The organism is Streptomyces sp. NPDC051664, from assembly GCF_044453545.1.
In the GTDB taxonomy this organism is placed as follows: Bacteria; Actinomycetota; Actinomycetes; order Streptomycetales; family Streptomycetaceae; genus Streptomyces.
This window is the reverse complement of sequence record NZ_JBITCU010000006.1, coordinates 111,800-169,470: the sequence shown is the minus strand read 5'-3', so window position 1 is coordinate 169,470 and position 57,671 is coordinate 111,800. Positions and strand designations below refer to the sequence as shown.

Below are 57,671 nucleotides of genomic sequence, written 5' to 3'. Positions count from 1 at the left end.
TCTGCGACAGCGCGGTGTAGGTGCGGATCCAGGCCGCCTCGGCCGCCCCGTCCCACGTGGTGGCGTAGCGGCTCAGGGCGCCGAGGAGGGCCTCGCCGACCGCCGGATAGTGCGCGGGCAGGGCGCCGTATTTGCGGTGTCCCCGGGCCAGTCCGCCGAGGTACTCGGTCAGCGCATCGGGGTCGTCCATGCGGTCGGCTGCCGTCAGGATCGCCCGCAGGAGACGGTCTCGCTGGGTGTCCATCGCGGCCGGGAAAAGGGCGCGCAGTTCGGGGTGGCGGACGAAGAGCAAGGCGTAGAAGTACGAGGTGGCCCGGTCCGCGACAGGGGCGATCTCCGTCAGCGTGCGGTGGATCAGGGTCGCATCGGGAGATCTGAGAGTTTCGTCGCCGGGCATGGTGGCCGGAGCGTCCATAACTGTGCCTCGCCTCGAACATCTTCTGGTCGGCCTTGCGTGCCGACAGTGCTCGCAGCCACCGCGTGCGGCCCCTCGTCCCAGCATGCCTGCGTCGACTCGGGGCCGGACAAATAACGGGAAGTCCGGGTATCCGAACCACGTTTCCCGTTACGCTCCCATGTCCCATGGCTGTACCCGGAATCCATGGCTGGGCTTCGACCCATGTCGCCCGCCCGGAGAGTGCGACAGGAACGCACCACGTACGCCCAAGCACGTACGCACGGATACTCCCCCTGCCGGACGCCCAACTGCCCTTTTCCAGGCACCGTGTTTCACGTGAAACCACTCAAGCGTCCCGCTCGTCGAAGTCTCCTGGTCGCCCATGTCGCGGTCTCCGTCAGCTGGCTGGGCCTCACCGTCGGCCTGCTGACACTCGGGATCACGGCCTTCCTGACCGGCGACACCACCACCGCGCAGGCTGCGACTCGCGCCATGAAGATCTTCGGGGACTGGCTGGTCGTGCCCGTCGCTCTGCTCTCACTCCTCAGCGGTCTCGTGCTGGCGCTCGGTACCTCGTGGGGCCTGGCCCGACACCGTTGGGTCTGGACAAAGTTCTGGCTCACTCTGATCACCACGGCCCTGTCGATCTTCTCTCTGCGGCCGGGCATCAACGAGGCAGCGGCACAGGGCGCCGTCGACATCAATCTGGTCGTCGCGCCTTCCGTGGCCACAGCCACGTATTTCTTCATCACCGCAGTCTCGGTACTGAAGCCGTGGGGGCCGACCCGGCGCGGGCGACGGCTGCGCGTCTCGGCCAGTTCCGGTAAAGCGGTGGACGAGCGATCAGCGCGTCGTACAGCCTGAGCCTCATGCCCAGCCCACTGCCCCGTCCGCACGCCGATGCACCCGTCCGGCGTCTCACCCGGGGAGACCTGGTCCCCTGCGCCGATCTCTGTGAGGACCGCGGCTGGCCGCGTGATGAGCTCCGATGGGGCCTGCTCCTGTCCGCGGGGACGGGCTACGGCATCGACGATCCCGAAGGCAAAGGTCTGATGGCCACCTGTGTGGTGACCTCCTACGGCCAGGGCCACGCCGCCGTCGGCATGCTGCTCGTCGCCGAGCGGTACACGCGGCTGGGGATCGCCCGTCGTCTGATGCGTCATGTGATCGAGGCGGCCGGGAAGACCTCGCTCAGCCTGTACGCGACGGAGCCGGGGCGGCCGCTCTACGAAGAGCTCGGCTTCGAAACGGTGGGGCGGGCAGAGCGAGTGATCGGGCACTTCCGGCCGAGCGACTCATCGAGCGGCGGCATTTCGACGGCGGGCGCCGTGACCGTCCGCCCGGCCGCCGCCGGGGATCTGCATGCCATGCTCCGGCTGGACGCGGAGGTCTTCGGCGCCGACCGGACGCACATTCTCGCCCGGCTGCCGGCGTTCGCGGACCACCTGCGGGTCGCGGAGGACAACGGTGAGCTGGTGGGTTACGCGGCGATCTGGCCGAGTGAGCGGACCCATGCGGTCGGTCCGCTGATCGCCCGGGACACCGACACGGCGAAGGCGCTTGTCACCTCGCTCGCGAAGGCAACGGACCGCCCCCTTCGTCTGGACATCGACGCACGCCAGGAGGGATTGCTGAGCCTGCTCAAGGAGTGCGGTCTGCAAGCCGATTCCTTCACCACGGTGATGACGTACCAGGCCCCGGAGCTGCCGGGCGACTGGACTCGTCGCTTCGCGCCGCTGACTGTGGCGACGGGCTGACACCGACCGGACCGGCCGAAGTGATGTCCGCCCGCGTAACCGCGAATGTCCGCCCCCTTGTGCCGAGGTTCTCCAGGCACCTGGGAGCGGACATTCACGCGTTTCCGCTGTCTGTGGGGTGGTTCGCCGACTAGGCAAGCGCCTCCACGGCAGCTGTCGCGAAACCGTGGTCCTGCTCGGGTGCGCCGCCGCCCACGCCGACGGCGCCGATCAGCCGGCCGTCGCGAAAGACCGGCACCCCGCCGGCGATGAAGAGCAGCGGCCGGTCAAGGGCGGTCGGCAGGGTGTGGAAGAGCCCGCCCGGCTGGACCGCGTCGACGAGGTCGGCGGTCGGGGCACCGAGCTGGAGGGCCGTGTACGCCTTGCGGGTGCTGGTCTCGCCCGCGATGAGAACGGCCCGGTCGTCGCGCCGGAAAGCCAGCAGGTGACCGCCCGCGTCGAGGACCGAGACGGCAGCGGTGACACCGGCAGCCTCTGCGGCCGTGCGAGCGGCGGCGACGAGCGCTTCCGCGTCCTGGATGGTCAGCGGAGTGACGGTGGCCGGCGAGATGGTGGTGGTCATGAGGGATATCTCCATGGTGCGATGGGGCGGGCGTACGTACGTGGGGTGGCTGTGGGGGTGTCAGCGCCGGGCTTCGGCGACTGCGACCGGCTCGGGGACGTGACCGGCTACGCGTCGGCTGTGCGTGACCGTCCGGCGTTCCAGGACGCTGGAGAGGACGGCGAGGGCCAGGGCGGATGCGGCCAGTGCGGCGCCGACCCAGTTGGGTGCGGTGTAGCCGAGGCCCGCCGCGATGACGATGCCGCCGAGCCACGCCGACAGCGCGTTGCCGAGGTTGAAGGCGCCGATGTTGACGGCGGAGGCGAGGGTCGGGGCACCCGCGGCCTGGTCGAGCACGCGCTTCTGCAGCGGCGGTACGGTCGCAAAGCCCAGGCCGCCGATCAGAACGATGGTGACGGCTGCCGCGATCTTGTTGTGGGCGGTCAGGGTGAACAGGGCGAGGACCACAGCGAGGGCGCCCAGCGACACGTACAGCATCGGCATCAGGTGGCGGTCGGCGAACTTGCCGCCGAGCAGATTGCCCCCGACCATGCCGAGCCCGAAGAGGACCAGCAGCCATGTGACGGAGGACGCGGAGTAGCCGGCGATCTCCGTCATCATCGGCGTGACGTAGGTGATCGCGGCGAAGACACCGCCGAAGCCCAGGACAGTCATTGCCATGGCGAGCAGCACCTGCACATTGCGGAACGCGGCCAGCTCGTGGCGGAGTCGTACGCCCTCTGCCCTCGGCTGCTCGGGAACCAGCTTGGCCACACCGAGGAGGCCGACGACTCCGAGGGCCGCGACGATGAAGAACGTGGTGCGCCACCCGACGCTCTGCCCGATGTACGTGCCCAGCGGCACGCCGACGACATTGGCGACGGTGAGGCCGGTGAACATCGTGGCGATCGCGCCGGCCTTCTTCTGCGGGGCGACCAGATCGGCCGCGACGACCGACCCGATGCCGAAGAACGCGCCGTGGGCGAGAGAGGCGATCACCCGTCCCGCGAGCATCACGCCGAAGACGGGGGCTACGGCGGACACCGCATTGCCCAGGATGAACAGCCCCATCAGGAGCATCAGCATGCGTTTGCGGGTGACCCGGGTGCCGAGGACCGTCATCAGCGGGGCGCCGAGTACGACACCGAGGGCGTAGCCCGTGACCAGGAACCCTGCGGTCGGGATCGAGACCTGGAAGTCCGCAGCAACCTCGGGGAGCAACCCCATGATCACGAACTCGGTGGTGCCGATACCGAATGCCCCAATGGCGAGGGCGAGGAGCGCGAGCGGCATGGGTTTCACCTTCCCAGGAGATTGCGTCTGCGCCTTACGAGCGTCGACAATAGTTGCAGACGCTGGTTAATTGCAAGCGCGGGCTATTGCAGATGTCCCCTATCCTGGACGGAAGCAGCTCCCGCACGGAGGAGAGACCATGACAGCGACGGATCCTGCACTGACCGCCCTCTCCCAGGGCTGGTGCGCCCTCTCCCTACTCCACGGAAAGATCGAGGCCCGCATCGAACGGGCCCTGCAGTCCGGGCACGGCCTCAGCGTGCGGGAGTACTCCCTGCTCGACGTCCTGAGCCGGCAGCACAACGGCCCGGGCGGCCATCTCCAGATGAAGCAGGTCGCGGACGCCGTCGTGCTCAGCCAGAGCGCCACCACTCGCCTGGTCACCCGTCTCGAGGACCGCGGGCTGCTGACCCGGTATCTCTGCGACACCGACCGCCGCGGCATCTACACAGACGTCACCGAAGCCGGCCTGACCCTTCTCGCCGAGGCCCGGCCGACCAATGACACGGCGTTGCGTGCCGCCCTCGACGAGGCCGCCAGGAATCCCGAGTTGGCACCCCTCGTCAGGACGGTCGAAGAGCTGAAGGTCCCCGCACGGGCCGTGTGAATCTGCGTAGTCTGCCGATCATGAGCGATCTGGAGATACGGCCTGCCGCCCTCACCGACGTCCCGGCCGTCGTGGCCATGCTGGCGGACGATCCACTGGGCGCACAGCGCGAGTCGCCGGACGACCTCGCCCCGTACCGCGCCGCGTTCCAGCGGCTCGCCGACGACCCCAACCAGCATCTGGTCGTCGCCGTACGCGACGGCGTTGTCGTGGGGACCCTGCAGCTGACCGTGATCCCCGGACTGTCCCGGCGCGGCTCGACACGCTCGATCATCGAGGGCGTCCGTATCCATGCCGATGAGCGCGGGAGCGGCCTCGGCACTCGGCTGATCCAGTGGGCCGTGGACGAATCCCGGCGCCAGGACTGCCAGTTGGTCCAGCTGACGTCCGACGCGACCCGGACCGATGCGCATCGCTTCTACGAGCGACTCGGCTTCATCGCCAGTCATGTGGGCTTCAAGCTCGCCCTCTGACCGCTGCTCGCAGCCCGAAGGCGGGATCCCAAGGACCGAAGGAGGTCCCGGTGCACGGCATCAGCGACACACAGCGCCGGTCCAGGCTCGGCCGGCGCCATCTCCTGGCACCCTCCGTACGGACAGCGTCCGCGGAGTCCGTGGCCGACGCGGTCGTGGCCCTGCACGCCACCGACGCGGCCACGGTCTTTCTCTCCGTCTGCGCCCGGCTGTCCGAGGCAAGCGTCGGCGCGGTGGAACGGGCTCTCTACGAGGATGTCTCGCTGGTCCGGCTGCTCTCCATGCGCAACACCCTCTTCACCGTGTCGCACGGGCTCGCTCCGTACGTCGATGCGTCGAACGCCCGCGCCGTGGCCGCCAAGGAGCGCCGGACCTTCCTCAAGCACCTGCGGGACGACGGGAACGGACTGGACGCGCGCTGGCTCGCCGAGACGGAGGAGGAGACTCTCGCCGTCCTGACGGCTCGTGGCTCCGCAACCGGCAGTGAGCTGTCCGCCGCCGTACCGGCGCTGCGTACGAAGATCACGGTCTTTCCCGGCAAGAAGCAGGAGACCGTGCAGGGCGTCGCCACACGCGTCATACGAGTTCTGGCGGCCGACGGGCTGATCCGCAGGGACAGGCCGCGCGGCTCCTGGACGTCCAGCCAGTTCCGATGGACAGCGGCCGAGCCCTGGCCCGCCCGGGAGCCCGCAGCGGCACAGGCGGAACTGACTCTGCGCTGGCTCCGCTCGTACGGACCCGCGACCGAGGCCGACCTGAAGTGGTGGACGGGCTGGGGCCTCGGCCAGGTACGCCAGGCACTGGAAGCCGCCGGAGCCGAAGAGGTGCGGCTCGACAACGGCGCCACAGGCTGGGTCTCGCCGGGGGACACGGAGCCCGAACCGGACCTGGAACCCTGGGCGGCGCTGCTCCCTGCCCTCGACCCGAGCGCGATGGGCTGGGCCGATCGCGGCTTCCACCTGCCGGCCGAGTACCGGGCGGCACTCTTCGACCGGGCCGGCAATGTCGGACCGACAGTGTGGTGGAACGGCCGGATCGTGGGGGGCTGGGCTCAGCGCGCCGACGGTGAACTGGTGTGGCGACTGTTGACCGACGTCGGCCGGGAAGCCACCACCGCGATCGAGGCGGAGGCGTCCCGGCTGTCGGCATGGGTGGGTGAAACGCGGATCACCCCGCGTTTCCGTACGCCCTTGGACAGGGAGTTGACGGCCTGAGCGGTCCGCGCCGGCGGCCCGCACCGGTCACCACGCTTCGCGTTTCACGTGAAACCTGACGCCGCCGCACAGAACCGTGCCGGCGTCACACTCAGGCGCCGATGCCTCGCCAGCCCTCAGCGTCCACCCCACCGGGGACGGCCGATGCAGGGTCGTACGGTTCACGCGTGAAGACGAACGACCCCAGGTCCAGGTGGCTCGCGCTGCCGTCGCCGGCCCTGACGACGCGGAGCGTCTCCCCTGCGTAGTACCCGTCCAGCCCCATCCAGCTGCCGTCAGGCTGCGCGACAAAGCGGGCGCCGCGACCACTGCCACGCAGCGGCTGCAGTGTCAGCCCCCTGTCCGCGGTCAGCTGCAGGATGTTCGGACGCGTGCCCCAGTACCAGGGACCGGTGAGGGCGAGGAGTTCCGCGTCGACCTCGGTCAGCGGGCGCCAGGGCTCCGGAATACGAGGCTCGGCATCGGCGACGATTCCCACGAGGTCTGCGGCGACCTCACCGACGAACAGTCCCGAGGTGGTGTTGGTGAGCACCACCGCAGCCACATCGTCCTCGGTGCTGAACCAGAGCGCTGCCAGGAAGCCCGGCAGCGAACCGGTGTGCCCGAGAAGGGTGCGCCCGTCCTCGCGTACGACCTGCAGGCCGAGACCGTAATTGCCCTCCCAGTCACCGGACTCGGGCGGCGCCGACGGCGCGCGCATCTCCTCCACCGAGGCGGCGCCGAGAACCCGGTCGTCCCCCTCGGCCAGGAAGGAGGCGAACCGGAGGAGGTCAGTGGCCGTGGACCAGAGCTGCCCTGCCGGAGCCATCAGGCCGAGGTCCTCGGCAGGTTCGGGCAGCAAGGCATCGGCCCAGGGGTGCACCGCCCAGCCACCCGCGTGGGGCGCCTGCGGCTGGGTGGAAGTACGGCTCATGCCCAGGGGCTCCAGAATCTCGCGCTCCAGCACCTCCGCCCAGGATGCCCCGCGCACCGCCTCGATCAGCGCACCGAGCAGTGTGTAGCCGGGGTTGGAGTAGTGATGGCGCCGGCCCGGAGGATGCATCCGGGTCTGCTCGCCGAGGACATCGGCGAGTTCGGGACGCAGCGTGCCCGGCGTCCGCTCCCACCAGGGTGCGGGCGACTCGGCGCCCAGTCCCGCACTGTGACCGAGCAACTGAAGGACGGTGACACCGCCGACGCCCGTACCCGGCAGATGCTTCTCCAATGGTTCGTCGAGATCCAGCAGACCCTCGTCGCGCAGCCGCAGAACCAGCACGGCGGTGAAGGTCTTGGTGAGGGAGCCGATCCTGAACTGCGTATCGGCGTCAGGGGCATGGCCGTCGACGCAGCTGCGGGAGCCGCTCCAGGCGACCCGGCCCTGACGCTGCACCGCGGCGACGAGTGAGGGTGCGCGGCCTTCGGCCTGCGCGGTGGCGATGCGGTGCAGCAGCGCGCGCTGCGTGCCGGGAAGCAGTTCTTCCGAGTGGTAGGTCATGGTCAACAAGTACCGGCGCAACCGCTCCGTGGCGACCCCATTTCGCGGTACACGGGACCAAGAGGTCAACGCTTGCGGCTGTACGTCCTGACCAGCACCCCGTTGTCGAAGACACGCACCAACTCGAGCGCGAACTCGGTGGCCGCGAAATCCGATCCGAACATCGGCATGCCCGACCCGTAGACCAGCGGATACGTCTTGATCACGAGTTCGTCGATCTCGTCGAGCAACTCCCCCGCGAGCTGTGAGCCGCCGCAGAGCCAGATTCCGAGCCCGCTGTCCTCCGCCTTGAGCTCCCGCACCCTGCCGACCACATCGTCCGAGATGAGCTCGACGTTCGGGTCAGGCGATTCCTTCAGGGTCCGCGAGGCCACGAGCTCACGCAGCTGGGAGTACGGACTGGTGATGTTCATGTCCAGCGCCAGCTGGTAGCTGGCCCTTCCCTGGACCACGGTGTCGAACCTCTGATTCTCGGCATCGTGGAAGCCGAGCTGGCGGCGGCCCTCGGTCGCAACCGTCTCGGGATACTGGGATGTGAGGAACTCGATGAACTCCTCGTTCACGAATGGGTACATGGACGACGCGTCGCCGCCCGGGTCCCCGATGAAGCCATCGATGGAGCAGGCGATGAAGTAGGTCAGCTTTCGCACGAGGTCCCCGTTCGATGACGGTTGGCGGAGTACACAACCACTACACTCATAGTGCTTCATATGTAGTGGTTGAGCAATCCCTTTCCACCGATCAGCCAAAGGATGCGGAGATACGCATGGTCAGGAACCCCGAGCGCAGGACGGCGCTCGCCGACGCGGCCATCGAGGTGCTGGCGCACGAGGGCGCACGAGGACTCACCTTCCGCGCGGTCGACGCACGGGCGGGCGTCCCTGTGGGCACATCGTCCAACTACTTCGCCAGTCGGGACGATCTGTTCATGCAGACGGGCGCCCGGATCACCGACCGGATGACACCGGATCCGGTCAGGGTCGAGGAGGCCATGCGCCCGACGCCCTCACGCGAGCTGGTCACCGAGCTGATGCAGTGGCTGGTGCAGCGCATGGCAGATGACCGCACCGGCTATCTCGCCATGCTGGAACTGCGCCTGGAGGCCGCCCGCCGGCCGGCCCTCCGCGACCACCTCAACCGAACTGTTCGCGCCGACCTGGACGAGAACGCCCGCTTCCACCGGGAGGCCGGCCTGCCGGGCGATGCCGATGCCTTCCTCGTGCTCTACCTCGCCATGACGGGCCTGCTGCTGGACCACTTCACCCTGCCCGGCATGCTCACCCGCGGCGGCACCGCCGACCGCGACCTGGACCCGCTGGTGGAGACGATCGTCACGCGGATCATCCCGGCGGAGTGACCACGTCGGCGAACGCGGCAAGCATGGCCGCGCTGCCCTCGCGCAAACCCAGCCCCGGTGCGTCACACACGGCCCACCAGGAACCCACCCAGGTCACGGACGCGGCGATGATCCGCCGGGCACACCTCAGGTCTGTGCCATGTCCACGAAGCGTGAGTAGTGGCCCTGGAACGCCACGGTGATCGTCGCCGTCGGACCGTTACGGTGCTTGGCCACCATCAGGTCCGCCTCGCCCGCTCGCGGGGACTCCTTCTCGTACGCGTCCTCGCGGTGCAGCAGGATCACCATGTCGGCGTCCTGCTCGATGGAGCCGGATTCACGCAGGTCGGACACCATCGGCTTCTTGTCCGTGCGCTGCTCAGGACCACGGTTCAGCTGGGACAGCGCGATTACCGGCAGCTCCAGCTCCTTCGCCAGCAGCTTGAGGTTTCGGGACATGTCCGAGACTTCCTGCTGACGGCTCTCGGCCCGCTTCGAACCACCGGACTGCATCAGCTGCAGATAGTCGATGATCACCAGCTTGATGTCGTTCCGCTGCTTCAGGCGACGACACTTCGCCCGGATCTCCATCATCGACAGGTTCGGCGAATCGTCGATGTAGAGCGGGGCGGCCGAGACGTCCGGCATCCGGCGGGCCAGCCGCGTCCAGTCCTCGTCGGTCATCGTGCCCGAGCGCATGTGGTGCAGCGCCACCCGCGCCTCGGCGGACAGCAGACGCATCGCGATCTCGTTGCGCCCCATTTCGAGGGAGAAGATCACGCTGGGCAGATTGTGCTTGATCGAAGCGGCGCGGGCGAAGTCCAGGGCCAGCGTGGACTTACCCATGGCGGGACGTGCCGCGATGACGATCATCTGGCCCGGGTGCAGGCCGTTCGTCAGCGCGTCGAAGTCGGTGAAGCCGGTCGGTACACCGGTCATCTCCCCGGAGCGCGATCCGATCGCCTCGATCTCGTCGAGCGCGCCTTCCATGATGTCGCCGAGCGGCAGATAGTCCTCGCTGGTGCGCTGCTCGGTGACGGCGTAGATCTCGGCCTGGGCGGAGTTGACGATCTCGTCGACGTCGCCGTCGGCCGCGTATCCCATCTGAGTGATCTTCGTGCCGGCCTCGACGAGCCGCCGCAGGACCGCCCGCTCGTGGACGATCTCGGCGTAGTACGAGGCGTTGGCCGCGGTCGGCACGGACTGGACGAGAGTGTGCAGATAGGGAGCGCCACCCACCTTGGTGATCTCGCCGCGCTTGACCAGCTCGGCCGCGACCGTGATCGGGTCGGCCGGCTCGCCCTTGGCATAGAGATCGAGGATCGCCTGGAAGACGGTCTCGTGGGCGGGACGGTAGAAGTCGTGCCCCTTGATGATCTCCACGACGTCGGCGATGGCGTCCTTGGACAGCAGCATGCCGCCGAGCACCGACTGCTCGGCGTCGAGGTCCTGCGGCGGTACACGCTCGAAGCCAGGCGATCCGCCGTCCCAGCCGCTGCTCTCCCGGCCGCGGTCGTGCTGCTCAGCACGGTCCCGGCTGTCACCGCGGCGCTGGCGGGAAACAGGCAGACGGTCACTGGGACCGGTGTCGGTCCAGGGGTCGTCCAAAGGCTCGGGAATACTCACCGGCCACCTCCTCCCGTCCGCTCCGCGGACCCTCGCCGTGCCACTCCTTCTTACGGCACAGCACCGACAATCAAGACGCTCGACTCCGGTTCCATCACGTCGAGTTCTGTGGGATTCCAGGGCTGAAACGGGGTGTGGGCGCCGGTCCACGGTAGGCGGCCCGGCACCGTCAGCCAATCTGGTTATCCACAGGGCATGTGGACGACGGACCAGATGTTGTGGAGAACTCCGCAGAACCTGTGCACGGAGCGGGGGACAGCACTGTGGACAAACTCATAACGCCGTCATGACCACGGCCCTGACCTGGACTTTCTCCGTCCACGGGCTGTGGGGGAGAAAAACTTTCCGACTCGGCACAAGATCATGGCAAACCGCATACAGAAGAACGCGACGCGTTAGCAGATGTAAGGACCACTACGACCTTGCATCCGTTACCTGTGGAAGGTTAGATTGCGCCTATGACCCTGGCTCCGGCGACCTCGCACTCCAGCCGTCGACGGCACGATCGCGAGATCATCGCGCTCGCCGTCCCCGCCTTCGGCGCACTCGTCGCCGAGCCCCTCTTCGTCATGGTCGACAGCGCCATCGTCGGCCATCTGGGCACACCGCAACTGGCCGGCCTGGGAGTCGCCGCGGCACTCCTGACCACCGCCGTCAGCATCTTCGTCTTCCTCGCGTACGCCACCACGGCAGCGGTCGCCCGGCGGGTAGGGGCGGGCGATCTCGCCTCCGCGATACGGCAGGGCATGGACGGCATCTGGCTGGCTCTGCTCCTCGGTGTCGCCGTCATAGTCGTGACGCTCCCGTCGGCCTCCTGGCTCGTCGAGATCTTCGGCGCCTCCGACACCGCCGCCCCGTACGCCGCCACCTATCTACGGATATCCAGCCTCGGCATCCCTGCCATGCTCATCGTGATGGCCGCTACCGGCGTACTCCGCGGCCTGCAGGACACCAGAACCCCCCTCTATGTCGCCATCGGCGGCTTCGCGGCCAACGGCGCCCTCAACGCGGGCCTTGTCTACGGCGCCGGGCTCGGCATCGCCGGATCGGCGTGGGGCACGGTGATCGCCCAGTTCGGGATGGCTGCCGCCTATCTGATCGTGGTAGTACGGGGAGCGCGTCGGCACGGGGCCTCGTTGCGCCCCGACGCGACAGGAATCAGGGCCAGCGCACAGGCCGGCGTCCCCCTGCTGGTCCGTACGCTGTCGCTCCGTGCCGTACTGATGATCGCCACCGCCGTCGCCGCACGTCTCGGCGACACCGATATCGCCGCCCACCAGATCATCCTCTCCCTGTGGAGCCTGATGGCTTTCGCCCTCGATGCCATTGCCATCGCCGGGCAGGCGATCATCGGCCGGTATCTGGGAGCCAATGACACCAAGGGCGCACGTGAGGCATGCCGCCGCATGGTCCAGTGGGGCATCGCCTCGGGTGTGGTGCTCGGGGCACTGATCGTGCTCGCCAGGCCTCTGTTCATCCCGCTCTTCACCGGCGACGGAGCGGTCCAGGACACACTCATCCCGGCCTTGCTGGTGGTGGCACTGTCCCAGCCGATCGCCGGCGTGGTCTTCATCCTGGACGGTGTACTCATGGGCGCCGGGGACGGCCGTTACCTCGCCTGGGCCATGCTGATCACCCTGACCGTCTTCGCTCCGGTCGCCCTGCTCGTGCCCACGATCGGCGGGGGGCTGACGGCTCTGTGGTGGGCGATGGCCCTGATGATGACGGTCCGCATGGTGACGCTCTGGCTGCGGACCCGTTCGGGCAAGTGGATCGTCACCGGGGCCACCCGCTGACCACCGGCCACGGAGCCCGTTTCACGTGAAACGACGAGGGGCCGCACTCCCATGGAGTGCGGCCCCTCACCTGCTCTGGTGAGCTCTGCCCTTAGGCAGCAACGACCTCGATGCCGAGCTTCGCCGCAACCTCGGGGTGCAGACGCACGGACACCTGGTGTCCGCCGAGCGTCTTGATCGGCGAGCCGAGCTCGACGCGACGCTTGTCGACGTCCGGGCCACCGGCAGCCTTGATCGCCGAGGCGATGTCGGCCGGGGTGACGGAGCCGAAGAGACGGCCGGCGTCGCCGGAGCGAACAGCCAGACGGACCTTCACGGCCTCGAGCTTGGCCTTGACCTCGTTGGCCTGCTCGATCGTCGCGATCTCGTGGATCTTGCGGGCGCGGCGGATCTGCGCCACGTCCTTCTCGCCACCCTTGGTCCAGCGGATGGCAAAGCCACGCGGAACCAGGTAGTTACGGGCGTAACCGTCCTTGACGTCGACGACGTCGCCGGCAGTGCCGAGGCCGGAGACCTCGTGGGTGAGGATGATCTTCATTATTCGGTCACCCTTCCCTTATCGCGCGGTGGACGTGTAGGGCAGCAGCGCCATCTCACGGCTGTTCTTGACTGCCGTGGCGACGTCACGCTGGTGCTGCGTGCAGTTGCCGGTGACGCGGCGGGCACGGATCTTGCCGCGGTCGGAAATGAACTTCCGCAGCATGTTCGTGTCCTTGTAGTCCACGTACTGGGTCTTGTCCTTGCAGAACGCGCAGACCTTCTTCTTAGGCTTGCGCACAGGCGGCTTCGCCATGGTGTTTCTCCTGTGTGATCAAGAAGTGGGGGTACGAGCTTCCCTAGAAGGGAGGCTCGTCCGAGTAGCCGCCGCCAGAACCGCCAGAACCGCCGGAACCGCCGGAGCTTCCGCCCCAACCGCCTCCGCCGCTCTGCTGACCCCCGCCCTGCTGGCCGCCGGCCGGCGCGCTGGTGGCCCACGGGTCGTCGGCGGGAGCACCGCCACCACCCTGCTGGCCACCACCACTGGGACCGCCGCCCCAGTTGCCGCCACCCTGCTGGCCACCGCCGTAACCACCCTGGCCGCCCTGGCCACCGCGACCGGTGGTCTTGGTGACCTTGGCCGTGGCGCTCTTGAGGCTGGGGCCGACTTCCTCGACGTCCAGCTCGTAGACCGTGCGCTTCACGCCTTCGCGGTCTTCGTACGACCGCTGCTTCAGCCGGCCCTGCACGACAACGCGCATGCCTCGCTGAAGCGACTCGGCGACGTTCTCCGCCGCCTGCCGCCAGACCGAGCAGGTGAGGAACAGGCCTTCGCCGTCCTTCCACTCATTGGTCTGCCGGTCGAAGATGCGGGGAGTGGACGCGACACGGAACTTCGCGACCGCCGCACCGGACGGGGTGAAGCGCAGCTCGGGGTCGTCGACGAGATTGCCGACGACCGTGATGACGGTCTCGCCTGCCATGGGTGAACCTCTCGGCGGGGATTGCTTCTGGCTGCTTGCTGCTACTCGAACCCGATGACCGCTGAGCTAGATGCTCAGTGGATCTCGGGACGGAGGACCTTGGTCCGGAGGACCGACTCGTTCAGGTTCATCTGGCGGTCGAGCTCCTTGACGATCACAGGCTCGGCCTGCAGATCGATGACCGAGTAGATGCCCTCGGGCTTCTTCTTGATCTCGTAAGCGAGACGACGACGGCCCCAGGTGTCGACCTTCTCAACCTTTCCGTTGCCCTCACGGACGACGGAGAGGAAGTTCTCGATCAGCGGGGAGACAGCGCGCTCCTCGAGATCGGGGTCGAGGATGACCATCACCTCGTAGTGACGCATGTGGAACCCACCTCCTTTGGACTCAGCGGCCACGGTCGTTCCGTGGCAGGAGGGTCGTGATGCGTAAAGCAACAGTGTCTCCGAGTAAAACAGCCGGCACTGACAACGCCCTCCATCGAGAGGGGCTGATGTGCTGGCCTGGGCAGACACCGGTGCAGACCGTCCAGAGTACCCGCACACCGGCTTCCGGTTGAAATCCGGTGCTCAGGAGACGCAATCTGTACACATCGGGTGTGAGCGGCGACACAATGCGCCGCCTTTCGGCCAGGAGGTACTCCATGGCACAGACAATGCGAACCCGCCCTGCCGTTTCCCTGCTGGCCACGGACGGCAGGCCCCATCCTCTCCAGGACACCCTGGTGGCGGTGACCTGCGTTCTCGGCCTTCTCGCCTTCGTGACGGCGATGTTCCACGGTCTGCATCTGATCAGCTCGTGGGCCGGACTCGTCGGGATCCTGACGGGTGCGTACGGGCAGTACATCTCGGTGACCACGCGCGAGAGGTTCCCGCTGATCCTCGGCATGGGCGCGTCCGCCATCGGATTCTTCCTGGGCATGGCCCATGGAGGCCTCTTCGGCGGTCTGGTCGGCTGATTCCGGCCCGGACCCGGCCGAACACACACCGGGGCCCGGCACCGGTCCACACCACAGGGCCGTCCAGGTCCCGGTGGACCGGGCTGCCGGGTTCCACCGGGTCGGCAAGGTCCCATAGGGCCAAACGGGGCGCTCCCCGGTCGCAGTAGGCTTCGGCGCGAGAGCCGGAGCCCCTGACCGATGGGGACACACCTGCCGAGGAGCGCCCCGACATGAGCCTGACCCTGAGGACCATCAGCCGAGAGCAGCATCTGGCGTACATCCAGAGTCTGCCTTCGGCCAGTCACTGCCAGGTCCCGGCGTGGGCTGATGTGAAGACCGAATGGCGCTCGGAGAATCTGGGATGGTTCGACAAGAGCGGCGAGTTGGTCGGCGCCGGCCTGGTTCTGTATCGCCAGCTGCCCAAGATCAAGAGGTATCTCGCGTACCTCCCCGAAGGCCCGGTCATCAACTGGTACGCCCCGAACCTGGACGACTGGCTGCAGCCGATGCTGGCGCATCTCAAGCAGCAGGGGGCCTTCTCCGTGAAGATGGGCCCGCCGGTCGTCATCCGTCGCTGGGACGCGGCCGCCATCAAGTCCGGTATCCAGGACCCTGACGTGAAGCGCCTGCGCGACGTCGAGGCCACCCACATCGAGCCTCGTGCCTTCGAAGTCGCCGACCGGCTGAGGAAGATGGGCTGGCAGCAGGGCGAGGACGGCGGCGCCGGATTCGGTGACGTACAGCCTCGCTATGTCTTCCAGGTCCCGCTGGCCAACCGGTCGCTGGAAGACGTCCTCAAAGGCTTCAACCAGCTGTGGCGCCGCAACATCAAGAAGGCCGAGAAGGCCGGTGTCGAGGTCGTCCAGGGCAGTTACGAAGACCTCGCCGAATGGCAGCGGCTGTACGAGATCACCGCGGTCCGCGACCATTTCCGGCCGCGCCCGCTCTCTTACTTCCAGCGCATGTGGACGGTACTCAACTCCGAGGACCCCAACCGCATGCGGCTCTATTTCGCGCGGCACAACGGCGTGAACCTGTCGGCGGCGACGATGCTCGTCGTCGGTGGCCACGTCTGGTACTCGTATGGCGCATCCGACAACATCGGGCGCGAGGTCCGGCCTTCGAACGCGATGCAGTGGCGCATGCTGCGCGACTCGTACGCGATGGGCGCGACCGTCTACGACCTTCGTGGCATCAGCGACTCGCTCGACGAGACGGACCACCTCTTCGGCCTGATCCAGTTCAAGGTCGGCACCGGCGGCGAAGCCGTCGAGTACGTCGGCGAGTGGGACTTCCCGCTCAACAAGCTGCTCCACAAGGCACTCGATATTTACATGTCGCGCCGCTGACGAAAACGGCTTCATTCGGTTCAATAGACGCTTCAGCAGGCATGCCGGAAGGCAGGCCACCAATCTCAGGCACTTCATCAAGCTCCGCACACCTCTGATACACCGCAGCCACCAGAAAGGTTCCGGACCGGCCATGGCGCTCTCCCTCTACGTCGACACCGCGCGCTGGCGGGCGCACCAGAAATCCGTGCTCGACCAGTTCCCCGGGCTCGTCCCGGTCTGCAAGGGCAACGGATACGGCTTCGGTCACGAGCGGCTCGCCGACGAGGCGATCCGCTTCGGCTCCGACACTCTGGCCGTCGGCACCACCTATGAGGCGGCCCGCATAAAGGACTGGTTCAGCGGCGATCTGCTGGTGCTCACCCCGTTCCGGCGGGGCGAGGAACCGGTGCCGCTGCCCGACCGCGTCATCCGGTCCGTGTCCTCCGTGGACGGTGTGCACGCGCTGGTCGGGGCCCGGGTCGTCATCGAGTGCATGAGCTCGATGAAGCGTCACGGCGTCAAGGAGGAGGAGCTCGGGCAGCTGCACGCCGCCATCGAGGATGTACGCCTCGAAGGCTTTGCCTTGCACCTGCCGCTGGACCGGACGGACGGCTCGGACGCGGTCGAGGAGGTCATCGGCTGGATGGACCGCCTGCGGGCGGCCCGGCTGCCGCTGCACACCATGTTCGTCAGCCATCTGCGTGCCGAGGAACTGGCCCGGCTGCAGCAGCAGTTCCCGCAGACCCGCTTCCGCGCCCGCATCGGCACGCGGCTGTGGCTCGGCGACCACGACGCGACGGAGTACCGGGGCTCCGTCCTCGACGTCACACGTGTCGTCAAGGGCGACCGGTTCGGCTACCGCCAGCAGAGGGCCGCCTCCGACGGCTGGCTGGTGGTCGTCGCCGGCGGTACGTCGCACGGCGTGGGCCTGGAGGCCCCGAAGGCCCTGCACGGCGTGATGCCGCGGGCCAAGGGCGTCGCCCGCGCCGGCCTGGCCACGGTCAACCGCAACCTGTCGCCGTTCGTCTGGGCGGGCAAGCAGCGCTGGTTCGCGGAGCCGCCGCACATGCAGGTGTCGATCCTGTTCGTACCTGCGGACGCGCCGGAGCCGAAGGTCGGGGACGAGCTGGTCGCCCATCTGCGCCACACGACCACCCAGTTCGACCGCCTCGTCGACCGCTGAGGCGCTGGGTCGGCCCGGAGAACGACCGTTGAGGCCAGGGCCTCGCCGGAGGCTCGCAGCCTTCCGGCGAGGCCCTGCTCAGTCGGTGACCGATTCGTGCGCCGTGCCCCACTCCACCCACGGTCCCTCGACCGCGTGCGCCGCGTGCCGCGGCCGGTGCGTCGCTGCGTGTCCCAGTACGAAGACGTCCTCGGCCCCGTCGAGCACCCCGCCCGACGGATCGTCCGACCCGTCACTGCGTACGACGTCCCGCTCCGGCATCAGGATGTCCCGTACGACGACGGCGCAGAGGTACAGCGTGCCCAGCAGATGCACGGCGATCGCCAGCTGGTAGCCCTCCGTCGGCAGCCCCTGGTGCTTGTCACCGCTCGTCGTGTACGCGAGGTACATCCAGATCCCCAGGAAGTACATGACCTCGCACGCCTGCCAGATGAGGAAGTCCCGCCAGCGCGGCCTGGCCAGCGCCGCAAGAGGGATCAGCCACAGCACGTACTGCGGCGAATAGACCTTGTTGGTGAGAATGAACGCCGCGACGACGAGAAACGCGAGCTGAGCGAAGCGGGGCCGGCGCGGGGCCATCAGGGTCAGCACGCCGATGCCCGCGCACAGCAGGATCGTCAGCAGCAGCGAGATGTTGTTCACGGTGTCGACCGAGATGGAGATGCCGGCACGCTGCGCGATGATCAGCCAGAACGAACCGAAGTCGAGCGGCCGGTCGTGGCTGAACGTGTAGAACTTCTTCCACCCCTCGGGCGCGAACACCATCACCGGCAGGTTCACCACCAACCAGGATGCGGCCGCGCCGAGCGTCGCCACGAAGAACTCCCGCCATTTGCCCGCGCGCCAGCAGAGCACGAAGATCGGCCCCAGCAGGAACACGGGATAGAGCTTGGCGGCCGTGGCGAGGCCGATGAGGATGCCGAACGCCAGCGCCCGCTGCCGGGACCACATGAGCATGGCCGCGGCCGTCAGGGCGACGGCCAGCAGGTCCCAGTTGATCGTCGCGGTGAGCGCGAAGGCGGGCGCCAGGGCGACCAGCAGCCCGTCCCACGGACGGCGCCGGTGTGTACGGGCGACACACACGGCCATGACCGCGGTGCAGATCATGAGCATGCCCGCGTTGACCATCCAGTACATCTGCTCGCGGTACTGCATGGAGCCGCCGGGCGTCAGCCAGGCCGCGACCTGCATGAACACACCCGTCAGTACGGGGTACTCGAGGTACTGCATGTCGCCGCTCAGCCGGTCGAAGTACGGCACGAGGCCGTCGGCGAAGCCACGCCCGACGAAGAGATGCGGAATGTCGGAGTAGCAGGCATGCGTGTACTGCGAACTGGCGCCTCTGAACCACGCCCAGTTGTAGCAGGGCGCCTTCTGCACCATGCCGAGCGCAAACATCCCGATCGCCACCAGCGCGACGACACGCACGGGTGTGAGCGGGCCGGTGCCGATCCTCGCCCAGCGTCCCGACCGGCCACCGATCAGCTCACTGCCGGCCGCCGCGATCTCGTCCTGTTGCGTGGGCCGTACGACGGGCCGCTCCTGGTGCACGCTCGTGTCCTCTGCGCTTGGCATGCCGCACATCCTGCCGTACGGGACTGTGGAAACGGTGAGGGCCGCCGCACCGAGTGGTGCGGCGGCCCTGGGGACATCCTCCTGCGGCTCCCCTTCGCCGGCCTGCCGGCCGAGTGGAGCGCTTGCCTGCCGGGCGCTACCCGGCCGGACCTCCGAAGATGTTGCCGTTCCCGTTCCCGTTCCCGTTGCCGTTGCCGTTCCCGCCGGTGTCCGTGGTACCACCGTCGGCCGCTGACGTACCGGTAGTGGTTCCGGTGTCCGTACCGCCCGTACCGCCGTCGGTCGTGCCGGTGGTGGTGCCTCCGCCGGTGTCGGTTCCGCTGCTGGTGCCGCCGTTGTCGTTCTGGCAGTTCCAGTCCCATGCCCCGCAACTGCCGCTCGGGTCGGGCGTCGGGACCGAAGGACTCGTCGAAGGCGTCGAGGACGGCGTGCTGGAGGGAGTCTCCGTAGGCGCGACGCTCGGCGTCGGGCTGGGGCTCGTCGCGCCGCCGCCATAGACCGTCTCGCCCCAGGGCTCCGGCTTCGTGAACGGCACGGGCGATATCCCGTCCAGCGCTTGGATCATGTAGTCGTGCCAGATCTGGGCCGGGAACGAGGCACCGTGGATCGTCTTCTCGCCACCCGTCCCGTACATCTTCTCGAACTTACGGTTCTTGTGCTTCTCGTTGTCGTCCAGCCGGTACATGCTGATGGCCGTCGACAGCTGCGGGGTGTAGCCCACGAACCAGGCGGACTTGTTGTCGTCCGTCGTACCCGTCTTGCCCGCCACGTCGCGGCCGGGGAGCTGGGCAGGCGTGCCGGTTCCCTTCTCCACAACGTTCTTCAGAACGTCGGTGACGTTGTCGGCGATGGCGGGGTCGAAGGCGCGCTTGGGGACCTTCTTGTGCTGATAGATGACCTCACCACGCAGCTTGACCTCTTCGACCGAGTACGGATCGTGCTGCATACCGCTGGTGGCGAAGGTGCCGTACGCCCCCGCCATCCGGATCGCACTCGGCTGGGACGTACCGATGGAGAAGGACGGAACGGTCGAGTCCGCCATGGAGCTGTCGTCGCGCAGACCTGCGGCGATGGCGACCTCCTTCACCTTGTCGGTGCCGACGTCCATACCGAGCTGGACGTACGGGGAGTTGGCCGACCACTGCATGGCCTCGCGAAGGGTGATGTTGCCCCTCGACTCATGGCCGTCATTGGACTGCAGCCATTCCTTGCCGTTCTCATCCATCCAGACGTCACCGTTGTACTTCTTGATCTTCAACATGTCGTCGGCGTTGTAGATGCTCTTCGGCGAGACCTGGGTACGTTCCGACTCGACCTGGTCCGGACCGCCGGCCGGGTCACGCTTGCCGTACTCCATCGCGGCCGTCAGCACGAACGGCTTGAAGGTCGAACCGACCTGCGCACCGGTGGTGTCGGCGTTGTTGGTGTAGTGCGTCGTCGCATCCTGGCCGCCGTAGATCGCTGCGATGGCACCAGTATTCGGATCCACCGACGCGCCACCGAACTGGACGTGCGTGTCCGTCGTGGGGCGCTGCTTCGGCTTGATCTTGTTGTCGTAGACCTTCTTGACCGCGGCGTTGAGCTTGTCCACCTTGCTCTTCACGAAGGTGGTGTGGATCTCGTATCCGCCCTGGGCAAGCTTGTCCGCGGTGATGCCCTTGTCGTTGTTGTTGAGGAAGTTCGACTTGGCCAGGTCCACCAGATAACCGATCTGGCCGCCCAACTTGCCACTCTTCTTCGGCGGGTCCGGCATGGGGAACCCCTGCTTCAGGTACTTCTGGTGGTCCTCAGCCGTCATCCGGCCGTCCTTCACCTCTTCACTGAGGATCCAGGCCCAGCGCTTCTCCGCGCGAGCCCGGTTCTTCGCCGCGGTGGCCTGTACCGGGTCGTACTCGGGCGCACCCGCCGGATCGTAGTAGGTCGCGCCCTTGAGCAGCGTGGCCAGGAAGGCGCACTGGCTCGCGTCCAGCTTCTTGGCGTCTGTGCCGTAGTACGTACGAGCCGCGGCCTGGAGCCCCGATGCACCTCGCCCGTAGTACGAGATGTTGAGGTAGCCCTCCATGATCTTGCGCTTGGACTCCGTCTTGCCGACCTTGAGCGTGATGAAGAGCTCTTCGAACTTACGGCTCAGGGTCTGTTCCTGGTTGAGGCGCGAGTTCTTCACGTACTGCTGGGTGATCGTCGAGCCGCCCTGGGTCTCACCGCCCTTGGCCATGTTGTAGAAGGCCCGGGCAATACCCATGGGGTCGATGCCGCTGTCCGTTTCGAACGACTTGTTCTCTGCCGAGATGACAGCGTTCCGCATGGCTGCGGGGATCTGTGAGTAATCGATGATCTGACGGTTGGTCTCACCACCCGTCGCGACCATCTCCTTGTTGTTAGCCCAGTAGTAGACGTTGTTCTGCGCCCTGGCAGCATCCTTCACCTTGGGCGTGCCGACCATCGCGTACGCCAGCCCGGCGAAGCCCATGAGCAGGCCGAGGAAGCCGATACACAGACCGGAGACCAGCTTCCACGACGGCATCCAGCGCCTCGCTCCGTACTTGCCGGCGCGCGGGTAGTCGATGAAGCGCTTCTTGGCAGGAGGCTGATTACCGCGTCCCCGGCCCCGGCCGGGTCCTTCGCGCCCGTCGCCGCCACCGCGACGGCGACCCCCTCCGCCATAACCTGCGCCACCCCCCTCGGCGGCACGGCGCCCGCCGCGCTGGGCGGCTCTCCTGGCCTCGGCGCGTCCGCCGTACGGACTCTCCCCGCCGTAGGAATCGGAAGGTGACTCGGAAGTTACTCCGCGTGACGGCGCTGCGCGGCGTCCTGAGGACGACTGGGCGGCTCGTCTGGCCGCGGCACGCCCGCCACCTTGCGGTTGCTGCGTTTTGCGACGGTGCTCGCTCATCGAACGACTACTCCTCGGGCAGGCGAGAACGCCTGGAAGCGGCAGTTGAGATCCGGTCCCCCCGAATTACGGACCAGCCCTGCGACAGGCTCATCCGCAGCCGATCCGGTCGGTCCGCGATGACTGACGCGCGCGGACGCCACACGGTTCCCGGTGGTCTGCATGCCGCACAGACTACGCACGGTCAAAACCCCCCTAGAGCCGAAGTTCACCCCAAATAACGCAAGTCGCTTACTACGAATTGATGATGTGACGCCGTTCACGACGGTCCCCCTTGTCGCAACGCGACGAGCGATCTATCGTCAGGATGTATCGAGTCGATACATCAGCTCGTCATAGGGCTCCGCGAGAGCACTCGGAGTAAGGAGGAGGCGAAGTTGAGCAGACGCTCCGGCATCCTCGAGTTCGCCGTACTCGGCCTGCTCCGCGAGTCGCCGATGCACGGGTACGAACTGCGCAAACGCCTCAACACCTCGTTGGGGATCTTCCGCGCCTTCAGTTACGGCACCCTCTATCCCTGCCTCAAGACGCTGGTCGCCAACGGCTGGTTGATCGAGGAGACAGGAAATGCTCCCGTCGCCCCTCCGCCCGTCACCGGCCGTGCGGTCGCCCCTGCTTCTTCACTGGCTGGGCGCCGCGCCAAGATCGTCTACCGGCTGACGGCAGAAGGTAAGGAGCACTTCGAGGAGCTGCTCTCGCACACCGGCCCCGACTCCTGGGAGGACGAGCACTTCGCAGCCCGCTTCGCCTTCTTCGGGCAGACGGAGCACGAGGTGCGGATGCGTGTGCTGGAAGGCCGCCGCAGCCGGCTGGAGGAGCGCCTGGAGAAGATGCGCGCCTCTCTGGCACGAACCCGCGAACGACTCGACGACTACACACTTGAGCTGCAGCGACATGGCATGGAGTCCGTGGAGCGCGAAGTGCGCTGGCTGAACGAGCTCATCGAGAGCGAGCGGTCGGGACGGGATCAGCGACGATCCTCGCCCGAGGGCTCGGCTCCGCAGAACACAGCAGGAGAGTCGGACGGCCTGCCCCGGCATCGGGGTCATACCCCGCCGGATCCGTCCGATGACACCGGCAAATGAAGTCCCGGCAGTTCCGCAGGGCCTTCATCGGAATCACCGAGAACACTCAACACAGGGAGCAACCGGAATGGGTTCGGTTCGCGTAGCCATCGTCGGCGTGGGCAACTGCGCCGCCTCGCTGGTGCAGGGCGTCGAGTACTACAAGGACGCCGATCCGGCCGGCAAGGTGCCCGGTCTGATGCACGTCCAGTTCGGCGAGTACCACGTGCGTGACGTCGAGTTCGTCGCCGCCTTCGATGTCGACGCGAAGAAGGTCGGCCTCGACCTCGCGGACGCCATCGGCGCGAGCGAGAACAACACGATCAAGATCGCCGACGTGCCGAACACCGGCGTGACGGTCCAGCGCGGCCACACCCACGACGGTCTGGGCAAGTACTACCGCGAGACCATCGAGGAGTCCACCGAGGCCCCGGTCGACATCGTCCAGGTCCTCAAGGACAAGCAGGTCGACGTTCTCGTCTGCTACCTGCCCGTCGGTTCCGAGGTCGCTGCGAAGTTCTACGCGCAGTGCGCCATCGACGCCAAGGTTGCGTTCGTCAACGCCCTCCCGGTCTTCATCGCCGGCACCAAGGAGTGGGCTGACAAGTTCACCGAGGCCGGCGTCCCGATCGTCGGTGACGACATCAAGTCGCAGGTCGGCGCCACCATCACGCACCGCGTGATGGCGAAGCTCTTCGAGGACCGGGGCGTCGTCCTGGACCGCACGATGCAGCTGAACGTCGGCGGCAACATGGACTTCAAGAACATGCTCGAGCGTGAGCGTCTTGAGTCCAAGAAGATCTCCAAGACGCAGGCCGTCACCTCCCAGATCCGTGACCGTGAGCTGGGTGCGGACAACGTGCACATCGGCCCGTCGGACTACGTGGCCTGGCTGGACGACCGCAAGTGGGCGTACGTGCGCCTCGAGGGTCGCGCCTTCGGTGACGTTCCGCTGAACCTGGAGTACAAGCTCGAGGTCTGGGACTCCCCGAACTCCGCCGGTGTCATCATCGACGCCGTGCGTGCCGCGAAGATCGCCAAGGACCGCGGCATCGGTGGCCCGATCCTCTCCGCGTCCTCGTACTTCATGAAGTCCCCGCCGGTCCAGTACTTCGACGACGAGGCCCGCGAGAACGTCGAAAAGTTCATCAACGGCGACGTCGAGCGCTGACCCGACCGGAAACGGCGTGTCACCGTAGGAGGGCGCTGAGCGGCAACGCTCCGCCTCTCCCGCATCGTTGAGGGTCCCCGGGTAATCCGCCCGGGGACCCTCAACGTATGTGACCCTTGCCCTCATGCCCGTCGTACGTGATCTGCGCGTACTCCTGCGCCTTCGGAACTTCCGTCGTCTGCTCGCCGTACGGCTCCTCTCCCAGTCCGCCGACGGCGTCTACCAGGTCGCCCTCGCCGCACACGTCGTCTTCTCCCCGGAGAAGCAGACATCGGCGGGAGCCATCGCCTCCGCGATGGCCGTACTGCTGCTTCCGTACTCCCTCATCGGCCCCTTCGCCGGCGTCTTCCTGGACCGCTGGCCGCGCCGCCAGGTCTTTCTGTACGGCAATCTGCTGCGCACCGCCCTCGCCTGCTGCACCGCCCTGTTGATCCTCGGCTCCGCGCCCGAATGGCTCTTCTACGCCTCGGCGCTGTGCGTCACCGCGGTCAACCGCTTTGTGCTGGCGGGTCTCTCGGCCGCGCTGCCCCGGGTCGTCGACGAGGACCGGCTGGTCATGGCCAACTCGCTCTCACCGACCGCGGGAACGCTCGCCGCCACGGCAGGCGGCGGCCTTGCCTTCGCCGTACGTCTGGTCGCGGCGGACTCCGATGCGGCCGTCGTGCTGCTGGGTGCGGGGCTCTACCTTGCGTCGGCGCTGGCATCCCTGCGCCTTGCGGCCGGTCTCCTCGGGCCGGATCCGGGCGGCCCCCGTCTCCGACTGAGGGACGCCCTGGCCACCACCGCACGGGGACTCGTCGGCGGACTGCGCCATCTGGCGGAACGGAAGGACGCAGCACGGGCGCTGGCCGCCATCACGGTGATCCGGTTCTGCTACGGGGCGCTGACCGTCATGGTGCTGATGCTGTGCCGGTACGCCTGGTCCGACAGCAACGTCGGCGGACTGGCCCTGCTCGGTCTTGCCGTGGGGTTCTCAGGTGCGGGATTCTTCGCGGCCGCCCTGGTGACGCCCTGGGCGGTGGGGTGGCTCGGCCGGTTCCGCTGGATGGCGGCCTGTGCAGCCGCGGCCGCCGTCCTCGAACCCGCGCTGGGGTTGTGGTTCAGCCCCGGACCGATGCTGGTCGCGGCGTTCGTCCTCGGAGTGGTCACCCAGGGAGCGAAGATCGCAACGGACACCGTCGTGCAGACGTCGGTGGACGACTCCTTCCGAGGCCGGATCTTCTCCCTGTACGACGTGCTGTTCAACGTGGCCTTTGTAGGCGCTGCCGCAGTAGCCGCCCTGCTCCTGACTCCCGACGGCGAGTCGACCACGGTGGTGATCGGAGTTGCCGCGCTCTACACGATCGTCTCGGTGACGATGTTCCGGTGGAGCCGCGTCGCAGGAGCGCTATAGCGCGCGTGCGCCAAAGGGAGGGATGGCTCACATCCAGGGAGCGCCGAATGACCAATCCGCCACAGCAAGGCCCCGGACCCTGCGGGCAGCGGCCAGACGGCCGTAACCGACGGGCTGACCTCAAAGCCGACCGATGCGAGGAGGGGCACTGTTTCACGTGAAACAGTGCCCCTCCTCGTATCGGTCGCGTCATGTTTCACGTGAAACATGACGCCGTTTCCGACCTCAGCTCTGCGCGGCCCACCACTTCTTGAGCTCAGCGACCGCGGCGTCGCGCCCCATCGGGCCGTGCTCCATCCGAAGCTCCAGCAGAAACGCGTACGCCTTGCCAATCACCGGCCCAGGACCGACACCCAGTGTCTGCATGATCTCGTTGCCGTCCAGGTCGGGCCGGATGGCGTCCAGCTCCTCCTGGTCCTTCAGCTGTGCAATGCGCTCCTCAAGTGCGTCATACGTCCGCGAGAGGGCACTGGCCTTGCGCTTGTTCCGCGTCGTGCAGTCCGAGCGGGTCAGTTTGTGCAAACGCTCCAGCAGCGGACCCGCATCACGCACATACCGGCGAACGGCGGAGTCGGTCCACTCCCCGTCGCCGTAGCCGTGGAAGCGCAGATGCAGCTCCACCAGCTTCGAGACGTCCTTGATCATGTCGTTGGAGTACTTGAGCTCAGCCATTCGCTTCTTGACCATCTTGGCGCCTACCACCTCATGGTGATGGAACGAGACGCGCCCGTCCTTCTCGAAGCGCCGGGTCCGCGGCTTGCCGATGTCATGGAGCAGCGCCGCGAGCCGCAGAGTCAGATCGGGTCCGTCCTCCTCCAGATCGATCGCCTGCTCCAGGACGGTCAGCGAGTGCTCGTAGACGTCCTTGTGACGGTGATGCTCGTCACTTTCCAGTCGCAGCGCGGGCAGCTCCGGCAGCACCTGCTGCGCGAGTCCCGTGGAGACCAGCAGTCCAAGACCCTTCCGGGGGTGAGCGGAGAGCAGCAGCTTGTTGAGCTCCTCGCGGACCCGCTCGGCGGAGACGATCTCGATACGTCCTGCCATCTCAGTCATCGCGGTGACCACATCGGTGGCGACATCGAAGTCCAACTGCGCCGCGAAGCGCGCAGCGCGCAGCATGCGCAGCGGGTCGTCGGAAAACGACTCCTCGGCCGTCCCGGGGGTGCGCAACACGCGCTCCGCCAAGTCCTCACGGCCACCGTGCGGGTCGATGAATTCCTTCTGCGGCAGCGCGACGGCCATCGCGTTGACCGTGAAGTCGCGGCGTACGAGGTCTTCCTCGATGGAGTCGCCGTAGGAAACCTCCGGTTTGCGCGAGGTCCTGTCGTACGCCTCTGACCGATACGTGGTGACTTCGATCTGGTAGCCGTTCTTCTGACAGCCCACCGTGCCGAAGGCGATACCGACCTCCCACACCGAGTCCGCCCACGGGCGGACGATCTTCAGGACGTCCTCGGGGCGGGCATCGGTGGTGAAGTCCAGGTCGTTCCCCAGCCTGCCGAGAAGCGCGTCCCGGACCGAGCCGCCAACCAGGGCGAGACTGAATCCGGCATCCTGGAAACGGCGGGCGAGGTCGTCGGCGACCGGGGACACCCGCAGCAGTTCACTGACTGCGCGGTGCTGCACCTGGGTCAGGGCACTGGAAATGTCTTCATTGGCGTTCGGCACAACAGAAAAGGGTACGTGCCCGGACCGGCCCGGGCGTCATCGTTTCTTTTCGCCCTGCAAGACTCTCCCGATCACCAAGCGCACTCCCCAGCACGTGGCCCCGGCGCACATCGTTACCATGCGGGGACGCAGCAACCGACAACGATCGACAGCAGCTGACTACGACGAGGGACGGACAGGCGCGTGGCCGAGGCGGCAGACATTCGGGGGATCAGTCACTCTCCTGCCCGCCGGTGGCTGCGGCGCACAGCCTCCGTGATCCTCGGAGCGCCACTCGTCGCCACTCTGCTGGCCGGTCCGGCCGTGCCCGGGGCGCAGGCGGACGAGGCGAGCAAGGCTCCGAGCGGCTCCAGCACCGTCGACGTGACCCTGGACTCCCTGGCCCCCAGCGCGCCGGTGAAGGGGGACACACTCACTGTCTCCGGCACTTTGACCAACAGGAGCAAGGAAACGGTCACCGATGCCCGGGTCGACCTGCGGGTGGGGCCGCGACTGTTCGGCAGGACGTCCATCGACGCGGCAGCCGACCGCACCGGGTATGTGCCCGGCAGCGATCCGGCGGCGATCGGCGGCAAGTACACACTGAAGATCGCGAAGCTCCCGTCCGGGATCACCCAGAACTTCACGCTGTCCGTGCCCGTCGGCAAGCTGGGGCTCGACGCCGCCGGTGTCTACCAGTTCGGTGTCTCGCTGTCCGGACAGACCTCCCGTGCCCCGTACGAGCAGGTGCTCGGCATCGAGCGCACCTTCCTTCCCTGGCAGGAGGACGAGAGTGACTCCAGGACCCGGATCACCTATCTCTGGCCGCTGATCGCCTCGGCCCACCTCACTGCCGAGACGGGTTCCGACGAGCAGCAGACCCCGGTCTTCGCCGACGACGACCTCGCCGCGGAGCTCGCTCCCGGCGGACGCCTCGAGCAGATGGTCTCGCTGGGCAGCCAGCTGCCTGTGACCTGGGTGATCGACCCGGATCTACTGGCCGGTGTCGACGCGATGACGAAGAGCTACCGCATCAAGGTCGGCGACACCACCGTCGCCGGTAAGAACCAGGACGTCGCCAAGCAGTGGCTCACCCAGCTGGAGACGGCCGTGGCGGACGACAAGGTCGTCGCGCTGCCGTTCGCCGACCCGGACCTGGCATCCCTCGCCCACCGCGGAAAGAACGTCTCGGGAAGCCTCAGCCACCTGCAGAACGCCACCGAGGTGGCAGGCCCGACGGTGGAGACCGTCCTGCATGTGAAGCCGTCCACGGACTTCGCGTGGCCGGTCGAAGGTGCCATCGATCCGTCGATCGTCGATGTCGCCACATCGGCCGGTGCGCACAACGTGATCGCCCGTAGCGACAGCCTCCAGGAGACCGGGGGGCTGCCGTACACGCCGAGCGCGGCCCGGCCGATCGGTGGCGGCACCACCGCTGTCGTCGCCGACCACCGGCTCTCCAGGGCCTTCGAGGGCGACATGTCGAATGCGGGGAATTCCACCCTCGCCGTTCAGAAGTTTCTCGCCACGACCCTCGCCCTGAACGACCAGGACACGGACGACGAGCGCAGCATCGTCGTCGCACCGCAGAGGATGCCGACCGCCGCTCAGGCGCAGTCGATGGCACGCGCCCTGCACGCCCTCGACGACGAACGGTGGACGCAGCCCCTCGACCTGGTGGACGCGGCCGAGGCGAAGCCCGACACCGACGCGACAACGAGGGTTCCCGGGACTTCCCAGTACCCGAGGAAGCTCCGCAGCCAGGAGCTGCCCACCCAGGCCTTCCAGGACATCAAGGCCACCCAGGCCTCGCTCGACAGCTTCCGGGTCATCCTCACCCAGCCCGAGCGGGTCGTAACCCCCTTCGGCAACGCGATCAACCGGTCCATGTCGACCTCGTGGCGCGGCAGGCCGCTGGAGGCACAGCAGTACCGGGACGCGGTACGCACGTATCTGCACGGCCTCACCAACGAGGTACAACTCATCTCCAAGTCGGACGTCACCCTGTCCGGCCGCAGCGCCACCATCCCGGTGACCGTGCAGAACAAGCTGGTGCAGGGTGTCGATCACCTTGTTCTCCGGCTGAAGTCGGACAACGCGACACGGCTCAAGCTGAACGACGGCGGCGCGGTGGCGGAGAAGCCGATCCGCATCGCGGGCGGCCACAGCCAGTCCGTGAAGTTCGACGCCTCGGCAAACGCCAACGGCCAGGTGCAGGTGCAGGCCCAGCTCTACACCGAGGACGGCACGCCGTACGGCGAGGAGATGACCTTCACGGTGAAGGTCTCCGAGGTCACACCGACCGTGCTGCTGGTGATCGCCGGCGGACTGTTGCTGCTGGTCCTCGCGGGCATCAGGATGTACACCCATCGCAAGCGTGCCAACGCGGACGGCCCGTCCGGCGGCGACGGCGGTGAACCCGAGCAGCCGAGTGACCCGACGCCGGACACCGGTCCGGAAAGCGGGGAGCCGTCGGGCACGGGTGAGAAAGTGGACCGTTGAGCGATGTCTGTCGTGGCCGGTCGGCCGGGGACAATGAGGTGGGGTATCGATGAACGCGCCGTACGACGGTGACCGCGGTCAGGGTGCGGGCGGAGCCGGGCCCTCCGATGGATCCCCGACGCCTTCGGACCCGGGGCGGGTGGATCCCACGCCGGACCCGTACCTCCAGGACGCGTACAACCGCGATCCCTACCGCGCCCAGGACCTCTCCGCCCAGGACCCCGTGGCCGAGGTGCTGTACGACCGCGCCGCACACCCGCCCCCGCCCCCTGGCACATACCAGCAGCCGCAGCCGCTCTACCAGCAGCCGCCCGCGGCGCAGTACGCCCCCGATCCGCGCGTCTGGGCGCAGACCCCGCCGCCCGAGCCCGCCGGGCCGTCCCGGCACCTGCCCTACGGCGAAGACGCGGCAACCACCCAGTTCGTCGGCGTCGACGACCTCGTCACCCAGGCGTCCGAGGGCCACGAGGGACCGGACGCGTTCGCGCACCTGTTCCGGGACCAGGAGGGGCCGGCCGGGCCCCCCGTTCCGCCCGAGCCCGAACCGGCTCCTGCACCGGCCCCGCCGAAGTCCGGCGGCCGGGCCTCCAGCCTGCTGAAGTCCAGCGCGGTGATGGCGGCCGGCACCCTGGTGTCCCGGCTCACCGGATTCGTACGCAGCCTGGTGATCACCGCTGCGCTGGGTGCGGCGCTGCTCGGTGACAGTTTCACCATCGCGTACACGCTGCCGACGATGATCTATATCCTCACCGTCGGCGGCGGACTCAACTCGGTCTTCGTTCCACAGCTCGTCCGTTCCATGAAGGACGACGAAGACGGCGGCGAGGCCTACGCCAACCGTCTGCTGACCCTTGTGATGGTCGCGCTCGGCGTGATCGTGGCGATCGCCGTCTTCGCCGCCCCCCTGTTGATCCACCTGATGTCGAGCACGATCGCGAACGATCCTGCGGCCGACAACGTCGCCACCACGTTTGCCCGGTACTGCCTGCCCACCATCTTCTTCATGGGCGTGCATGTGGTGATGGGCCAGATCCTGAACGCACGCGGCAAGTTCGGCGCGATGATGTGGACCCCGGTCCTCAACAACATCGTCATGATCTTCACGTTCGGCATGTTCATCTGGGTCTACGGCACCTCCGCCGAATCCCACATGGGTGTGCAGACGATTCCGCCGGAGGGCATCCGGCTACTGGGTATCGGCACGCTGCTCGGACTGGTCGTCCAGGCCCTGGCGATGATTCCGTATCTGCGCGAGGCCGGCTTCCGCTTCCGTCCGCGCTTCGACTGGAAGGGCCACGGCCTCGGTAAGACGGTCAAGCTGGCCAAGTGGACCGTCCTGTTCGTCTTCGCCAACCAGGCCGGTGTCCTGGTCGTCACGCAGCTGGCAACAGCGGCCGGGCAGGCTTCCGGCAGGAACGGCGCGGGCTTCCTCGCCTACTCCAATGCCCAGCTGATCTGGGGAATGCCGCAGGCGATCATCACCGTCTCGGTCATGGCGGCCCTGCTGCCCCGTATCTCCCGCGCCGCCCACGACAACGACCCCGGCGCGGTCCGTGACGACATCTCCCAGGGGCTGCGCAACTCCGCCGTGGCAATCGTGCCGGTGGCCTTCGCGTTTCTCGCGCTCGGCGTCCCGATGTGCACCCTGCTGTACTCGTCCAGCGGCACCGAGGCTGCCCGGTCCATGGGCTTCATCCTGATGGCGTTCGGTCTCGGCCTCATCCCGTACTCCGTGCAGTACGTCGTGCTGCGCGGCTTCTACGCGTACGAGGACACCCGCACGCCGTTCTACAACACGGTCATTGTCGCCGCGGTCAACGCTGCCGCCTCCGCTCTCTGCTACGTGGTCCTTCCGGCCCAGTGGGCGGTCGTCGGCATGGCGGCCTCGTACGGGCTGGCCTACGCCGTCGGCGTGGGCATCGCCTGGCGTCGACTGCGTAACCGGCTGGGCGGCGACCTGGACGGCGCCCATGTCGTGCGTACGTACGCCCGCCTGTGCCTCGCGGCGATCCCCGCAGCGGTCATCGGCGGCGGCGTGGGCTTCGCCCTGCTGCTGGGCCTGGGCGAGGGCGCCCTCGGTTCGCTGGTCGCGTTGATCTTCGGCGGGGCCGCTCTCATGGGGGTCTTCTTCGTCGCTGCGAAGCGCATGCGGATCGAAGAGATCAACGGCATGGTCGGTATGGTCCGCGGACGGCTCGGACGCTGAGGACCGGCGGCCCGCACAACCATCGCCGGTCTCCGTGTGTCGTGCATAGCGCTGGAGTGTGGGCACAATTGGCGTGACTGTGCAGAGCTGGCTGGCATCGCGCAACGGATGGGGAGGCAGGAACGACGGTGGCGGAACGTAGCACGGCTGCCGTCGACGTGGCCGACAACAGCGGTGATGAACCGCTGACCGCCAAGGCGGACGAGGCCACGACCGACGGGACGACAGAAACCCAGGACACGGAGGGCACAAGCCCCCAGGACGCGGACGGTGAGCGAAGCAGCTCTGAAGCCGCCGCAGCGACCCCGGACCTGCACAGCGGTCACAAACTGGCCAGACGCTACCGGCTGGAGGAGTGCGTCACCCGTCTGGACGGATTCAGCAGCTGGCGTGCTGTCGACGAGAAACTGCGCCGCGCAGTGGGTGTACATCTGCTCCCTGCGGACCATCCACGAGCCCGTTCCGTGCTGGCCGCAGCCCGGTCCTCCGCGCTGCTCGGGGACCCGCGTTTCGTGCAGGTCCTCGACGCCGTCGAGGAGGACGACCTCGTCTATGTCGTCCACGAATGGCTCCCCGACGCCACCGAGCTCACAGCTCTACTGGCCGGCGGTCCTATGGACGCTCACGACGCCTACCAACTGGTCAGCCAGGTATCCCAGGCCATGGCGGCCGCGCATCGCGAGGGCCTCGCGCATCTGAGGCTCACCCCGGGCGCAGTACTGCGGAGCTCGACCGGCCAGTACCGGATCCGCGGCCTCGCCGTGAATGCCGCCCTGCGCGGCATCACCGCCGACGGTCCGCAGCGCGCGGACACCGAGGCGATCGGCGCCCTCCTCTATGCCGCATTGACGCAGCGCTGGCCGTACGAGATCGATGCCTACGGTCTCACGGGGCTCCCCAAGGGTGTGGGGCTGATCGCCCCCGACCAGGTGCGGGCCGGCGTCCACCGCGGCCTCTCCGAACTCGCCATGCGCGCCCTCGTCAACGACGGGGCCACCGCCTCCCGGCAGGAGCAGCCCTGCACCACACCGGACGAGCTGGCCAAGGCGGTCGCGGCGATGCCCCGCATCCGCCCGCCGGAGCCCACCTTCACGGCTCCGCCCGAGTACCAGCGCACGACCTACCAGCAGGGCAGCTACGGGCGTCCGCCCGCCGGCCCCGGCGTTCCCGCGACGCAGCCCGTGATGGCCACACCGCCGGCACCGCTCCAGAGTCGCACCGGCAAGGCGCTCAAGTGGGCCGTGTCAGCCCTCCTCATCGCGGCCCTGGGCCTCGGCAGCTGGCAGCTCGCGGAGACGCTCCTCGACCACGGCAAGGAGACGGACGACCCGGGAACCACACAGACGGATCCGGAGAACGGTGGCAAGGACGCCTCTGCTCCGGCCAAGCCGTTGCGGATCTCCGGGGCGACGGAGTTCATGCCCGATGGCTCGGGGATAAAGCAGGAGGACGCACCGAAGACCGTCGACGGCAGGTCCGACACCGCCTGGATCACGTTTCAGTACCAGGGCTACGCCAACTTCGGCAACCTCCCGAACCGCAAGCAGGGCAGCGGCATAGTCGTTGACCTCGGCAGCGTGCAGGACGTCAGTGGCATCAAGATCAAGATGTATCGCAGCGGGCAGAAGGTCGAAGTGCTCGCCGCCACCAAGGGCGCATCCGCGTCGTCGTCCCTCTCCGATTTCCCGCAGCGCCTCACCAAGCTCGGTACGGTCGGGGCAGACCTGGACAAGAGCCTCGCCAAGCCCGTACGCACCCGCTACGTGCTGATCCACATCACCGAACTCCCACCGGACGGGTCGGCAAGTTCCTTCCGTGGCGGGATCTCGGAGATCTCCGTACTCGGCTGACCGGTCAGGCCGGCAGGGACCTTCTTTCCTGCCGGCCTGCTGCATGCCCGGCTGCTGATGACCGCAGCCCTCGCTGAACCGATCTTCCTCATCTCTATGCCGCAGGGCATATGAATCGTGATAGACAGACGGCCCCGACGCACAGAGGGAGGGAGGGGAGGTGGCCTCCGAGCCGTCAGAGCCACTCAGCGACTCAGACCTCCTCGCTCGCCATGTAGCCGGTGAACCGGATGCTTTCGGTGAGCTCGTCCGACGCCACCGGGACCGGCTGTGGGCTGTGGCACTACGGACCCTGGGGGACCGTGAGGAAGCGGCCGATGCGGTCCAGGACGCCCTGGTCTCCGCCTTCCGGGCCGCCCACACTTTCCGTGGCCAGTCCGCCGTCACCACCTGGTTGCACCGCATCACTGTCAACGCATGCCTCGACCGGGTCCGTAAAGCCGCCACACGCAAGACCTCACCGGTCGACGACACCGAGCGGCTCGAGCAGCTCCTTGAGCCTCACGAATCCGCCGAAGCGCCTGCCGAACGCCAGGATCTGCACCGTGAACTTCTGGCAGCGCTCGGCACCCTTCCCGCCGAACAGCGTGCCGCGCTTGTCCTCGTGGACATGCAGGGCTACCCCGTGGCCGAAGCCGCCCGCATCCTCGACGTACCGACCGGCACGGTGAAGAGCCGCTGCGCGCGAGGCCGGGCCCGGCTCGCTCCTCTGCTCGTCCATCTGCGCAGCGAGGGCGGAGAGGCCGGTGAACTCAGCCCAGGAAGGAACCGGACGCAGAGAGCATCCGTCCCACCCGCGTCGGGGCCGAGTGACTCAGGAACCAGTGATCCTGCCGGAGTGAAGGGCGGAGGTGGACACACATGACATCAATGGCAGACACGACGCAGCACCCGGACGTCTCGGAGATCTCCGATCTCACCGAAGGACTGCTGTCTCCGTCCCGCACGGCGGAAGTACGCCGTCACGTGGACGGGTGCGGCATCTGTGCAGAGGTCCTGGTCTCTCTCGAAGAGATCCGTGGGCTCCTCGGCGCCCTGCCTGCTCCTGAGCGCATGCCCGACGACATCGCAGACCGCATCGATGCCGCACTGGCCGCCGAACCACTTCGCGCCTCGGACGACGCGGCAGATGTTTCACGTGAAACAGAGGCCGTCGTGGAACACGGTCAGGAAGCCGGAGATCAGGAGACAGAGGGCCAGGAGACACCGGCCCGGGAGACACAGCCCACCGTCGCGGACCGTCCTACGGGACACCCGCGGGCCACCACCGGCCCCGGTCGCCGACCCGCACGCCGACGGCGCCGCGGCATCGTTCTCGGCACAGCCGTCGGGGCGGCCATCGTCGGCGTGAGCGTCCTCATGCTGCAGGCAGTCCAGAATTCCGCTGACTCTGCAGGGGCCAGCAAGGCCAAGTCTGCGGACAGTGGCGTCAGCGCCCCCGAGGACGGGGTGAACGCGTTCTCGGGTTCTCCGCTCAGCCGACGCGTGGAAGCGCTCCTGAACAGCACCGGCATGCCCGCCTCAGGCGAATCCGACGAAAAGCGGGCGCCGTCCGTCGAGATGCAGTCGACGCCCGATACTGAGTCCCCCCCACCCCCCTCGCCCAAAACGCCGCTGCGCACGCCCGCCGTGACAGTCCCCGCCTGCATCCAGCAGGGCATCGGACGAAGGACTGCCGCTCTCGCCATCGAAGAAGGCACCTACGAGGGAACGCACGCCTACCTCGTAGTCCTGCCGCACCGGACCAACGCGACGCTCGTCCAGGCCTATGTCATGGATGCCGGCTGTGTCGACGCAGACCCCACGGGCAAGGGCAAGCTCCTTCTGACCCACACCTACGCCCGCCCCTGAGAAGCGTGCCGGGCGCCGCTCCGGCACGTCGGGAATGCATCCCCCGTAGGATCCGTTGGGTGGGGTGTGAGTCGTTGAACCGACCCCATCAGGCGTGGACAGTAGGCAGTCTGCAGAGACGAGGAAGAAACCCGTGAGCGACGTCCGTAATGTGATCATCATCGGCTCCGGCCCTGCGGGCTACACCGCGGCCCTCTATACCGCGCGCGCGTCGCTGAAGCCTCTGGTGTTCGAGGGCGCCGTGACCGCTGGTGGCGCCCTGATGAACACCACCGACGTGGAGAACTTCCCGGGCTTCCAGGACGGGATCATGGGCCCCGAGCTCATGGACAACATGCGCGCCCAGGCGGAGCGGTTCGGCGCCGAGCTCATCCCCGACGATGTGGTTGCCGTCGATCTGGCCGGTGACATCAAGACCGTCACCGACACGGCGGGCACGGTGCACCGCGCCAAGGCCGTCATCGTCACCACCGGCTCTCAGCACCGGAAGCTCGGCCTGCCGAACGAGGACGCCCTCTCCGGACGTGGTGTCTCCTGGTGCGCGACCTGTGACGGCTTCTTCTTCAAGGACCAGGACATCGCCGTGGTCGGCGGTGGCGACACGGCCATGGAAGAGGCAACGTTCCTCTCCCGCTTCGCCAAGTCGGTCACAATCGTCCACCGCCGGGACTCGCTGCGGGCTTCCAAGGCCATGCAGGACCGGGCCTTCGCCGACCCGAAGATCAAGTTCGCCTGGGACAGTGAGGTTGCCGGTGTCCACGGCGAGCAGAAGCTCTCCGGTCTGACGCTGCGCAACACCAAGACCGGCGAGACGTCCGAGCTCGCGGTCACCGGCCTTTTCATCGCTGTCGGCCACGACCCGCGTACGGAGCTCTTCAAGGGTCAGCTCGACCTCGACGACGAGGGCTACCTCAAGGTCAGTGCTCCGTCGACGCGCACCAACTTGACCGGTGTCTTCGGTGCCGGCGACGTCGTCGACCACACCTACCGGCAGGCCATCACCGCTGCCGGCACCGGCTGCTCCGCCGCCCTCGATGCCGAGCGCTTCCTCTCTGCGCTCGCCGACGAGGAGAAGGCCGCTGCGGCCACCGTCTGATCCACGCCTCTCACCCCACACCCCGCAAAGTTAAGGAGGCCGCCGTGGCCGGCGCCCTGAAGAACGTGACTGACGACTCCTTTGACGAGGACGTCCTGAAGAGCGAGAAGCCCGTACTCGTGGACTTCTGGGCCGCATGGTGCGGTCCGTGCCGCCAGATCGCCCCGTCTCTGGAGGCAATCGCGGCCGAGCACGGCGACAAGATCGAAATCGTCAAGCTCAACATCGACGAGAACCCGGCCACCGCTGCCAAGTACGGCGTGATGTCGATCCCGACGCTGAACGTGTACCAGGGCGGCGAGGTCGCCAAGACCATCGTCGGAGCCAAGCCGAAGGCCGCCATCCTCCGCGACCTCGAAGGCTTTATCGCCGAGTAGCACCACGGTCGGCTGTTTCACGTGAAACGGGTCCATCCCTTGGGGATGGACCCGTTTCACGTTCTCGTGGGGTCTCCGATCACAGCGGACGCAGTGCCGGCTCCTTCTGTACGGCACCGAGCAGCCGGTCCAGCGCCAGTTCGACGTCTTCCTTCCACGAGAGCGTCGTGCGCAACTCCAGTCTCAGCCGTGGATGCACCGGATGCGGACGTACGGTCTTGAAGCCCACCGCCAGCAGATGGTCCGCCGGGAGCACACACGCGGGCTCCTTCCACCGGGCATCCCCGAACGCCTCGATCGCCTTGAATCCCCGTCGCAGCAGATCCTTGGCGACGGTCTGCACCATGACGCGCCCCAGTCCCTGGCCCTGGTAGCCGGGCGTGATCCAAGCAGTCATCAACTGCACGGCGTCGGGGGACACCGGGCTGGTGGGAAAGGCGGTCGAGCGCGGCACGTACGCCGGTGGTGCATAGAGAACGAAGCCGACCGGCACGTCGTCCACGTAGACGACACGGCCGCAGGATCCCCATTCCAGAAGGACGGCGGAGATCCAGGCTTCCTTCTCCAGCTCCGGGGTCCCTGCCTTTATCGCAGCTTCCCCACTGACCGGATCAAGCTCCCAGAAGACACACGAGCGGCACCGCTTGGGGAGATCGGGAAGGTTATCCAGTGTGAGCGGTACGAGCCGCCGTCCCATGAAAGCTGTTCCTCGCTTCCTTCGCCCGCCGCATCGCGTGCGGCGGCCAATGCGCTCCGTTCACGGAGCAGGCCGCCGACAAATCCTCCGACAGCCCCCAGGCCCAGCCCCACTGTCACCAGTTGGCTGCGGCTCACTGATCGCATGGCCCTTCCTCCGCCGAGGTGGATCAAGCTGATGTGCCATACCACAACGAATCGTATCCACCCGGAGATGAAGTCGATACCGTGAGAAAGCAAAGGGCGGGCTGTATTCCGGCATGTTCCGGAATACGGCCCGCCCCGACATTCAGCCGGACGTCAGCTCTCGCCGTCCTCGGCAGTCTCGTCGGACAGGCCCCGCTCCAGAACGCGGCCTTCGCCTGGCGCCAGGCTGCCGAGAATGCGGTCCAGGTCTTCCATCGAGGCGAACTCGACGACGATCTTTCCCTTCTTCTGTCCGAGATCGACCTTCACCCTGGTCTCGAAACGGTCGGAGAGCCGGGAAGCAAGGTCGGAGAGCGCAGGCGACAACCGGCCGCCGGCGCGAGGCCCCTTGGACTTGGGGGTACTGCTGGGGCGGGAGCTCATCAGCGTCACGATCTCCTCGACCGCTCGCACTGAGAGCCCCTCGGCCACGATGCGATGGGCCAGCCGGTCCTGCTCCTCGGAGTCGTCCACGGACAGCAGTGCCCTCGCGTGACCGGCGGACAGCACCCCGGCAGCCACCCTGCGCTGCACCGGCGGAGACAGACGTAGCAGCCGCAGCGTGTTGGACACCTGCGGACGGGAGCGCCCGATCCGGTCGGCCAGCTGGTCATGCGTGCACTTGAAGTCCTTGAGCAGCTGGTCGTACGCGGCTGCCTCCTCCAGCGGGTTCAGTTGAGCCCGGTGCAGGTTCTCCAGGAGCGCGTCCAGAAGCAGCTTCTCGTCGTCCGTGGCCCGGACAATAGCCGGGATCCGCTCCAGACCGGCCTCACGGCAGGCCCTCCAGCGCCGCTCGCCCATGATGAGCTCGTAGCGTTCCGGCCCCAGCTTCCGTACGACTACGGGCTGGAGCAGGCCGACCTCCTTGATGGAGGTGACCAGCTCCGCAAGCGCGTCCTCGTCGAACACTTCACGCGGCTGACGAGGGTTCGGGGTGATGGATCCGATAGGGACCTCGGCGAAGTACGCCCCTGCGGCATCCGTCGGCTCCGCGGACGACTCGGACTCTGCGGGTGTACTCGGCTCCGGCACCACGGGAGCGGCCGTGAGTGTGGTCACCTTCGCGGCGGCCACGCCTCGCTCGGTGGTCATCACCGGGATCACGCCCTGCGAGTCCGAACCCGCTCCGGAGGCCGGCACCTGACGTTCCTGCGGGGCAGCGGGAATCAGTGCACCGAGCCCACGCCCCAACCCTCTACGACGCTCACTCACTGGATCCCCTCCGAAATGTTCTGCTGGCTGTTCTGGCTGCCCGTCTGGGCATGCTGAGCCTCGTAATGCACCCCGACCCCCCGAAACGCGATCTCACGAGCGGCTTCAAGATACGACAGGGACCCGCTGGAACCCGGGTCGTAGGTCAAGACGGTCTGCCCGTAGCTCGGTGCCTCCGAGATCCGCACGGATCGAGGAATGCTTGTGCGCAGCACCTCCTTACCGAAGTGGCTGCGCACCTCCTCCGCTACCTGGGAAGCGAGCCTGGTCCTGCCGTCGTACATGGTGAGCAGGATCGTCGACACATGCAGATCGGGGTTGAGGTGCCCTCGAACGAGGTCGACGTTCCTCAGTAGCTGCCCCAGTCCCTCCAGCGCGTAGTACTCGCACTGAATAGGAATCAGTACCTCGGCGCCCGCAACCAGGGCATTGACCGTCAGTAGACCGAGCGAAGGCGGGCAGTCGATGAGGATGTAGTCCAACGGCTGCTCATACGCCTGAATCGCCCGCTGCAGGCGACTCTCCCGCGCCACCAGCGACACCAGCTCGATCTCCGCACCGGCGAGATCAATGGTGGCGGGGGCGCAGAAGAGACCTTCGACGTCCGGGACGGGCTGAACCACGTCGGAGAGCGGCTTGCTCTCGACCAGGACGTCATAGATGGAGGGGACTTCGGCATGGTGATCAATGCCCAGTGCCGTGGAGGCGTTGCCCTGCGGGTCGAGGTCGACCACGAGAACGCGTGCGCCGTGAAGGGCCAGCGAGGCGGCGAGGTTGACCGTCGTAGTGGTCTTGCCCACCCCACCCTTCTGGTTGGCCACCACCATGACGCGCGTCTGGTCAGGACGGGGCAGCCCCTCGCCGGCACGGCCGAGGGCCTCGACGGCCAGTTGGGCCGCACGACCGATGGGTGTGTCATCCATCGGCGGTGGTGTTTCACGTGAAACACCGTCCCCCGCCGATTCGGTTCGGGGACCGGGGACCGGATCGGCCATCGGTCCCGCGATGTTGGCGTCGGACCGCACGGATTCACTCTCCTCGACTTCAGGCTCGCAATGAGCAGAGCCTGCCATGCTTTCGGGGTCGCGAACCAGCGAGGCCCACTCTTCTGTGGATGAATCCACTTCTGTGGACAACCCCGTAGCCCTAACGGGCTTGCGATGCCGCGGCGCGGCAGCCGCGCGACCGCGACTGATGATTCCATGCAGCAGAGAGCGACGTTTCACGTGAAACACGATGCCCCTGCAGCGTAGCTACAGGGGCACGACACTCCGCATGCGGTACATATGGCCGCTTGCGCGGAGCATCACTGGTAAACGGCGCGAACCGCACGTAACAGGCCATGTCGCAGCGTTACGACACGGGCTCAGCGACGCCGCCGCGTACGGCTGACCCTGGCAGCCTTCGCCCTCTTTGCGGCGAACCTCACACCGCCCGGGCTCTCACCGACCACCACTCGCACCACAGTGGACATCGGTTCGACCACGCCCTCACCGACGTGCAGCACCTCGGTGTCCACCACGCCGAGCTTGCTCAAGGCCGCACGCGCGCCGCTGATCTCCTCCTCGGCGGTATCGCCCTTGAGCGCAAGCATCTCTCCGTACGGACGCAGCAGTGGCACGCCCCAGCCCGCCAGCCGATCGAGCGGCGCCACAGCGCGAGCGGTCACAACATGAACCGGCTGCAGCGTCCCCAGGACCTCCTCGGCCCGGCCGCGGACGACCGTCACGTGGTCCAGCCCCAGCAGCTCGACCACTTCCTGAAGGAAATTCGTCCGCCGAAGCAGCGGCTCCAGCAAGGTGATCTTCAGATCCGGACGCACCAGCGCCAACGGAATACCCGGGAGACCCGCGCCGGAGCCCACATCGCAGACCGTGACACCCTCGGGCACGACCTCGGAGAGCACCGCACAGTTCAGCAGGTGCCGCTCCCACAACCGCGGCACCTCACGAGGACCGATCAGCCCTCGCTTGACCCCGGCATCGGCAAGCAGTTCCGCGTACCGGACAGCCTCCGGGAAGAGCTCACCGAAAACCGCCCGCGCCTCTTCGGGCGCCTGGGGAAGTTCTACCTCCGCCGTCACGGGAACCGTCCTTCCGTACCGCACTACCGCACTGTGGGTGGCTGACTATCAGGCTGACAAAGATCGGCCCCGCCTGCGAACAGACGGGGCCGACAGAACAAGGGTCCGGTCAGGCCGGGAGAACGACGACGAAGCGCTGCGGCTCCTCGCCCTCCGACTCACTGCGCAGACCTGCGGCCGCAACCGCATCATGCACAACCTTGCGCTCGAACGGCGTCATCGGGTCCAGCCTGACCGGCTCACCGGTCTGCTTGACCTCGTCCGCGGCCTTGGCACCCAGCTCCGCGAGGACCTCGCGCTTCTTGGCCCGGAAGCCCGCGATGTCCAGCATCAGCCGACTGCGGTCACCGGTCTCCCGGTGCACGGCCAGTCGCGTCAGCTCCTGGAGCGCCTCCAGCACCTCACCGTCGCGGCCCACGAGCTTCTGCAGTTCACGTGCCGATTCACTGATGATCGAGACCGCGGCCCGGTCCGCCTCGACATCCATGTCGATGTCACCGTCGAGATCGGCGATGTCGAGCAGGCCCTCGAGGTAGTCGGCTGCAATCTCCCCTTCCTGCTCGAGGCGGGTCAAGGTGTCGCTGCCCTCAGCGGCCGTGGAGGTGGTGCCTTCCGTCACGGATGGACTCCTTCTTACTTCTTGGACGGGTGCTTGGGCCGCTGCGGACCCTTGCGCTGTCCGGACTTGGCTTGGCGTGAGGAGCCGGACGCGGGCTTGCCCGCCGGCGTGGGCTTGTCGTCCTGCGGTGCGTCCTGCTTCTCCAGCGAAGTCTTGGGCTCCGACTCGGTGGAATCGGCCTCCTTCGCCGCGCCCTGCTGGGCCGCACCGCTCTGACGCTTCGCCTTGGTCTGGCGCTTGGGCTGCTGGCGCTTCTGCGCGGCTCCGCCCTCGGCCTCGGCAACAGCGGTGTCGCTCTTGGTCACCATGCCGTCCTCCTGGGCGGCGAGGCCGAGCTTGGCCAGTCCGGCGATGAACTTCCGCTCGATGTCGTTGCGGTCCGAACCCTTCGAGACGATCCGCTTGACGGTGTTGCGCTTGGTCCTGCCGCGCACCTCACCGTGAGCGGTGACGCTCTTCAGCAGACGTCCCAGGTACTGGTCCTGCGCCTTGCTGCCCGGGGTCGGGTTCTGGTTGATCACGTACATCTGCTGACCCATGGTCCAGACGTTGGTGGTCAGCCAGTAGACGAGGACACCGACGGGGAAGTTGATGCCCATGACAGCGAAGATCAGGGGGAAGACGTACATCAGCATCTTCTGCTGCTGCATGTACGGCGTCTTGACCGTCAGGTCGACGTTCTTCGTCATCAGCTGACGCTGGGTGAAGAACTGCGACGCCGACATCATCACGATCATGACCGCGGTGACGACGCGGACGTCGGTCAGCGAGGCACCGAGCGCGGCGACCTCCGACGCACTGTCGGTGAACTTTGCAGCCAACGGAGCGCCGACGATGTGTGCCTGCCGGGCACTGTCCAGCAGCGGCTGGTTGATGACACCGATCGTCTTGCCCGAGGCGATGGCCGAGAGCACGTGATACAGGGCGAAGAAGAACGGCGACTGCGCCAGGATGGGAAGGCACGAGGAGAGCGGGTTGGTACCCGTCTCCTTGTACAGCTTCATCATCTCTTCGGACTGACGCTGCTTGTCGCTCTTGTAGCGCTCCTGGATCGCCTTCATCTTCGGCTGGAGCACCTGCATGTTCCGGGTCGACTTGATCTGCTTAACAAAAAGCGGGATCAGACAGATCCGGATCAGCACCACCAGGGACACGATGGACAGGCCCCAGGCCCAACCCGTGTCATCGCCGAAGATCGCTCCGTACAGCTTGTGGAACTGGACGATGACCCACGAAACGGGGTAGGTGATAAAGCTGAACAGACTGGCAATCGTGTCCACTAATCAGGCTCCTTGAGCTTTGGGCGAGGTCTCTGAGGCCGGGCTAGGGGGTTCGGAGACCGTCCCCCCAGGAGGCACATCAGCGGCGGAGTCCCCGCCCTTGCTGCCACGTATTGCGTTACGCAGCAGTTCGTGCCAACGCGGGCGTTTGCGTGGCGGAACGTGATCCACGCCGCCGGGTGACCACGGATTGCATCGCAGGATGCGCCATGCGGTCAGCGCCGTTCCCTTGATCGCTCCGTGCCGGTCGATCGCCGTATATCCATAGTGGGAACACGACGGGTAGTAACGGCAGACGGGCCCGAGTAGTGGGCTGATCGTCCACTGATACAGCTTGATGAGAGCCAGCAGCGGGTACTTCATCGCGCGCCCCCTCCCAGCAGCCGCTGAAGGGCGGCATCCAGGTCTCGGGCCAGCTGTTCATGGTCGGCGTCACCCGATCCGGGCAACGCTCGTACGACAACCAGGCTACCGGGGGGCAGCAGGGCCAGTCGTTCGCGGACCAGATGGCGAAGCCTGCGCTTCACCGCTGTGCGGACGACCGCTCCACCCACGGCTTTGCTGACAACGAAACCCGCACGCGGCGGGGGAGCACTCTCCCCAGTCACGTGCGGGTCCGTTGCACCGCTGCGTAGATGGACGACGAGTAGCGGGCGGCCGGCCCGGCGTCCTCGACGTACTGCGGTCGCGAAGTCCTCGCGCCGCCTCAGCCGATTCTCGGTAGGCAGCACGTCATGACCTGTACGCGATCAGGCGGACAGGTTGGCGCGACCCTTGCCACGGCGGGACGCGAGAATCGCGCGGCCGGCACGGGTGCGCATACGCAGCCGGAAGCCGTGGGTCTTCGCGCGACGACGGTTGTTCGGCTGGAAGGTGCGCTTGCTCACTCGGGGGCTCCAGAAATGATTGTGTGTTGGCGGGACATCGCCTGGCTGTCACCGTGCGCCCACGAGAGACTCGCGTAAACGCCTTAGTGCACCGCTTCACAATCACTGATCGTGATCTTTGCCCATCGGAGGCAGGCGGCAGCAGCCATCGACAACTCGACCTGGTCACGGTACGCGCGGCTACGCCATCCGGTCAAACCGGCTCCGCGGTGGCCCTGCGACGGCCTTACCACGACCCGCGCTGTACACAGCCTGTGGACAACAACTTGAACGACGCGGGTCGGCCTGACTACCGTGGCTGAACTCCGGTTCTTTTTCTTCCCGCCTGCCGGGCCTTACCCATCCCGTCCCGAGAACCACATATTCGTGGGACCAGCGAGAGAGCGTGCCTTGTGGCTGACGTACCTGCCGATCTTGCCGCAGTGTGGCCACGAGTGCTGGAGCAGCTCCTCGGGGAGGGCCAGCAGGGCATCGAGCCGAAGGACAAGCAGTGGATCGAGCGCTGCCAGCCGCTCGCACTCGTCGCCGACACTGCGCTGCTCGCCGTCCCCAACGAATGGGGCAAGCGTGTCCTGGAGGGCCGGCTAGCGCCGCTCATCAGCGAAACGCTGAGCCGGGAGTGCGGCCGCCCGATCCGGATCGCGATCACCGTCGACGACTCCGCGGGCGAACCGCCGAACCCGCCGGCGCCCCCGATGCACCAGTCCCAGCAGCCGCAGCACCGCTACCAGGGACCGCAGCACGACGAGCGGCAGCACAACGACGCGTACGAGGGTTACGGCCACCGGCCCACGGACGACGGCATGCCGACGGCCCGGCCGGCCTACCCCGACTACCAGCAGCAGCGCCCCGAGCCGGGCGCCTGGCCGCGCACCTCTGAGGATCTTTCCTGGCAGCAGCCCCGGCTCGGCGGTTTCCAGGAGCGCGACACGTCCGCGGAGCAGTGGCGTGAGCAGCAGCACGACTACCGTCCGCAACAGCCGCAGCACGGCTACCGGTCGCAGCCGCCCGAGCGCCAGGGTTACGAGCAGCAGCGCCCCGAGCGCCACGACATGCCCGAGCCCCAGCACCGGCAGGGCGGTCCCGGCACCGGACGCCCCGGAGGCGTCACCGGGCCGATGGGCGCACAGCCCGCACCCGCACCCGGTCCCGGCGAGCCGCATGCCCGGCTGAACCCGAAATACCTCTTCGACACCTTTGTCATCGGCGCGTCCAACCGGTTCGCGCACGCGGCCGCCGTCGCCGTCGCCGAGGCACCCGCGAAGGCATACAACCCCCTCTTCATCTACGGGGAGTCGGGGCTCGGCAAGACCCATCTGCTGCATGCCATCGGGCACTACGCGCGGAGCCTCTACCCCGGCACCCGGGTGCGCTACGTGAGCTCCGAGGAGTTCACCAACGAGTTCATCAACTCGATCCGCGACGGCAAGGGCGACACCTTCCGCAAGCGGTACCGCGATGTGGACATCCTGCTGGTCGACGACATCCAGTTCCTGGCGAGCAAGGAGTCGACGCAGGAGGAGTTCTTCCACACCTTCAATACGCTCCACAACGCCAACAAGCAGATCGTGCTGTCCTCCGACCGGCCGCCCAAGCAGCTGGTCACCCTGGAGGACCGGCTGCGGAACCGCTTCGAGTGGGGGCTGACCACCGATGTGCAGCCGCCGGAGCTGGAGACGCGGATCGCGATCCTCCGCAAGAAGGCTGTGCAGGAGCAGCTCAACGCCCCGCCGGAGGTCCTGGAGTTCATCGCGTCCCGCATCTCGCGCAACATCCGCGAGCTGGAGGGCGCACTGATCCGGGTGACGGCCTTCGCCAGCCTCAACCGGCAGCCGGTGGACCTCGGGCTCACCGAGATCGTGCTCAAGGACCTGATCCCGGGCGGCGAGGACTCGGCTCCGGAAATCACGGCATCGGCCATCATGGCGGCGACCGCGGACTACTTCGGTCTGACCGTGGAGGATCTCTGCGGATCCTCGCGCAGCCGGGTTCTGGTGACGGCTCGCCAGATCGCGATGTACCTCTGCCGCGAGCTGACGGATCTTTCGCTGCCCAAGATCGGTGCGCAGTTCGGTGGTCGCGACCATACGACCGTGATGCACGCGGACCGCAAGATCCGTGCGCTGATGGCGGAGCGGCGCTCCATCTACAACCAGGTCACCGAACTCACCAACCGCATCAAGAACGGCTGACGGAGCGCCGGACGGCATCTGTCACGTTCTCTGCACGGCGTCGGACGGGCGCCCCGGACGGACTCTCACACAGTCCTCGGGGCGCCCTTCGTCGTTTCGGGACGCCCGCGAAGGTCTCCCGAGCTCCTCCAGGGGGCTTCTGAGACCTCTCCATGCATCTCTGCACCGTCTCGATGGGCCCCATGAGCGCTTCCGAAGGGCGTCCGGAGCGCGTCCGAGACCGCTTCGAAGGGCTTCCGTGCGTCTCCGTCGCGACCCCGGTGTTCGAATACACGCCGCCGACCTGGGGTTCTCCACAGATCTCGGGAGAATTCGCCCTCCACAGCCTGGGGACCACGAAGTTGTCCATACTGCTTCCACAGGGGCGGCGGCCGATACTTCATCAGGCCAGGTCAAGGGCCTGGGGATTTGTGGCCAACAGTGATCCACAGCCTGTGGACAGAATATTCGTCCACAAGGGGCATCCGATGTTGTCCACTGGCGGCCCACAGGCAGAGCCATGTTGTCCCCAGCTTCTCCACACCCCTGTCCACTGTTCGGCAACGCGACACCGCCTTTCACCGCGCAGAGTGAAAGGCGTCACACCAAGGAGGCTGGTTGGGCTGTGGGGAACCTGGGTAAAGCTGGGGACAGCCCTGGGGAGAAACACCCCCGCCCTGTGCATCGGGTGTGCAGAACTTTCGCGTGTCCACAGAAACACCGGGTTGTCCACCGGTGCCACCCACAGGGTCGGTGGACAAAAAATGGGGCCTGACCTGCGGAAACGACGTTATCCACGGTTTCCACAGCCCCTACTACTACTGCCACTTAGAGTTAGCTGGGAATCTGCTTCGAAGTGGGGCCTGTGCACAACTTGATGCCGGAGCTCCCCGAACCTCTTGTCGCGACTTGACCCCGAGCAGCACCGAGTGTCGGTGCCGTACGTCAGACTGGTCCCCGGCGTCCTCCTCCTGCCATCGGCGGAGTGACCCCGACCAGACGACGAAGGCCAGCAGGGCGAGCGAGCAACAGCAGGAGGCGGTTCCGGTGAAGATCCGGGTGGAGCGCGATGTACTCGCGGAGGCGGTGGCCTGGGTGGCTCGCAGCCTTCCGGCCCGTCCGCCGGCGCCCGTTCTTGCGGGCCTTCTGCTGAAGGCTGAGGACGGGGCCCTCAGCTTCTCGAGCTTCGACTACGAGGTCTCGGCCCGGGTCTCGGTCGATGCCGAGGTCGAGGAGGACGGCACGGTGCTGGTCTCCGGCCGACTGCTCGCCGACATCTGCCGCGCCCTTCCCAACCGCCCGGTGGAGATTTCCACCGACGGTGTACGGGCCACGGTGGTCTGCGGCTCTTCGCGATTCACACTCCACACCCTTCCTGTGGAGGAGTACCCGGCACTGCCGCAGATGCCGACCGCGACGGGCACGGTCCCCGGCGAGGTCTTCGCTTCCGCAGCCGCCCAGGTCGCCATCGCAGCGGGCCGCGACGACACACTGCCCGTCCTGACCGGTGTGCGGATCGAGATCGAGGGCGACACGGTCACCCTGGCCTCCACCGACCGCTACCGCTTCGCGGTCCGCGAGTTCCTGTGGAAGCCGGAGAACCCGGACGCCTCGGCCGTCGCCCTGGTGCCCGCCAAGACGCTGCTGGACACCGCCAAGGCGCTGACCAGTGGTGACACGGTGACTCTGGCCCTGTCCGGCTCGGGTGCCGGCGAGGGCCTCATCGGCTTCGAGGGTGCGGGCCGGCGAACCACCACGCGACTGCTCGAAGGCGACCTGCCGAAGTACCGGACGCTGTTCCCCACCGAGTTCAACTCGGTCGCGGTCATCGAGACCGCCCCGTTCGTCGAGGCCGTCAAGCGTGTGGCCCTCGTCGCCGAGCGGAACACCCCGGTGCGGCTCAGCTTCGAGCAGGGTGTGCTGATCCTGGAAGCCGGTTCCAGCGACGATGCACAGGCTGTGGAGCGTGTCGACGCGGTGCTGGACGGCGACGACATCTCGATCGCCTTCAACCCGACGTTCCTGCTCGACGGGCTCAGCGCGATCGACTCCCCGGTCGCCCAGCTCTCCTTCACGACGTCCACCAAGCCCGCGCTGCTCAGCGGCCGGCCCGCGGTGGATGCCGAGGCGGATGACGCGTACAAGTACCTGATCATGCCGGTCCGCCTCTCCGGCTGATACGACCGTCGGTCCCTCACGGCAGATCCCGACAGGCATGCTCAGCGCCGAGCATGCCCGCCGGCCTGTCCCAGGCCGGGCGTAGGCTCGGCTATTGGGTACGAATCGGCACAACGCTTAAGGAATCTTTGATGGAGCTCGGTCTCGTCGGCCTCGGCAAGATGGGCGGCAACATGCGCGAGCGCATCCGCCGCGCAGGCCACACCGTCCTGGGTTACGACCGCAATCCGGACGTCTCCGATGTCCACAGTCTCGAAGAGCTTGTGGGCAAGCTGAAGGGCCCGCGGGTCATCTGGGTGATGGTCCCGGCCGGTGCGGCGACGCAGTCCACGATCGACGAGCTGGCCGCGCTGCTGTCGCCCGGCGACATCGTCGTGGACGGCGGGAACTCCCGCTGGACCGACGACGAGAAGCACGCGGTCGAACTGGGCATCAAGGGCATCGGCTTCGTCGACTGCGGGGTCTCCGGTGGCGTCTGGGGCCTGGAGAACGGCTACGCGCTGATGTACGGCGGCGACGCCGGCCACGTGGCGAAGGTCCAGCCGATCTTCGACGCCCTGAAGCCGGAGGGTGACTTCGGTTCCGTCCACGCGGGCAAGGTCGGCGCCGGCCACTTCGCGAAGATGGTCCACAACGGCATCGAGTACGCCATGATGCAGGCGTACGCCGAGGGCTGGGAGCTTCTGGAGAAGGTCGACTCCGTCACCGATGTGCGCGAGGTCTTCCGCTCCTGGCAGGAGGGCACGGTCATCCGCTCCTGGCTGCTCGACCTGGCCGTCAACGCGCTGGACGACGACGAGCACCTCGACAACCTGCGCGGCTATGCGCAGGACTCCGGCGAGGGCCGCTGGACCGTCGAGGCGGCGATCGACAACGCGGTGCCACTGCCCGCGATCACTGCGTCGCTCTTCGCGCGTTTCGCCTCGCGTCAGGACGACTCCCCGCAGATGAAGATGATCGCCGCGCTGCGCAACCAGTTCGGTGGCCACGCGGTCGAGAACAAGAAGTAACCGCAACGCAAGGCGGGCCGGACCAGCAACTCCGGCCCGCGCTACGGAGCACGGAGCAGGAAGCCGGGAAGGTCGGCGTACACCCATGCATGTCACGCATCTCTCGCTGGCCGACTTCCGCTCGTACGCCAGGGTCGAGGTACCTCTCGATCCGGGCGTCACCGCGTTCGTGGGTGCCAACGGCCAGGGCAAGACGAATCTCGTCGAGGCCGTCGGCTACCTCGCGACGCTCGGCAGCCACCGCGTCTCCTCCGACGCGCCGCTGGTACGGATGGGTGCGGACCGGGCTGTCATCCGGGCCGCTGTCGCACAGGGCGAACGCTCCCAGCTGATCGAGTTGGAGCTCAACCCGGGCAAGGCCAATCGCGCCCGGATCAACAGATCGTCACAGGTCAGGCCGCGTGATGTGCTGGGGATCGTACGGACGGTGCTGTTCGCGCCGGAGGATCTGGCGCTGGTCAAGGGCGATCCCGGGGAGCGGCGGCGCTTTCTCGACGAGCTGATAACGGCGCGTTCGCCGCGGATGGCGGGGGTCCGCTCGGACTACGAGCGGGTGCTGAAGCAGCGCAACACCCTGCTGAAGTCCGCGGCGATGGCGCGCAGGCACGGCGGTCGGTCGATGGATCTGTCCACCCTCGATGTATGGGACCAGCATCTGGGCCGGGTGGGCGGGGAGCTGCTGGCGCAGCGGCTTGATCTGATCGCTGCCCTGCAGCCGCTGGCCGACAAGGCGTACGCGGATGTCGCGCCCGGCGGTGGCCCCGTGACCTTGGAGTACCGCAGTTCGGTCGGCGCGGGCGTGGAGCCGGCCCGTACTAGGGACGAGCTGTACGAGCAGCTGATCGCCGCCCTCGCGGAGGTGCGTAAGCAGGAGATCGAGCGAGGTGTGACGCTGGTCGGCCCGCACCGTGACGATCTGCTGCTCGGGTTGCGCGGTATGCCTGCCAAGGGGTACGCGAGCCATGGCGAGTCCTGGTCGTACGCGTTGGCGCTGCGGCTGGCTTCGTACGATCTGCTGCGCAGCGAGGGCAATGAGCCGGTGCTCGTTCTGGACGATGTCTTTGCCGAGTTGGACGCGCGGCGCAGGGAGCGGTTGGCAGAGCTGGTGGCTCCTGGTGAGCAGGTGCTGGTGACGGCCGCGGTGGACGATGACATTCCGGGCGTGCTGGCGGGTACGCGGTACACGGTGTCGGCAGGCGAGGTGGAGCGCGTATGAGTGGCTCCGGTGGTGCGGCGAAGGGCATGGGCGCTGCCGGCGGCTCGGGCCCGCAGGAATCGGCGCCCGAGGTGAAGCAACCGGAGGCGTCGGGGGTCGATCTGGCCCGGGTGGCGTTGCGTGCCGCGAAGGAGCAGGCCCGGGCGCGGGGCGCTGCGGCTCAGCAGAAGAAGCAGGCGAGACGGGGCGGCGGGCTGCGTTCCGGAGCGCGGGCGGACGGTCGTGATCCGTTGCCGCTGGGCGCTGCGATCAATCGTCTGATCACCGAGCGTGGCTGGGAGACGCCTGCTGCGGTGGGCGGGGTGATGGGCCGCTGGCCGCAGATCGTCGGTGAGGATCTGGCCAATCATTGTGTGCCGCTGCGCTATGACGAGGATCCCGATGAGCGGGTGCTCACGGTGCAGTGCGACTCGACGGCGTGGGCGACGCAACTGCGGCTGCTGGCGCCGCAGCTGGTGGCGCGGCTCAACGCGGATCTGGGGCACGGCACAGTGAAGTTGATCAAGGTGTTGGGGCCGGGCGGTCCGCAGCGCAGGTACGGTCCGCTGCGCGCGCCGGGGAGCACCGGCCCGGGCGACACATACGGCTGACGGCTGACCGGCTGACCTGCGCTTTCTCTTCATATTCGGCCCTCTGTCGGGCTTGGGCGGCCACCGTTACCGGTTCCGCCGAGCGTCGGCTGTCGCGGTGTGCTGTCTGGTCCGCCGCAGCGCCCTCGGGTTCCGGAATATGTCGTTCTGTGGCGATTGAAACCGTACGTATCGGCTGATGCGTCCCTCACCGTAGCGGGAGGTTGACAGGCCGAAGCGCTCAATGCCCGCGTGAGCCTCTTAGAGCCCCATCCTGAATATGGGGAGTCGTCAGGCGCTCATCCAGGGCGGCACATGCGGACTCAGGTACCGGCAAACCCCCATTCATGTCGGCGCTACCGGTAGACTGGTGGACAATCCCGCATCTTCGCGGGAGTCGTCGATACAAGCCGAACGACGCAGCCGCTCCCGCCTGCCCGGAGAACGGCCTGTGCTGTGCCAGAAAGGGCGCTTCGTGGCCGATTCCGGCAACCCCAACGAGAACATTCCGTCCACACCCGGTGAGAGCGGCGGGGTGACCGCCTCGTACGACGCCAGCGCGATCACCGTCCTTGAGGGCTTGGACGCGGTACGTAAGCGACCTGGCATGTACATCGGCTCGACCGGTGAGCGTGGCCTGCACCACCTGGTGCAGGAAGTGGTCGACAACTCGGTCGACGAGGCCCTGGCCGGGCACGCGGACACGATCGACGTCACGATCCTCGCTGACGGCGGGGTTCGGGTGATCGACAACGGCCGTGGTATCCCGGTCGATATTGTGCCGTCGGAGAAGAAGCCGGCGGTCGAGGTCGTGCTGACCGTGCTGCACGCGGGCGGCAAGTTCGGCGGCGGCGGTTATGCCGTTTCCGGCGGTCTCCACGGTGTCGGTGTCTCCGTGGTGAACGCGCTTTCGTCGCGCGTCTCCGTCGAGGTCAGGCGGGACGGCTACCGCTGGACCCAGGATTACAAGCTCGGTGTGCCGACGGCGCCGCTGGCCCGTAACGAGGCCACCGAGGAGTCGGGGACGACGGTCACGTTCTGGGCCGACGGGGACATCTTCGAGACCACCGAGTACTCCTTCGAGACTCTGGCGCGCCGCTTCCAGGAGATGGCGTTCCTCAACAAGGGTCTGACGATCAAGCTCACCGACGAGCGTGAGTCGGCGAAGGCGACGGCGGGTGCGGATGTCGCGGAGGCGGTCGAGATCGCCGAGGAGGAAGCGGCTCGCACGGTCACGTACCACTACGAGGGCGGCATCGTCGACTTCGTGAAGTACCTCAACTCCCGCAAGGGCGACGTCATTCACCAGTCGGTGATCGACATCGAGGCCGAGGACAAGGAGCGACTCCTCTCGGCCGAGATCGCGATGCAGTGGAACACGCAGTACAGCGAGGGTGTGTACTCCTTCGCGAACACGATCCACACGCATGAGGGCGGTACCCACGAGGAAGGTTTCCGTGCGGCGCTGACCACGCTGGTCAACAAGTACGCGCGGGACAAGAAGCTGCTGCGTGAGAAGGACGACAACCTCACCGGTGACGACATCCGTGAGGGTCTGACGGCGATCATCTCGGTGAAGCTGGGCGAGCCGCAGTTCGAGGGCCAGACGAAGACCAAGCTGGGCAACACGGAGGCGAAGACCTTCGTCCAGAAGGTCGTCCACGAGCACCTCACGGACTGGTTCGACCGGAACCCGAACGAGGCCGCGGACATCGTCCGCAAGGGCATCGCGGCGGCCACGGCCCGCGTCGCGGCCCGCAAGGCGCGCGATCTGACGCGTCGCAAGGGTCTCCTGGAGAGCGCCTCGCTGCCGGGCAAGCTGAGCGACTGCCAGTCCAACGACCCGACGAAGTGCGAGATCTTCATCGTCGAGGGTGACTCCGCCGGTGGTTCGGCGAAGTCCGGCCGTAACCCGATGTACCAGGCCATCCTGCCGATCCGAGGCAAGATCCTGAACGTCGAGAAGGCCCGGGTCGACAAGATCCTGCAGAACACCGAGGTCCAGGCGCTGATCTCGGCCTTCGGTACCGGAGTCCACGAGGACTTCGACATCGAGAAGCTCCGCTATCACAAGATCATTCTGATGGCGGACGCCGACGTCGACGGTCAGCACATCAACACCCTGCTGCTGACGTTCCTCTTCCGCTTCCTGCGTCCGCTGGTCGAGGCAGGGCACGTCTACCTTTCCCGCCCGCCGCTCTACAAGATCAAGTGGGGTCGGGACGACTTCGAGTACGCGTACTCGGACCGCGAGCGCGACGCCCTCGTCGAGCTCGGCAAGCAGAACGGCAAGCGGATCAAGGAAGACTCGATCCAGCGCTTCAAGGGTCTCGGCGAGATGAACGCCGAGGAGTTGCGCATCACCACGATGGACGTCGACCACCGGGTGCTCGGCCAGGTCACGCTGGACGACGCGGCGCAGGCCGACGACCTCTTCTCGGTGCTGATGGGTGAGGACGTCGAGGCACGGCGCTCGTTCATCCAGCGCAACGCCAAGGACGTCCGCTTCCTCGACATCTGAGTCGGCCGTACCAGCAAGCCGCCGCTCGAAAGGACTTTGACCAGCAATGGCCGACGAGAACACCCCTGTGACGCCCGAAGAAGAACCTGCAGCCGCGGGTGTGGGCATGCGTGTCGAGCCCGTCGGGCTCGAGACGGAGATGCAGCGCTCCTATCTCGACTACGCGATGTCCGTCATCGTGTCGCGTGCGCTGCCCGACGTACGGGACGGTCTCAAGCCCGTCCACCGCCGCGTGCTGTACGCAATGTACGACGGCGGCTACCGGCCCGAGAAGGGCTTCTACAAGTGTGCCCGTGTCGTCGGTGACGTCATGGGTACGTACCACCCGCACGGTGACTCGTCGATCTACGACGCACTGGTGCGACTGGCGCAGCCGTGGTCGATGCGGATGCCGCTGGTGGACTCCAACGGCAACTTCGGTTCTCCGGGCAACGACCCGGCTGCCGCCATGCGGTACACCGAGTGCAAGATGATGCCGCTGTCCATGGAGATGGTCCGGGACATCGACGAGGAGACCGTCGACTTCCAGGACAACTACGACGGCCGTAATCAGGAGCCGACGGTCCTGCCGGCGCGCTTCCCGAACCTGCTGGTCAACGGTTCCGCGGGCATCGCGGTCGGCATGGCGACCAACATCCCGCCGCACAACCTGCGTGAGGTCGCGTCAGGTGCGCAGTGGTACCTGGAGCACCCGGAGGCCTCCCACGAGGAGCTGCTGGACGCCCTGATCGAGCGGATCAAGGGCCCTGACTTCCCGACCGGTGCGCTCGTCGTGGGCCGCAAGGGCATCGAGGAGGCGTACCGCACGGGCCGTGGGTCCATCACGATGCGCGCGGTCGTCGCGGTCGAGGAGATCCAGAACCGGCAGTGCCTGGTCGTCACGGAGCTTCCGTACCAGACCAACCCCGACAACCTCGCGCAGAAGATCGCGGACCTGGTCAAGGACGGCAAGGTCGGCGGGATCGCGGACGTCCGTGACGAGACGTCCTCGCGCACCGGCCAGCGTCTCGTGGTCGTGCTGAAGAGGGACGCGGTCGCCAAGGTCGTACTGAACAACCTGTACAAGCACACCGACCTGCAGACGAACTTCGGCGCGAACATGCTGGCCCTGGTCGACGGGGTGCCGCGCACGCTGTCGATCGACGCGTTCATCCGCCACTGGGTGACGCACCAGATCGAGGTCATCGTCCGGCGTACGAGGTTCCGCCTTCGCAAGGCGGAGGAGCGGGCGCACATCCTGCGCGGTCTGCTCAAGGCGCTCGACGCGATCGACGAGGTCATCGCCCTCATCCGGCGCAGCCAGACGGTCGAGATCGCCCGTGAGGGCCTGATGGGCCTCCTGGAGATCGACGAGATCCAGGCGAACGCGATCCTGGAGATGCAGCTGCGCCGGCTGGCCGCGCTGGAGCACCAGAAGATCACGGCCGAGCACGACGAGCTCCAGGCGAAGATCAACGAGTACAACCAGATCCTGGCGTCGCCCGAGCGGCAGCGGCAGATCGTCAGCGAGGAGCTGGCGGCGATCGTCGACAAGTTCGGCGACGACCGGCGCTCCAAGCTGGTGCCCTTCGACGGTGACATGTCCATCGAGGACCTGATCGCCGAGGAGGACATCGTCGTCACGATCTCGCGCGGCGGCTATGTGAAGCGTACGAAGACGGACGACTACCGCTCGCAGAAGCGCGGCGGCAAGGGCGTACGCGGCACGAAGCTGAAGGAAGACGACATCGTCGACCACTTCTTCGTGTCGACGACCCACCACTGGCTGTTGTTCTTCACCAACAAGGGCCGGGTCTACCGGGCCAAGGCGTACGAGCTTCCGGACGCCGGCCGTGATGCGCGCGGGCAGCATGTCGCCAACCTGCTGGCCTTCCAGCCGGACGAGCAGATCGCCGAGATCCTGGCGATCCGCGACTACGAGGCCGCGCCGTATCTGATCCTGGCCACCAAGGGCGGCCTGGTGAAGAAGACCGTGCTGAAGGACTACGACTCGCCGCGCTCGGGCGGTGTCATCGCGATCAACCTCCGTGAGACGGAGGACGGCAGTGACGACGAGCTGATCGGTGCGGAGCTGGTTTCGGCCGAGGACGATCTGCTGCTCATCAGCAAGAAGGCCCAGTCGATCAGGTTCACTGCGACGGACGAAGCGCTGCGCCCGATGGGCCGCGCCACTTCGGGTGTCAAGGGGATGAGTTTCCGCGAAGGCGACGAACTGCTCTCGATGAATGTCGTCCGGCCAGGTACGTTCGTCTTCACTGCCACCGATGGTGGGTACGCGAAGCGGACCGCCGTCGACGAGTACCGCGTTCAGGGTCGCGGCGGCCTCGGTATCAAGGCCGCCAAGATCGTGGAGGACAGGGGCTCGCTGGTCGGCGCGCTGGTGGTCGAGGAGACGGATGAGATCCTTGCCATCACGCTCGGCGGTGGTGTGATTCGTACGCGAGTCAATGAAGTCAGGGAGACGGGCCGTGACACCATGGGCGTCCAACTGATCAATCTGGGCAAGCGCGATGCCGTCGTCGGTATCGCTCGTAACGCCGAGGCCGGCCGCGAGGCCGAAGAGGTCGACGGGGCCGGTGACGCCGAAGGCGAGACGGCTGAGACGACTGCCGAGGTGACGACAGCCGAGTCGACTGTCGAGGGCACTGTCGAAGGCACGTCGCCTTCGGCCGGGGAGCACGAGGAGTAGAGCGTGAGTGGAGCCACGGGCGCCGGTTCGGCCGCTTCCGGAGCTGGAGCGAACGGTGCCCGTGGCCCTGCCACGGACTCCCAAGGGGGCACTGTGACAGACACCCGGGGGCCTCAGCCCCAGTACGAGGGATACGCGACCGGGCCGCTGCCCGGTGAGCGCGAGCCCGCACCGGGGCAGGCAGGCGGGCCTTACCACCCGCCGCAGGCGTACCCCTCGCCCGCGGGCGAGACGCAGGGCGGCCGGCCCCAAGGAGCGCAGCAGCACGGCACACAGGGCGGTGCACAGGGTGCCGGTGGTACCCAGGCGACCCGTCTGCCGCGGACGGGGGCGCGGACAACTCCGCGTATCCGTAAGGCGCGACTGCGGGTGGCGAAGGCCGACCCGTGGTCGGTGATGAAGGTCAGCTTCCTGCTCTCCATCGCGCTCGGCATCTGCACGGTCGTGGCGGCCGCGGTCCTGTGGATGGTGATGGACGCCATGGGCGTCTTCTCCACCGTGGGCGGCACGATCAGCGAGGCGACCGGTTCCAACGAGAGCAACGGCTTCGATCTGCAGTCGTTCCTGTCGCTTCCGCGCGTTCTCATCTTCACGTCGGTCATCGCGGTGATCGACGTGGTGCTGGCGACCGCGCTGGCGACGCTGGGCGCCTTCATCTACAACTTGTCGGCGGGCTTCGTGGGCGGCGTGGAGCTCACGCTGGCCGAGGACGAGTAGGGCTTCGGGTATCGATTTTGGGACTGGCCCCGACGTGCGCTAATCTTCAGAAGTCAGCGCGCAGCGCGGCGGGGCTATAGCTCAGTTGGTTAGAGCGCATCCCTGATAAGGATGAGGCCACAGGTTCAAATCCTGTTAGCCCCACAGTGACAACAGAAGGCCCGGTATCTCTTCGGAGATACCGGGCCTTCTGCGTCCGGTGGCGTGCGGGGCGCTTGCGCGTCTCGGGGTCGTCCGTCATCTGCGGTTCACCTGGTGCTGTTGGGGGATCTGTTGCGCCGGGGCGTACGGGCCGGGTGGACGCGGTGGCCGTGCGTGGGGCTGCGACGCGGCGCGGGGGTGTCTGCGGCGGTCGTACGTGGCGCTGTACGCGCGGGGCGGTGCGCGGGCCAGGGTGCGGCAGGAGTGTGCGGCAGGGTCCCTCCCGGCAGAGGGGCGGGCGCACGAAAAAGCCCCCGCCCGGTGTGAACCGGACCAGGGGCCCTGTGCGTCAGGTGCACCGCTCTCAGGGTGGAAGGAGTGATGCCTTCCCCGCCGGGACGCCGTGAGCGATACGGGCGGCACCTGTGGCGTCTGTGGCGCCC

51 protein-coding genes and 1 tRNA gene (2 of these 52 running past the window's edge) are annotated in these 57,671 nt (G+C 67.2%); 29 read left to right on the top strand and 23 right to left on the bottom strand.

Annotation, left to right across the window (positions count from 1 at the left end):
* Nucleotides 1-502: the start of a globin domain-containing protein gene (locus ACIA8E_RS14275; protein WP_399297851.1), read on the bottom strand. It extends 755 nt beyond the left edge of the window; the window shows 502 of its 1,257 coding nt (coding positions 1-502); its start codon is at nt 500-502; the stop codon falls past the left edge of the window.
* Between the two features lie 231 nt (nt 503-733).
* Here ACIA8E_RS14275 and ACIA8E_RS14270 point away from each other — a divergent pair, with 231 nt between their 5' ends.
* Nucleotides 734-1,261: a DUF2269 domain-containing protein gene (locus ACIA8E_RS14270; protein WP_399297849.1), complete on the top strand. Its 528-nt coding sequence runs from the start codon at nt 734-736 to the stop codon at nt 1,259-1,261.
* Nucleotides 1,262-1,266: 5 nt separating this feature from the next.
* On the top strand, nt 1,267-2,154 hold the full coding sequence (locus tag ACIA8E_RS14265) for a GNAT family N-acetyltransferase (RefSeq protein ID WP_399297847.1): 888 nt from the start codon (nt 1,267-1,269) through the stop codon (nt 2,152-2,154).
* Nucleotides 2,155-2,284: 130 nt separating this feature from the next.
* On the opposite strand, the gene ACIA8E_RS14260 is transcribed toward ACIA8E_RS14265, so the two are convergent.
* Together ACIA8E_RS14260 and ACIA8E_RS14255 are read right to left on the bottom strand one after the other, a co-directional pair.
* Complete coding sequence (locus tag ACIA8E_RS14260) at nt 2,285-2,716, bottom strand: heme-binding protein (protein ID WP_399297845.1); 432 nt, start codon at nt 2,714-2,716, stop codon at nt 2,285-2,287.
* A gap of 60 nt (nt 2,717-2,776) precedes the next feature.
* Nucleotides 2,777-3,988, bottom strand: coding sequence for an MFS transporter (locus ACIA8E_RS14255; RefSeq protein WP_399297843.1), 1,212 nt, complete (start codon nt 3,986-3,988; stop codon nt 2,777-2,779).
* 139 nt (nt 3,989-4,127) lie between these two features.
* Between ACIA8E_RS14255 and ACIA8E_RS14250 the strand changes: the two genes are divergently transcribed.
* Genes ACIA8E_RS14250 through ACIA8E_RS14240 form a run of 3 tightly spaced genes read left to right on the top strand, consistent with a single transcriptional unit; the run spans nt 4,128 to nt 6,282 of the window.
* Nucleotides 4,128-4,595 (top strand): MarR family winged helix-turn-helix transcriptional regulator, encoded by a 468-nt coding sequence (locus ACIA8E_RS14250; protein ID WP_399297841.1) that lies wholly within the window; start codon nt 4,128-4,130, stop codon nt 4,593-4,595.
* A gap of 20 nt (nt 4,596-4,615) precedes the next feature.
* Nucleotides 4,616-5,068 carry a GNAT family N-acetyltransferase gene (locus tag ACIA8E_RS14245; protein ID WP_399297840.1) on the top strand — a complete coding sequence of 151 codons (453 nt, stop codon included), beginning with the start codon at nt 4,616-4,618 and terminating at the stop codon, nt 5,066-5,068.
* Between the two features lie 50 nt (nt 5,069-5,118).
* Entirely contained in the window at nt 5,119-6,282 is a 1,164-nt protein-coding gene (locus ACIA8E_RS14240) for a winged helix DNA-binding domain-containing protein (RefSeq protein ID WP_399297839.1), read from the top strand.
* Between the two features lie 91 nt (nt 6,283-6,373).
* On the opposite strand, the gene ACIA8E_RS14235 is transcribed toward ACIA8E_RS14240, so the two are convergent.
* Together ACIA8E_RS14235 and ACIA8E_RS14230 are read right to left on the bottom strand one after the other, a co-directional pair.
* Entirely contained in the window at nt 6,374-7,756 is a 1,383-nt protein-coding gene (locus ACIA8E_RS14235) for a serine hydrolase domain-containing protein (RefSeq protein ID WP_399297837.1), read from the bottom strand.
* 65 nt (nt 7,757-7,821) lie between these two features.
* Nucleotides 7,822-8,406, bottom strand: coding sequence for a dihydrofolate reductase family protein (locus ACIA8E_RS14230; protein WP_399297835.1), 585 nt, complete (start codon nt 8,404-8,406; stop codon nt 7,822-7,824).
* Nucleotides 8,407-8,522: 116 nt separating this feature from the next.
* Here ACIA8E_RS14230 and ACIA8E_RS14225 point away from each other — a divergent pair, with 116 nt between their 5' ends.
* A complete protein-coding gene (locus tag ACIA8E_RS14225; protein WP_399297833.1) occupies nt 8,523-9,113 on the top strand; it encodes a TetR/AcrR family transcriptional regulator in 591 nt (196 codons plus the stop codon).
* Between the two features lie 126 nt (nt 9,114-9,239).
* Here the strand turns inward: ACIA8E_RS14225 and dnaB are convergent, their stop codons facing one another.
* Entirely contained in the window at nt 9,240-10,718 is a 1,479-nt protein-coding gene (dnaB, locus tag ACIA8E_RS14220) for a replicative DNA helicase (RefSeq protein WP_399297831.1), read from the bottom strand.
* Between the two features lie 458 nt (nt 10,719-11,176).
* Here dnaB and ACIA8E_RS14215 point away from each other — a divergent pair, with 458 nt between their 5' ends.
* On the top strand, nt 11,177-12,514 hold the full coding sequence (locus tag ACIA8E_RS14215) for an MATE family efflux transporter (protein ID WP_399297827.1): 1,338 nt from the start codon (nt 11,177-11,179) through the stop codon (nt 12,512-12,514).
* Nucleotides 12,515-12,605: 91 nt separating this feature from the next.
* On the opposite strand, the gene rplI is transcribed toward ACIA8E_RS14215, so the two are convergent.
* The 4 genes from rplI to rpsF all read right to left on the bottom strand — a co-directional run bounded on the left by rplI (nt 12,606) and on the right by rpsF (nt 14,339).
* The gene (rplI, locus tag ACIA8E_RS14210) at nt 12,606-13,052 is read right to left on the bottom strand and encodes a 50S ribosomal protein L9 (protein ID WP_030930556.1); all 447 of its coding nucleotides are present in this window, start codon (nt 13,050-13,052) and stop codon (nt 12,606-12,608) included.
* Nucleotides 13,053-13,070: 18 nt separating this feature from the next.
* On the bottom strand, nt 13,071-13,307 hold the full coding sequence (rpsR, locus tag ACIA8E_RS14205) for a 30S ribosomal protein S18 (RefSeq protein WP_003967857.1): 237 nt from the start codon (nt 13,305-13,307) through the stop codon (nt 13,071-13,073).
* Nucleotides 13,308-13,350: 43 nt separating this feature from the next.
* Complete coding sequence (locus tag ACIA8E_RS14200; protein ID WP_399297825.1) at nt 13,351-13,974, bottom strand: single-stranded DNA-binding protein; 624 nt, start codon at nt 13,972-13,974, stop codon at nt 13,351-13,353.
* Nucleotides 13,975-14,048: 74 nt separating this feature from the next.
* Nucleotides 14,049-14,339 (bottom strand): 30S ribosomal protein S6, encoded by a 291-nt coding sequence (gene rpsF, locus ACIA8E_RS14195; RefSeq protein ID WP_399297824.1) that lies wholly within the window; start codon nt 14,337-14,339, stop codon nt 14,049-14,051.
* Between the two features lie 278 nt (nt 14,340-14,617).
* Between rpsF and ACIA8E_RS14190 the strand changes: the two genes are divergently transcribed.
* The 3 genes from ACIA8E_RS14190 (at nt 14,618) to ACIA8E_RS14180 (ending at nt 17,428) form a co-directional block, all read left to right on the top strand.
* Nucleotides 14,618-14,932 carry a hypothetical protein gene (locus tag ACIA8E_RS14190; RefSeq protein WP_399297822.1) on the top strand — a complete coding sequence of 105 codons (315 nt, stop codon included), beginning with the start codon at nt 14,618-14,620 and terminating at the stop codon, nt 14,930-14,932.
* A gap of 212 nt (nt 14,933-15,144) precedes the next feature.
* Complete coding sequence (locus tag ACIA8E_RS14185; RefSeq protein WP_399297820.1) at nt 15,145-16,263, top strand: lipid II:glycine glycyltransferase FemX; 1,119 nt, start codon at nt 15,145-15,147, stop codon at nt 16,261-16,263.
* A gap of 133 nt (nt 16,264-16,396) precedes the next feature.
* Nucleotides 16,397-17,428 (top strand): alanine racemase, encoded by a 1,032-nt coding sequence (locus ACIA8E_RS14180; RefSeq protein ID WP_030973776.1) that lies wholly within the window; start codon nt 16,397-16,399, stop codon nt 17,426-17,428.
* A 78-nt stretch (nt 17,429-17,506) separates the two neighbouring features.
* Here ACIA8E_RS14180 and ACIA8E_RS14175 read toward each other — a convergent pair whose 3' ends face one another.
* Both ACIA8E_RS14175 and ACIA8E_RS14170 read right to left on the bottom strand, forming a co-directional pair.
* Complete coding sequence (locus tag ACIA8E_RS14175) at nt 17,507-19,003, bottom strand: glycosyltransferase family 87 protein (protein WP_399297818.1); 1,497 nt, start codon at nt 19,001-19,003, stop codon at nt 17,507-17,509.
* A gap of 136 nt (nt 19,004-19,139) precedes the next feature.
* Complete coding sequence (locus ACIA8E_RS14170) at nt 19,140-21,896, bottom strand: transglycosylase domain-containing protein (RefSeq protein ID WP_399297816.1); 2,757 nt, start codon at nt 21,894-21,896, stop codon at nt 19,140-19,142.
* 377 nt (nt 21,897-22,273) lie between these two features.
* On the opposite strand from ACIA8E_RS14170, the gene ACIA8E_RS14165 reads away from it, so the two are divergent.
* The 3 genes from ACIA8E_RS14165 to ACIA8E_RS14155 all read left to right on the top strand — a co-directional run bounded on the left by ACIA8E_RS14165 (nt 22,274) and on the right by ACIA8E_RS14155 (nt 25,524).
* Nucleotides 22,274-22,981, top strand: coding sequence for a helix-turn-helix transcriptional regulator (locus ACIA8E_RS14165; RefSeq protein WP_399297814.1), 708 nt, complete (start codon nt 22,274-22,276; stop codon nt 22,979-22,981).
* A gap of 67 nt (nt 22,982-23,048) precedes the next feature.
* Nucleotides 23,049-24,131 carry an inositol-3-phosphate synthase gene (locus ACIA8E_RS14160; RefSeq protein ID WP_030973768.1) on the top strand — a complete coding sequence of 361 codons (1,083 nt, stop codon included), beginning with the start codon at nt 23,049-23,051 and terminating at the stop codon, nt 24,129-24,131.
* Between the two features lie 124 nt (nt 24,132-24,255).
* Nucleotides 24,256-25,524, top strand: coding sequence for an MFS transporter (locus ACIA8E_RS14155; RefSeq protein WP_399297812.1), 1,269 nt, complete (start codon nt 24,256-24,258; stop codon nt 25,522-25,524).
* Nucleotides 25,525-25,749: 225 nt separating this feature from the next.
* On the opposite strand, the gene ACIA8E_RS14150 is transcribed toward ACIA8E_RS14155, so the two are convergent.
* On the bottom strand, nt 25,750-27,192 hold the full coding sequence (locus ACIA8E_RS14150; protein WP_399297810.1) for a CCA tRNA nucleotidyltransferase: 1,443 nt from the start codon (nt 27,190-27,192) through the stop codon (nt 25,750-25,752).
* Between the two features lie 183 nt (nt 27,193-27,375).
* Between ACIA8E_RS14150 and ACIA8E_RS14145 the strand changes: the two genes are divergently transcribed.
* The 7 genes from ACIA8E_RS14145 to trxA all read left to right on the top strand — a co-directional run bounded on the left by ACIA8E_RS14145 (nt 27,376) and on the right by trxA (nt 37,053).
* Complete coding sequence (locus ACIA8E_RS14145) at nt 27,376-29,673, top strand: DUF6049 family protein (RefSeq protein WP_399297808.1); 2,298 nt, start codon at nt 27,376-27,378, stop codon at nt 29,671-29,673.
* Nucleotides 29,674-29,722: 49 nt separating this feature from the next.
* Nucleotides 29,723-31,879 (top strand): murein biosynthesis integral membrane protein MurJ, encoded by a 2,157-nt coding sequence (murJ, locus tag ACIA8E_RS14140; RefSeq protein WP_399297806.1) that lies wholly within the window; start codon nt 29,723-29,725, stop codon nt 31,877-31,879.
* A gap of 128 nt (nt 31,880-32,007) precedes the next feature.
* Entirely contained in the window at nt 32,008-33,729 is a 1,722-nt protein-coding gene (locus tag ACIA8E_RS14135; protein ID WP_399297804.1) for a serine/threonine protein kinase, read from the top strand.
* 160 nt (nt 33,730-33,889) lie between these two features.
* Nucleotides 33,890-34,594: an RNA polymerase sigma factor SigM gene (gene sigM, locus ACIA8E_RS14130; RefSeq protein ID WP_399297803.1), complete on the top strand. Its 705-nt coding sequence runs from the start codon at nt 33,890-33,892 to the stop codon at nt 34,592-34,594.
* Nucleotides 34,591-35,580, top strand: a complete 990-nt coding sequence (locus tag ACIA8E_RS14125; protein WP_399297801.1) for an anti-sigma factor family protein — start codon at nt 34,591-34,593, stop codon at nt 35,578-35,580. The genes sigM and ACIA8E_RS14125 overlap by 4 nt, the downstream gene beginning before the upstream one ends.
* Nucleotides 35,581-35,713: 133 nt before the next feature.
* Nucleotides 35,714-36,676, top strand: a complete 963-nt coding sequence (gene trxB / locus ACIA8E_RS14120) for a thioredoxin-disulfide reductase (RefSeq protein WP_399297799.1) — start codon at nt 35,714-35,716, stop codon at nt 36,674-36,676.
* Nucleotides 36,677-36,720: 44 nt separating this feature from the next.
* On the top strand, nt 36,721-37,053 hold the full coding sequence (gene trxA, locus ACIA8E_RS14115; protein ID WP_030930508.1) for a thioredoxin: 333 nt from the start codon (nt 36,721-36,723) through the stop codon (nt 37,051-37,053).
* Between the two features lie 79 nt (nt 37,054-37,132).
* On the opposite strand, the gene ACIA8E_RS14110 is transcribed toward trxA, so the two are convergent.
* From ACIA8E_RS14110 to rpmH, 9 genes are all read right to left on the bottom strand, one after another.
* A complete protein-coding gene (locus ACIA8E_RS14110) occupies nt 37,133-37,750 on the bottom strand; it encodes a GNAT family N-acetyltransferase (protein ID WP_313938240.1) in 618 nt (205 codons plus the stop codon).
* A 299-nt stretch (nt 37,751-38,049) separates the two neighbouring features.
* Nucleotides 38,050-39,147, bottom strand: coding sequence for a ParB/RepB/Spo0J family partition protein (locus ACIA8E_RS14105; RefSeq protein ID WP_399297796.1), 1,098 nt, complete (start codon nt 39,145-39,147; stop codon nt 38,050-38,052).
* Nucleotides 39,144-40,220, bottom strand: coding sequence for a ParA family protein (locus ACIA8E_RS14100; protein WP_399298143.1), 1,077 nt, complete (start codon nt 40,218-40,220; stop codon nt 39,144-39,146). The genes ACIA8E_RS14105 and ACIA8E_RS14100 overlap by 4 nt, the downstream gene beginning before the upstream one ends.
* Before the next feature lie 293 nt (nt 40,221-40,513).
* Entirely contained in the window at nt 40,514-41,230 is a 717-nt protein-coding gene (rsmG, locus tag ACIA8E_RS14095; RefSeq protein ID WP_399297794.1) for a 16S rRNA (guanine(527)-N(7))-methyltransferase RsmG, read from the bottom strand.
* Nucleotides 41,231-41,339: 109 nt separating this feature from the next.
* The gene (locus tag ACIA8E_RS14090; protein WP_399297792.1) at nt 41,340-41,849 is read right to left on the bottom strand and encodes a protein jag; all 510 of its coding nucleotides are present in this window, start codon (nt 41,847-41,849) and stop codon (nt 41,340-41,342) included.
* A gap of 14 nt (nt 41,850-41,863) precedes the next feature.
* Entirely contained in the window at nt 41,864-43,129 is a 1,266-nt protein-coding gene (gene yidC, locus ACIA8E_RS14085; RefSeq protein ID WP_399297790.1) for a membrane protein insertase YidC, read from the bottom strand.
* Nucleotides 43,130-43,132: 3 nt separating this feature from the next.
* Nucleotides 43,133-43,492, bottom strand: a complete 360-nt coding sequence (gene yidD, locus ACIA8E_RS14080; protein ID WP_078852785.1) for a membrane protein insertion efficiency factor YidD — start codon at nt 43,490-43,492, stop codon at nt 43,133-43,135.
* A complete protein-coding gene (rnpA, locus tag ACIA8E_RS14075) occupies nt 43,489-43,860 on the bottom strand; it encodes a ribonuclease P protein component (RefSeq protein ID WP_078852784.1) in 372 nt (123 codons plus the stop codon). Before rnpA ends, yidD begins: the two co-directional genes overlap by 4 nt.
* Before the next feature lie 18 nt (nt 43,861-43,878).
* Complete coding sequence (gene rpmH, locus ACIA8E_RS14070; RefSeq protein WP_030930485.1) at nt 43,879-44,016, bottom strand: 50S ribosomal protein L34; 138 nt, start codon at nt 44,014-44,016, stop codon at nt 43,879-43,881.
* Between the two features lie 392 nt (nt 44,017-44,408).
* Between rpmH and dnaA the strand changes: the two genes are divergently transcribed.
* From dnaA to ACIA8E_RS14025, 9 genes are all read left to right on the top strand, one after another.
* Nucleotides 44,409-46,208, top strand: a complete 1,800-nt coding sequence (dnaA, locus tag ACIA8E_RS14065) for a chromosomal replication initiator protein DnaA (protein ID WP_399297787.1) — start codon at nt 44,409-44,411, stop codon at nt 46,206-46,208.
* A gap of 1,026 nt (nt 46,209-47,234) precedes the next feature.
* Nucleotides 47,235-48,365 carry a DNA polymerase III subunit beta gene (gene dnaN / locus ACIA8E_RS14060; protein ID WP_030930479.1) on the top strand — a complete coding sequence of 377 codons (1,131 nt, stop codon included), beginning with the start codon at nt 47,235-47,237 and terminating at the stop codon, nt 48,363-48,365.
* A 131-nt stretch (nt 48,366-48,496) separates the two neighbouring features.
* Complete coding sequence (gene gnd, locus ACIA8E_RS14055) at nt 48,497-49,375, top strand: phosphogluconate dehydrogenase (NAD(+)-dependent, decarboxylating) (RefSeq protein ID WP_399297785.1); 879 nt, start codon at nt 48,497-48,499, stop codon at nt 49,373-49,375.
* A gap of 85 nt (nt 49,376-49,460) precedes the next feature.
* Nucleotides 49,461-50,591, top strand: coding sequence for a DNA replication/repair protein RecF (gene recF / locus ACIA8E_RS14050; RefSeq protein WP_399297783.1), 1,131 nt, complete (start codon nt 49,461-49,463; stop codon nt 50,589-50,591).
* Nucleotides 50,592-50,617: 26 nt separating this feature from the next.
* Nucleotides 50,618-51,181, top strand: a complete 564-nt coding sequence (locus tag ACIA8E_RS14045) for a DUF721 domain-containing protein (protein WP_399298141.1) — start codon at nt 50,618-50,620, stop codon at nt 51,179-51,181.
* A 430-nt stretch (nt 51,182-51,611) separates the two neighbouring features.
* Nucleotides 51,612-53,681, top strand: a complete 2,070-nt coding sequence (gene gyrB / locus ACIA8E_RS14040; protein ID WP_392752687.1) for a DNA topoisomerase (ATP-hydrolyzing) subunit B — start codon at nt 51,612-51,614, stop codon at nt 53,679-53,681.
* A 46-nt stretch (nt 53,682-53,727) separates the two neighbouring features.
* Complete coding sequence (gene gyrA, locus ACIA8E_RS14035; protein WP_399297781.1) at nt 53,728-56,370, top strand: DNA gyrase subunit A; 2,643 nt, start codon at nt 53,728-53,730, stop codon at nt 56,368-56,370.
* A 93-nt stretch (nt 56,371-56,463) separates the two neighbouring features.
* Nucleotides 56,464-57,087, top strand: coding sequence for a DUF3566 domain-containing protein (locus tag ACIA8E_RS14030; RefSeq protein WP_399297779.1), 624 nt, complete (start codon nt 56,464-56,466; stop codon nt 57,085-57,087).
* Nucleotides 57,088-57,157: 70 nt separating this feature from the next.
* A tRNA-Ile gene (locus tag ACIA8E_RS14025) sits at nt 57,158-57,231 on the top strand.
* 361 nt (nt 57,232-57,592) lie between these two features.
* Here ACIA8E_RS14025 and ACIA8E_RS14020 read toward each other — a convergent pair.
* Nucleotides 57,593-57,671: the 3' portion of a DUF6344 domain-containing protein gene (locus ACIA8E_RS14020; RefSeq protein ID WP_399297777.1), read on the bottom strand. The gene runs 290 nt beyond the window's last position; 79 of the gene's 369 nt are visible here — the last part of the coding sequence; its start codon lies beyond the right edge, outside the window — the gene reads right to left on this strand; it ends in the stop codon at nt 57,593-57,595.

Coding starts and splice junctions, on each gene's coding strand:
- ACIA8E_RS14265 (WP_399297847.1), top strand. CDS start 1,267: ATGCCCAGCCCACTGCCCCGTCCGCACGCCGATGCACCCGTCCGGCGT.
- ACIA8E_RS14260 (WP_399297845.1), bottom strand. CDS start 2,716: ATGACCACCACCATCTCGCCGGCCACCGTCACTCCGCTGACCATCCAG.
- ACIA8E_RS14255 (WP_399297843.1), bottom strand. CDS start 3,988: ATGCCGCTCGCGCTCCTCGCCCTCGCCATTGGGGCATTCGGTATCGGC.
- ACIA8E_RS14250 (WP_399297841.1), top strand. CDS start 4,128: ATGACAGCGACGGATCCTGCACTGACCGCCCTCTCCCAGGGCTGGTGC.
- ACIA8E_RS14245 (WP_399297840.1), top strand. CDS start 4,616: ATGAGCGATCTGGAGATACGGCCTGCCGCCCTCACCGACGTCCCGGCC.
- ACIA8E_RS14235 (WP_399297837.1), bottom strand. CDS start 7,756: ATGACCTACCACTCGGAAGAACTGCTTCCCGGCACGCAGCGCGCGCTG.
- ACIA8E_RS14225 (WP_399297833.1), top strand. CDS start 8,523: ATGGTCAGGAACCCCGAGCGCAGGACGGCGCTCGCCGACGCGGCCATC.
- ACIA8E_RS14215 (WP_399297827.1), top strand. CDS start 11,177: ATGACCCTGGCTCCGGCGACCTCGCACTCCAGCCGTCGACGGCACGAT.
- rplI (WP_030930556.1), bottom strand. CDS start 13,052: ATGAAGATCATCCTCACCCACGAGGTCTCCGGCCTCGGCACTGCCGGC.
- rpsR (WP_003967857.1), bottom strand. CDS start 13,307: ATGGCGAAGCCGCCTGTGCGCAAGCCTAAGAAGAAGGTCTGCGCGTTC.
- ACIA8E_RS14200 (WP_399297825.1), bottom strand. CDS start 13,974: ATGGCAGGCGAGACCGTCATCACGGTCGTCGGCAATCTCGTCGACGAC.
- rpsF (WP_399297824.1), bottom strand. CDS start 14,339: ATGCGTCACTACGAGGTGATGGTCATCCTCGACCCCGATCTCGAGGAG.
- ACIA8E_RS14190 (WP_399297822.1), top strand. CDS start 14,618: ATGGCACAGACAATGCGAACCCGCCCTGCCGTTTCCCTGCTGGCCACG.
- ACIA8E_RS14185 (WP_399297820.1), top strand. CDS start 15,145: ATGAGCCTGACCCTGAGGACCATCAGCCGAGAGCAGCATCTGGCGTAC.
- ACIA8E_RS14180 (WP_030973776.1), top strand. CDS start 16,397: ATGGCGCTCTCCCTCTACGTCGACACCGCGCGCTGGCGGGCGCACCAG.
- ACIA8E_RS14175 (WP_399297818.1), bottom strand. CDS start 19,003: ATGCCAAGCGCAGAGGACACGAGCGTGCACCAGGAGCGGCCCGTCGTA.
- ACIA8E_RS14170 (WP_399297816.1), bottom strand. CDS start 21,896: ATGAGCGAGCACCGTCGCAAAACGCAGCAACCGCAAGGTGGCGGGCGT.
- ACIA8E_RS14160 (WP_030973768.1), top strand. CDS start 23,049: ATGGGTTCGGTTCGCGTAGCCATCGTCGGCGTGGGCAACTGCGCCGCC.
- ACIA8E_RS14155 (WP_399297812.1), top strand. CDS start 24,256: ATGCCCGTCGTACGTGATCTGCGCGTACTCCTGCGCCTTCGGAACTTC.
- murJ (WP_399297806.1), top strand. CDS start 29,723: ATGAACGCGCCGTACGACGGTGACCGCGGTCAGGGTGCGGGCGGAGCC.
- ACIA8E_RS14125 (WP_399297801.1), top strand. CDS start 34,591: ATGACATCAATGGCAGACACGACGCAGCACCCGGACGTCTCGGAGATC.
- ACIA8E_RS14110 (WP_313938240.1), bottom strand. CDS start 37,750: ATGGGACGGCGGCTCGTACCGCTCACACTGGATAACCTTCCCGATCTC.
- ACIA8E_RS14100 (WP_399298143.1), bottom strand. CDS start 40,220: ATGGCAGGCTCTGCTCATTGCGAGCCTGAAGTCGAGGAGAGTGAATCC.
- yidD (WP_078852785.1), bottom strand. CDS start 43,492: ATGAAGTACCCGCTGCTGGCTCTCATCAAGCTGTATCAGTGGACGATC.
- gnd (WP_399297785.1), top strand. CDS start 48,497: ATGGAGCTCGGTCTCGTCGGCCTCGGCAAGATGGGCGGCAACATGCGC.
- recF (WP_399297783.1), top strand. CDS start 49,461: ATGCATGTCACGCATCTCTCGCTGGCCGACTTCCGCTCGTACGCCAGG.
- ACIA8E_RS14045 (WP_399298141.1), top strand. CDS start 50,618: ATGGGCGCTGCCGGCGGCTCGGGCCCGCAGGAATCGGCGCCCGAGGTG.
- gyrA (WP_399297781.1), top strand. CDS start 53,728: ATGGCCGACGAGAACACCCCTGTGACGCCCGAAGAAGAACCTGCAGCC.